Genomic DNA, 57,671 nt, shown 5'->3' with positions numbered 1-57,671 from the left:
CGCTTAAGTCACAGTCTGGATCCCATAGTACAACTGCCAGCCAGTCTGCCTGTGGTGAACAAGCAAAACCAAGTGTTATGGCGTGAGATTGAACTTGAACCCGGTGTAAGGGTCGTGGAAGGTCAGTGGCTCTTGGCTCTGAGTCCTCAACAATGGCAACAACAAACTCTGCTGCACCCTTACTTAGTTGACCAGCAAAGCTACCCCGAGCTGGATTTATTTTTTTATCGGATCCAACTGCCTGTTGGCTCCAGAGCAACAACTGAATTGCTGCACTCTCTACCTGATGCTATCAAAGCGCAGATGTCCAGCAACAGCATTTACAGTCCACAACAGGGCAGGTCCGATACAGTTACGGCAGCGCCATCCAACAGTGCCTGCCAGAGTCAGGTGCGTATCGGCATGGTGGATTCAGCAGTCGATCAGCAGCATCAGGCTTTTACGCATTCAGATTCATTGATCAGTAAAAACTTTTTACCCGCTGATTTGGATCAAAGCCATCAGCATGGCACAGCTGTGGCTTCTTTACTTGTGGGTCGGGGGCCCGGCTTAAAGGCGTTGTTACCACAGGCGCAGCTACTTAGTGCAGCTGTGTTTTATCAGCAAAATACCTATCAGCAAAGTGCAACTCTGGTCCATTTATTGGAGGCGCTGAACTGGCTGGCGTCACAACAGGTGCAATTGATCAATCTGAGCCTGACAGGTCCGGCTCATCCTTTGCTGCAGCAGGCGGTTAAGGCTCTGGATAAGAAAAATGTGGTACTTATTGCTGCGGCCGGTAATGCAGGCCCTGCAGCAGCACCTTTGTATCCGGCCGCTTATCCGCAGGTGATTGCAGTTACTGCTGTGGATCAGCACCAGCATATTTATCGCTGGGCGAATCAGGGCGACTATATTGAATTCGCCGCGCCCGGAGTGGCTGTTACTGTGGCCAAAGCCGGAGCTGGCTTTGGTTTGGAAACCGGGACTTCATTGGCTTCTCCTGTGGTTGCCGCTATTGCCGCCTGTCAGCTGGCGTCGGGTGTCACTGCGACACAACTCAGAACTCAATTACAGCAACAGGCTGTGGATTTAGGAGAACCGGGCAAAGACACCGTCTATGGTTTTGGCCTGCTTCGCCCTGGCTCCCATTAAAAAGACAAACGCAGTGCCATACCGGCCAGATTTTGCGAATAGTCTGCTGTTGGTACGTTGGATGCAGAATTCTGATGCTCTAACTGGGTTGTCAGCGCCAGATAGTGATTCAATTGCCATTGCCAGTTCAGTTGCCAGCTGTTAATCCTGTCCTGGCGTTTTTCAGCTTCGCCAGCCATCTGATAGTCTTTGTGTTGCCACTGCCACCCTAACTGAAGCTTGTGATCCTGCTCAAGCCAACGCCATTGCTGTGACGCTTTCAGTTGTAGCAAAGGGCCACGAAAATCAAACAACTCAGACTGAGTCTGCTCGTCCTGATAAGCCAAACCTAGTTGCACAAAGCCTTGCTGATCGGCACTGAATACAAAGAGATCACTGCGCAGTTGTTGCTGTTTTGCATCTCTGTCGTCCAGCACCTTAAAATCTTTGTCGGTCTGATTCAGGCTTATTCTGACGTAATAGCGCTGCAACCACAGCTTAGCCAGATACAAGCTGTATTGCTCAAGCCCAAGAAAATCCTCACTGGCTAATTCGGCGTCAGCTTTGTGCACAGTGCCGCCCAGTGTCAGCCACTTGGCCTGATAACTCAGGTCCAAGGCCCAAAGCCCCAGTGTGGTATTAAAGTCTGAATTATCCTGCCAACGATTTTGTTGATGGGTGTAACCCAGATCCAGTGTCCATTGTTCAGTTGGTTTCCAGCGCAACGCCAGCTGAGCTTCGAGTTTCTGACCCGCAGCAGAACGACCAGACGCATTGTCCAGTTCTGCCGTTTTCAGGTTGGAATTGTAATTTTGGCCATAACTCAGATAACCAGAAACTTGGGTTTGTTCTGACAGTTCAGCTGCTCCTGCCGGAGCAAGCCCCAGCATGCTTGTCAGCGGTAAACACAAAAGATAATTCAGTGGTTTCATACATAAGCTCCAGAAAAAGGCCGACAGAACGCCGGCCTGATGGCCTTATAAAACCAGATTTAACGCACTGGTCAGGCTGGATTGCACCGAATTAACCACTTCAGCTTTGATGGTGTCATCTACTGCTTTGGTCAGTTCAGTGTTGATTTGCTGTTGCACCAGGGTGCTGCTGCTTTGGCTGATCGCAGCCTGAGCTGATTTATTCGCCACATCAGACAATGCAGGAAGCTCTGCGGGTACAACAGAGTCTGCTGATGGAAGTTCAGGCATAGTCACAGCTGGTGGGGTCAGCAGAGCAGATACAACAGCTGAGCTTTGTTGAGTGATGTTTGTGCTTTGCGTCAGAGCCGCTGCAGGCTGCTCTACTACAGATTGACTTAGCTCAGTTACCATCCCCCCTGTCAGTACAGTCTGTGATGCTGCATTTTGTAAGGATTCTTCCTGATGTTGTTCCGCACTGTTTTGACTGGAGCTGCTTTGTGCCCTCGCAGTGGCAGATACAGAACTGTCAGAGTTTGCACTGACTGTCGCATTCGCTATAGAGGGCTGGATGGTACTTTGCTGCTGCATGCTTACAGCCACATTCGCATTCTGGGCTGCTGCAGTAGCAGTCACAGCCATATCAGCCTGGGCTAAACACAGTCCGGACACTGATGCCAATAAAACTGCTGCAGATAATGAAGAAAAGCTAAGTGTGTTCATATTGATTACCTCTGTTGTCACCATTGACACAGAGGTAACGGTTCAGCCTGAAGATTTATTCCACCGCAGGAAAAAAATCTGCAGTGCCTAATCGACTGGCTAATTCTGCTTTTTGCTGATACATACGCTGATCTGCTACTTTGTTCAAAGCCAGATCAGTTTCACCATCCTCTGGGTAACAGGCCAGGCCTATACTGCAGCTGATTTGGATTTCCAGACCGTGGATATCAAAAGGTCTGGCTATGGCTTGCTGAATTTTTTCGGCCACCATGGCGCCATGATGAGATTCATCAATCTGCGGCAACAAAATGATAAACTCATCCCCTCCGATACGGGCCACTGTATCGGAGGAGCGGATTGCACACTGTAAACGTTCTGCCACTTGCTGTAATAACAAGTCACCCACTGCATGACCATGGGTATCGTTCACAGGTTTAAATTTGTTTAAGTCGAGTAACATTAAAGCCAGAGATTTTTGGTGCCGCATGGCGTACTGCAGGGCTTTTTGTAAGCGGTCGGCAAACAAAGTTCGGTTAGGCAGGCCTGTTAAGGTATCGTGCTGCGCCATATAACGCATACGTTCTTCTATTTTACGTCGCTCTGTTAAATCACGGCTGACTCCTAAAATGCCAGCAAACTTGCCTTCACTATCATACATACCGGAGATTTTCACTTCACTCCAGACTCTGCGTCCGTCTTTGCATACCTGTTCCACTTCTCCCACATAATCCGGATAAGCTTCTCCCTCTAGTAATGCTTTTGCGGCTTTTTTCATTTGCAGTTTGATCTGAGCATAAGACTCAGGCGTGACCAATTGCTGCATTTGTTGTTGCATCAATTCAGTCACCGGATAACCTGTTAGTTTTTCCGCTGAAGGGCTGATATAGGTAAAATACCCGCCCAGATCCATAGTCCAAATCACGTCAGTGGCATGATCCGCTAATAACCTGTGCCGCTCTTCACTGCGTTTAAGCGCTTCAATGGCATTACTGCGCTCTATCACAATTTCTGCCAAAGCTGCACTTTCGCAAATAAGCTGAAAGTCCTGCTCTGAGGGTACTGTCACCTCTTTGTGATAAATAGCAAAAGTGCCCAGCACTTTCCCCTGACGGTTTTTAATAGGTTCAGACCAGCAGGAACTGATACCTGCTAACTCCACCAAAGCCTGGTACGGCTGCCAGTAAGGATGTACCCGCACATCTTCCACTATCACCCGCTTGCCTGAATAGGCAGCTGTACCACAGGATCCTACACCATAACCAGCAGCCAAACCTTCTATGGCGGCGTTGTATTCATCCGGCAAATGGGGTGCCGAAGCGACATGCAGAAGCCCTTGCTCATCGAGTAATAACACAGTGCAGCTGGCTGAAGGATCCATTTGTTCAGCTCCTTCCACCAGAGCATCCAACACCTGTTTCAATGGCACTTGTTCAACAATCATCGCCAGCACCCTGCTGCGATTTTGCTGCATCAGGGCGGCTCTCTGACCTGAAATGACAATAGCTTTGAGTTTACGGTTGACCCGCACTATAAAAATAAGAAAAGCCAATGCAGCAGGAATAATGCAAAGTGCAGCGGCAGCCAAAAACAGCCAGCCAAAGCTGGTGTTTTCACCTGCCGATACCTGAGCTGAGACCTGAGTCGCGGCCATCAGCACACTGAGCATAACGCAGCATGCCTTCACGTTATTCCCCTATATCTTCATTCCATAGTTCTGGTTTAGCGGCGATAAAGTCCTGCATCAGCTGCACACATTCGGTATTGTCCTGGATCACCAGTTCAACTCCCCGGCTTTGCACATAAGCTTCAGGTCCCTGAAAAGTTCGGTTTTCGCCTACTACTACTTTAGGAATACCATACAACAACACTGTGCCACTGCACATATCACAAGGGGATAAAGTGGAATACAAGACTGCATTTTGGTAGTCTTTGGCCGTTAAACGACCGGCATTTTCCAGACAATCCATCTCTGCATGCAAAACACAACTGCCTTTTTGCACCCGTTGATTATGGCCACGGCCTACAATTTCGCCATTGATCACCAGCACAGATCCTATGGGGATCCCCCCTTCAGCTAAACTTTTTTTGGCTTGTTCTATAGCTGCTAACATAAAAGGGTCAATCATTCACACCATCCTGCATCTCATCTGAAATCAGCCACAACCCAGTGAAGCTTGTGGCCCTGTTTCAATAGTTTAGTGATAAAACCTGCAAAGGAGGGAAGAATGATTTAAAAAAATCTTTATCCTGTGGTTTTACGCAGAAACAAATTCAATACAATCCAGCGGGCAAACCTCAATACAAGCAGGTTTGTTATAAAAACCCACACATTCAGTACAGAGTTCTGCATCCACCTGATACTGCTGCTCCGCTCTGTAAATAGCTGTATTCGGACATTCCGGGGCACAGAGATCACAGTGAATACAGTCTGCGTCTATCCACACTGACATGTTTTTTCCCCACAAGTCAGCTCAGGCTTCGCTTTTTGCTGTTTCAGTAAAAACGCATGTTGTGGACTCACACCATCAGGCAGCTGCAACCAGACCTGATAACCAGACCCTGGCGCAATCAGCAACTGGCAGCCATCTTCGGCACAAAAAACGCCATCCACAGGCGTGACGCCCGCTGGTGTCATCAGCAGTAACTGATCGTCAAAGGTAAAACGATTTTTGACCTGCACTAAAGCCTGGCCCTGAGCATTGATTTCGCCACTAAATTCGCCCACCAGCAATTGCTCACCTTCACTGTGGCTGGTTTGATAGTTTTGTAAATCAGCAGGCACATGCCGGCGCAAAAAACCTTCGGTAAAACCACGATTCGCCATGCCATTCAGTTGCTGCAGCAGTATAGGGTCAAACGCCTTACCCGCCATCGCATCATCTATAGCCTGACGATACACTTGTGCAGTGCGGGCGACATAATAAGCTGACTTAGTGCGGCCTTCGATTTTTAGTGAATGCACACCCATAGCGGTCAACGCCTGAACATGCTGCACAGCTCGCAAGTCTTTGGAGTTAAATATATAACTGCCATGTTCATCTTCATCCAGCAACATCAGCTCACCCGGCCTGCCTTGCTCTTCCACCAGCACTGGATCTGGCAATGCTGAAGCGACAGGCTTGTACTGCCCTGCTTCATCTTCTTCTGCCTGATGGCTTTGATAAGACCAACGGCAGGCATTGGTGCAGGCGCCCTGATTAGGGTCCCGTTTATTGATATAACCTGATAATAAACAACGACCTGAATAAGCCATACAAAGCGCACCATGCACAAAAACTTCCAGCTCCATAGCCGGTACTTTTTCGCGGATTTGCGCTATCTCTTCCAGCGCCAGCTCACGGGATAAGATCACTCTTTCTATACCTTGTTGCTGCCAGAACAAGACAGCAGCCCAGTTCACCGTATTGGCTTGTACTGACAAATGCAAAGGCATCTGAGGGAAATGCTGACGTAATAAATAAACCACGCCAGGGTCAGACACTATCAATGCATCAGGCCCAAGTTCTATAGCCGGGGCCATATCCTCAACAAAACGCTGCAACTTGCTGTTATGCGGCGCAATATTCACCACCAGATAGAATTTTTTTCCCTGTTGATGGGCCTCAAAGATGCCAATAGCCAGAGTTTCAAGATCAAATTCGTTATTACGCACCCTCAGGCTAAAACGCGGCTGACCTGCATACACAGCGTCAGCACCATAAGCAAAAGCCATTCGCATGGCTTTTAAACTGCCAGCCGGGGATAAAAGTTCAGGAGCATTCATAGCCGCAATCCAGATCATGCCAAAAGAAGAGGCGCATCTTAGCGCCTGCTCAGTTCAGTGTTTTGCGTTGGATCAAACCACTTTGGAATAACTTAAGTTGTCACTCTTCGCCAGATAACGATCAAAACAGGCGCAGACCACCCGCACCAGCAAACGCCCAGTTGCTGTCACCTGAATATGGTCGTTGGAATAACTGACCAGGCCATCCATACGCAAGGGTTCAAGTTTAGGTAACACATCAGCGAAATAATCCCAGAAATCTGTCAGGCCAAAACGCTGACAAAAGGCAGGGATGTCCAATTCAAAATGACAAATCAGCTGGCTGATTAAAGCGGCTCTGATTTTATCGTCCTGAGTTAAACTTAATCCTTTATCCACTGGCCATTGGCCTAAGGCTAATTGCTGCTGGTATTGTTTCAGCTCTTTCTGATTTTGCCAGATCACGCCGTTCACCTGACTGATAGAGGACACACCTAAGCCCACCAAAGCATCTTGTCCTGCTGTGGTATAACCCTGAAAATTACGCTGTAATTTGCCTTGCTGCTGCGCTATTGCCAGCTTGTCTGTGGCTTTAGCGAAATGATCCATACCAATACACTGATAGCCCGCCTGACTAAAACGTTCTATCGCTAATTGCAGCAAGGCTAATTTATCTTCCGCCTGTGGCAGGCTTTGGGTTGGAATTTTACGCTGTGCGGCAAAACGGGTCGGCATATGGGCGTAACTGAATAACGACACCCGGTCCGGATCCAGTTCCAGTACTTTATCCAGAGTGTCTGAAAAACGCGTGGCTTGCTGATAAGGCAAACCGTAGACCAAATCCAGATTGATAGAGCTAAATCCCAAAGCACGGGCATGCAAAACTAAAACCCGAACAAGCTCCTCGCTTTGTACCCTGTTAATCGCAACTTGCACCTGTTCGTCGAAATCCTGCACGCCAAAACTTAGCCGGCTAAAACCAAGCTCACGCAAATGCGCCAGTTTATCCAAAGTGCAACTGCGTGGGTCTATCTCTACCGATAGCTCAGCATCTGCTTTAAACACAAAATGCTGCCGCAACAGTTGCATCAACAATGACAACTGTTCTTCCGTTAAAAAGGTGGGGGTGCCACCGCCTAAATGCAGCTGAGAAATAGTTTTGTCAGCTAATAAATGCTGATACAGCCCCATCTCCTGCTCCAGCGCCAACAGATACAAATCAGCTTTGCTGCTGTGACGAGTGACTATTTTATTGCAGCCGCAGTAATAACAAAGTTGCTGGCAAAAGGGGATATGCAGGTACAAACACAACTCTGCAGCAGAACCCGCCAAAGCCGCCTGTACCGCAGAGGCCGGGAAATCAGGCAATAAAGACAAAGCCGTAGGGTAAGAAGTGTAACGTGGTCCATTCACCGAATACTTCTGTATTAATTCGGAAGACCATAAAGGCTGTGGTGCTAAGTCCATCATTATTTCCCCTGCAACAAAATTAAACAGAGTGTAAAAGACTAAAGCCCGCTGTCTCTTGATCTGAAATAACAAAGCTCGTTTTTCCTGCACTGCAATGCACTTTTCACGACCAAAACCTGCAAAACGGCGACAAAGTGAGCTGGCAAACCAGAGAAAAACAACTTAGAATGAACGTTCACTCTAAATGGAGATTTTAAAGATGCAGCATTCCCGCATTGTATTTTTTGCCCTGACAGCCCTGGCGGGCTCTGTTGCTTTGGCCGGTTGTGGTCAGGCTGCACACCCAGTAGCCCCTGCTGCACAGGCCGTGCCTGTTGGTGTCGTCACGCTAAAAAGTCAGGCCGTCACCCTGACTAAAGAATTGCCAGGCCGTGTTGCCGCCTCACAAATTGCTGAAATTCGCCCTCAGGTGAACGGCATAGTGCTGCAACGTTTATTTACCGAAGGCAGTGAAGTCAAAGCCGGTCAGGCTTTGTATCAGATTGACCCTGCGACTTTTGAAGCGCAGCTTTCCAGCGCTAAAGCTGCAGTGGCACGAGCTCAGGCCAGCACCGCCAGCAGCAAAGCCAAAGCCGGTCGTTATACCGAATTGTTAAAAATTAAAGCCGTCAGTCAGCAAGAGTTTGATGAAGCGGACGCCAGCTATAAACAAGCTCAGGCCGATTTACTGACAGCTCAGGCTCAGTTAAAAACTGCTCAGATCAATGTAAATTACAGCAAAGTGCTTTCCCCTATTGATGGCCAAATCAGCAAATCTGCCGTAACAGCCGGCGCTTTAGTCAGTGCCAGTCAAAGTACAGCTTTGGCGACAGTGACTGTGCTGGATCCTATTTATGTCGACCTAACACAATCCAGCAACGAGATGCTGCAATTGAAAAAAGCTCTGGCCTCTGGTGATTTAGGTTCAGATGCAGCTATTCAGACTGTAGTTGAACTGAAAATGGAAGACGGTTCTGTGTACCCACATAAAGGTACTTTGCAATTTTCAGAAGTGACTGTGGAGCCGGGTACTGGTTCTGTCACCTTAAGAGCACAATTCCCTAACCCTGAAAAGTTATTACTGCCTGGCATGTATGTGCGGGCCGAAGTAGTGGAAGGCGTGAAAGCCAGGGCTATTCTGGCACCACAACGTGGTATCAGCCGTAACAGCAAAGGTGAAGCCACCGCCATGGTGGTTAGCAAAGAAGGCAAAGTCGAAGCCCGTATTTTACAGGCGAACCGCACTATAGGTTCTGACTGGCTGGTCAGCAGTGGCTTAAATGAAGGCGATCAACTGATTATTGAAGGCTTACAGAAAATACGCCCTGGTGCGCCAGTTCAGGCAGTTCCTGCCGAGTCAGCCACTCAAGCCAGCCCGCAGTAACGCCAACGGAGAATTTGAATGTCACGATTTTTTATCGACAGGCCGATTTTTGCCTGGGTCTTGGCCATAGTGGTGATGCTGGCTGGTGTATTAGCCATCCAGTCTTTGCCTATAGCACAGTATCCATCCATAGCACCGCCAGCTATCAGTGTCAGTGCCAGTTATCCTGGTGCTTCGGCCCGTACGCTGGAAGACACTGTCACTCAGGTGATAGAACAAAAAATGAAAGGCTTAGATGGCCTGATGTATATGTCATCTACTTCTGAGTCCAATGGTTCAGTCTCTTTAACCTTAACCTTCAGCGCCGATACCGATCCGGATATAGCTCAGGTACAGGTGCAAAATAAACTGGCTCTGGCCACTCCGCTGTTACCGCAGGAAGTGCAGCGCCAGGGTGTATCTGTGGCCAAGTCTGCACGTAACTTCCTGTTAGTGGCAGGTTTTGTCTCCGAAGATGGCAGCATGACGAACATCGACATAGGCGATTATGTTGCGTCTAACGTGCAGGACATAGTATCGCGAGTCAACGGTGTGGGTGAAGTTCAGCTGTTTGGTTCTCAGTATGCGATGCGTATCTGGTTAGACCCGGCCAAACTGCAAAACTATAAACTGACGACAGCCGATATCAGCGCCGCTATCAGTGCACAAAATGCTCAGGTGTCTGCCGGACAATTAGGCGGCATGCCTGCTATTGAAGGCCAGCAATTAAATGCCACAGTCACAGCACAAAGCCGTTTGCAAACTCCGGAACAGTTCCGCGACATATTGGTGAAAACCAACAGCGACGGCTCTGTGGTGCGCTTAGCTGATGTAGCCAAAGTGGAATTAGGTGGCGAAAACTATGGGGTTGTAGCCCGCTTTAACGGTAAACCCGCCTCTGGTATTGGTGTAAAACTGGCCAGTGGTGCGAATGCGCTCGATACTGCAGCTGGAGTGAAACAAGCCCTTGCCGATCTGGAACCCTTTTTCCCCGCTGGCTTAAAAGCTGTGGTGCCCTACGACACCACACCTTTTGTTTCGTTGTCGATTGAAAAAGTAGTACATACCTTAATTGAGGCTGTGGTTTTGGTCTTTGTGGTGATGTATCTGTTCCTGCAAAACTTCCGCGCTACCTTAATTCCGACCATCGCTGTGCCTGTGGTATTGCTGGGTACTTTTGCCATCTTATCGGCCTTTGGTTATTCCATTAATACCCTGACTATGTTTGCTATGGTTCTGGCGATAGGCTTATTGGTCGATGACGCCATAGTGGTCGTTGAAAACGTCGAACGGGTGATGACCGAAGAGGGTTTATCTGCGCTTGAAGCCACCCGTAAATCCATGGATGAAATCAAAGGTGCTTTAGTAGGTATCGCCATGGTGTTGTCAGCGGTCTTTGTTCCTATGGCATTTTTTGGTGGCTCTACTGGGGTGATTTACCGTCAGTTCTCTATCACTTTGGTCTCTGCAATGGGCCTGTCTGTATTGGTGGCTTTAATTCTGACACCAGCCTTGTGTGCCACTTTATTAAAGCCAAGCCATGTGCATGACGACAGCTCTGTCTTAGGGAAATTTTTCTCTGGTTTTAACCGTGGTTTTGATAAAACCAACAAAGGCACGCAAAACTTTGTCAGCCGTATGATCCAGCAAAGCAAACGCTACCTGTTATGTTATGCGCTGATTTTTGGCGGCATGGTGTACATTTTTAGCCAGTTGCCTTCGGCTTTTTTACCGGACGAAGATCAGGGTATTTTGTTTAATCAGGTGGTGCTGCCAGCAGGTTCTACTACAGAACAAACTCTGAAAGTAGTAGAGAAAATGGAAAACCATTTCCTGCAGGACCAGGGTGAAGCAGTGAAGTCTATCTTTACCGTCACAGGCTTCAGCTTTGCTGGCTCTGGTCAGAATGCAGCCTTAGGTTTTGTTAATTTAAAACACTGGGATGAACGTCAGGGTGATGGTTTATCTGTAGGTGCTGTCGCTGGCAAAGCCATGGGCTATTTCTCTACTATTAAAGAAGCTTTTGTCTTTGCATTCCCGCCACCAGCCGTAGTCGAACTGGGTACTGCCAACGGCTTTAACCTGCATTTACAGGACAGAGCAGGCTTAGGTCATGAGCAATTGTTGGCCGCCCGTAATCAGCTGTTAGGCATGGCGGCACAAAGCCCTGTGCTTGCTGGTGTGCGCCCTAATGGTCAGGAAGATATGCCAGAGTTGAAACTGGATATAGATTTAGCCAAAGCTGAAGCCTTAGGAGTCAGTCAGGCTTCGATCAACAGCACCTTGTCCACCGCATGGGGTAGCAGCTACGTCAATGATTTTATTGACAGAGGCCGGGTGAAAAAAGTGTTTTTACAAGGTTCAGCAGACAGCCGTATGGTGCCTGAAGATTTAACCAAATGGTATGTGCGTAATAACAATGGTGATATGGTGCCCTTCTCTGCCTTTGCCAGTTCACACTGGACTTATGGCTCTCCCCGTCTGGAGCGGTACAACGGTTTCTCTTCTATGGAAATTCAGGGCGCTGCGGCACCTGGTTACAGTACAGGTCAGGCCATGGACGAGATGGAGCAACTGGCTAAACAGTTACCTCCGGGTTTTGCCTACGAGTGGACAGGTATCTCTTATGAAGAACGCTTAAGTGGTGGTCAGGCACCTTTACTTTATGCCTTGTCATTATTAGTGGTATTCCTTTGTTTAGCTGCTTTGTATGAAAGCTGGTCTGTGCCTGCAGCTGTAATGATGATAGTGCCTTTAGGTGTATTTGGTGCTGCATTGGCTGCGCTGCTGGCCGGTTTATCAAACGATATCTATCTGCAGGTGGGTTTGTTAACCACTATAGGGTTAGCCTCTAAAAACGCCATTTTAATAGTGGAGTTTGCTATCCACCGTATGGATCAGGGCTTAGGTTTGGTTGAAGCTGCTATTGAAGCTGTGCGTTTACGTCTGCGCCCTATCATTATGACCTCTATGGCCTTTATCTGTGGTGTATTACCTCTGGCTATTGCCTCCAGTGCTGGCTCTGGTGCTCAGAACGCCCTTGGTATTTCAGTGATAGGCGGTACTTTAGCTTCGTCTGTGCTGGTGGTGGTATTTGTGCCAATGTTTTTTGTGTTAGTACGCCGGATTTTTCCTGGCACACAAAAAGAAGCACAGGAGAAAACAGTATGAATGTAAAAGCCTTAAGTTTAAGCAGTCTGGCCCTGCTGGTATTAAGCGCCTGCCAGCTGGCGCCGGAGCAACAAGCCATTGAACTCCCTGTGCCTGATGCTTACGCGTCAGTTGCACAAGGGGTTGGTACTGCTGCTTCACAACTGCATTGGCAGCAGTTTTTCAGCAACCCCAAGCTACAGCAACTGATAGAGCTCAGTCTTACTCAGAATAAAGACTTGCAAATCGCGGCCTTAAATGTGCAACGGGTCCGGGCTTTGTATCAGATTGAAGACTCAGCTTTGTATCCGGCGCTGAATTTAAATGCTTCAGGCACACGCCAGCGTTTACCTGCAGATTTAACAGGCACAGGCAGTGCCCAAATTAATCAGCAATACAGCGCTACTGTGGGCATTACCTCCTACGAGCTGGATTTCTGGGGCAAAGTGCGTAATCAGTCAGAACAAGCCTTGCAGCAGTTGTATGCAACAGAGCAGGCCCAATTAAGCAGCCAGATCAGTCTGGTGGCAGAATTAGCCAATGCCTGGCTGAGCTACGCTGCCGATCAGCAGTTGTTGGAGCTGGCAACCCATACTTTACATAGCCAACAAAAAACTCTGGAACTGACAGAACAAAGCTACCACTTAGGTGCAGCTTCAGCCTTAACACTGCAGCAAGTGAAAAGCACTGTAGCCACAGCCAAAGTGGATATAGCTCGTTATCAGCGTTTACTGCAGCGCGACAAAAACGCTTTGGATCTGCTGACAGGCGCACAAGTGTCTGCAGACCTGCTGCCGGATCAGCCGCTGAGCAAAGTAGTGCAGTTGCCTGAATTACCAGCAGGTTTACCTTCGGATTTATTGCAGCAAAGACCGGATCTGAAAGCAGCAGAACATGATTTATTGGCAGCCAATGCCAATATAGGCATCGCCAAAGCAGCCTTTTTCCCCAGCATCAGCTTAACCGCTAATGCGGGTTCAGCCTCAAGTGAACTGGATAATCTGTTTAAAGGCGGCTCAGGCAGCTGGAGTTTTATGCCATCTGTTCACCTGCCCATCTTTAACATGGGCCGCACCCAGGCCAACCTGAATGTGGCAGAAACACAGCAGCAAGTAGCTTTAGTGACTTATCAGCAAAAAATTCAGCAGGCCTTTCGTGAAGTCTCTGATGCTTTAGCGGATCGTGAAGGCTATGCAGCTCAGCTGCGGGCGCAGCAAGACTTAGCGAACAGTAACCAACAAAGTTTTACCTTGTCCGAAGCGCGCTTTAAGCAAGGTGTTGACAGCTATTTGCAGGTGCTGGACGCTCAGCGTTCCTGGTACAGCGCACAACAACAACTGATCAGCGGCCAACAAGCTTTGCTTGCCAGCCAGATTAGTTTGTATAAAGTGCTCGGCGGTGGTTGGCAGAGCAACACCAGTCCTGTGGAATAACAAGCAGTCGCCGGGCCTGAAAGCCCGGCGTTGGAGTGCCCTATGACAGAAAAACAAAAACGACATACAGATCCGGCCTTAGCAGAAGCACGCAGAAACCAGGTCCTGACCGCGGCGGCAGATTGCTTCCGTCGTAAAGGTTACCATGGTGCTGGCATGGCTGAGATCTCAAAAACTGCAGGGATGAGTGCTGGTCATATTTACAATTATTTCGACAGCAAAGAAGCCATTATCGAAGCTATTATTCAGCAAAATATGGAAGAAATGTTTTCTATATTTCAGCAGTTTGAAGACCACCCAGGCGATCTGTTAACCACTATGCTCGATGGTGCGGATCAAGGCGTTGAACGCCATACAGATAAAGAGAAGAATGCACTGGACCTGGAAATGCTGGCAGAAGCCGCCCGCAATCAAAAAGTCGCCTTTTTGATGCAACAATCTGACACCCATGCCAGAGACCGAATGAGACGTCTACTGACAGCGGAACGCAGTCTGGTGAAAGATGCCACAGACAAAGAGCTGGATGCCCGCATCAATGTGATTTTTGCCATGATAGGTGGCCTGGCGATGCGCCGGACTTTATACCCGGAGCTGCAAAAAGACACCATCTTGCTGGCTTTACGCCCTGCACTGCGGACTTTATTGTCGCCCTTTGAATAGAAAACTGATAAGGCAGTAGCTGCTGCCTTATTTTTCTTTGCCCTGAAACTGATTCATAGTCGCCATCGCATTGGCCCAAAACAGAATAGAGCTTTTATCATTGCGCTGTACTGCGCTACTTAAAGCATCTTTGGCTTTTGCAGTAAAATCCATAGCCTGGTTATCCGTAGAGGCTTGCTCATCTGAACTTTCGGTTTTGCCTGAATACAACAATACCCGAAACGCCTGCTCCTGCTCTGCCGGAATTTTTCCGCTGTCCAGCCCCTTGCTCAGCCAGTCAGATAATTGCTTACGGCTCATATGGTCAAAAGCTAAAGTTTTGCTTTGTGCAGTTTGCTCAGCACTACCCTCTGCTGGTTTTTCCACTGTTCCGGTGGCAGATTGAGGTTCAGATTTGGCCACAGCTGTATACAAAGCTGAATACTGATTTGAGCGTATTTGGCTTAATGTTTCAAAAAGATTGCTGTTATCCAGCTTCATACACTATGTCCTCTATTCCTTACCCTCTTTGACTCAAGTAGTACCAAAGCAAGATACAGGCCAGCGCTAAAAGCCATTCCTTTGACAACTCTGTGACGCCGGTTTAAGGACAGCTACCAAGTTCATGGTAACGCAGCTACAATGCGGCAAATTTTTTTAGTCGCTCCAGTCATGAGAGAAAAATGAAACCACAAAATATGCAACAAAAAGTGCTGCAGTTGGTCGAGACATCCTGGTTTAATCACGGTATTTTAGTGCTGATTTTAATCAACGCTATTTTATTAGGTCTGGAAACCTCGGCTTCACTGATGCAGGATTTTGGCTCAGTGATACTGCTGGCAGATAAAATTTTGCTGGCGATTTTTGTCATCGAACTGCTGCTGCGTATCTTTGCCTACCGCTTGCGTTTTTTTAAAGACTCCTGGAGTTTGTTTGATTTCGCCGTAGTGGCTATAGCTTTGATGCCAGCGACAGGTCAGTTCTCCGTACTACGGGCGTTAAGGGTGCTGCGGGTATTGCGTTTATTGTCGATCGTACCTTCAATGCGCCGTGTGGTTTCAGCTCTGCTGGGCTCTTTACCTGGTTTAGGCTCGATTGCTATGGTGCTGGTACTGATTTATTACGTTTTTGCCGTTATTGCGACCAAGCTGTTTAGTGCTGCTTTCCCAGAGTGGTTTGGCTCTATTGGCGCTTCCTTCTACACACTGTTTCAGGTGATGACATTAGAAAGCTGGTCTATGGGTATTTCCCGCCCTGTGATGGAGCAGTTCCCTTATGCCTGGGCCTTTTTTGTGCCTTTTATCTTAATCGCCACTTTTACTATGCTGAATCTTTTTATCGCCATTATCGTCAATACCATGCAAACCTTTACCGATCAGGAACATGCGGCGGAGCGGGCTGAAGATAAAAAAGCTGAGCAGGCCGAACAACAACTGATGCATCAGCAACTGGCTGACATTCAACAAGAGTTAAAAGCTTTAAGAGAAGAGCTGAAACAACGTAACACCTAATACTCTGTTCAGGCCGCGGCACTGAGTCGCGGCAGTTCTTTGACTATCCCGCCTTTGCATTCCTTTTCTGCTTCAGCTGGTTTAAGCTGATGTTTCTTTGATGTTAATCACTTATACAATGGAGTGTCAGGATGGCTTTTCATCTATCCATTTTCAGGCCTGATGTATGACTAGTTTGCTTTTTTTAGTCAGCATTATTGTCATTATTGGTGCGCTTTGTGGTATAGCTGCCCTGCTGCAACTGAGCCAAATCAAAGCTGAACTGGCAGCGCTGAAAAAGCAGCTCAACGGCAAGACCCCATTAACCTCAGGCACAACACAAAACCCGGAGCCTGATGCCGTGTCACCCCTTGTGGTAACGCCATTTATGGCTCAGTCTGTTAATCCCGCACCTGCAGCAGCTCTGAATCCACTTAATCCTTTAGCTGTTCTGCCTCAAGCCCGGCCTGCTCCAACGATAGAGAAAAACACAACTCCCGCTTCATCTGACTTTTTTTCTGCACTATCAGGCTGGATAGAGCAGCAACTGATTAAAAGAGGCATGGTTTGGCTTGGTGCTTTGGCTCTGGCCTTAGGTGGCATCTTTTTAGTCAAACATTCACTGGACGCTGGCTGGTTATCCCCTTCTTTGCGTATCGCGTCCGGCATGGCTTTTGGTCTGGCTTTAATTATCGGCAGCGAATGGCTGCATAAACGCAGTCAGGGTCATGCGCTGAACAACTACGCGCCAGCTGCTTTGTCCAGCGGCGGTTTTATCAGCCTTTACGCTGCAGTGCTGGTGGCACTCGACTGGTATCAACTGATTAGTCCTGCTGTTGCTTTTCCGCTCTTAGGTATTATTGCTTTAGCTGCGTCCTGGCTGTCCTTGCGACAAGGGCCTTTATTGGCGTTGATTGGTATTGTTGGCGCTTATATTGTGCCTGTGCTGGTATCCACAGATTCAGGCAATGTACCGGCTTTACTGGCTTATATTTCGCTGGTGACTGCCTCTTCGGTGCTGGTGGAGCAGAAAGTAAAAAGACCCTGGCTTTGGTGGCTGCCCATGTCGGCCCATCTGTTATGGCTGTTGGCTGCCATCTGGATTGCGACCTCTGATCAGTTATGGGCCTTCTGGCTGGTACTTTGTGGCAGCTTTGTGTTGCTGGCCTGGTTACCCCGTATCGGCTTTAAAGCACAACATCTGGAATTGACTCCTCTGCCGATGCGCCAGTGGTGGCCCCTCAGCCGCGAGCTGATACTGGCTCTGGCGCTGCTGCTCTTAGCGTGCTGTGCCCTGCTTAATACCGCAGATCACATCAGTTTTAGCGGCATGCTGCTGTTTATTTTGCTGCTGCAGTGCTGCGCTGCCACGGACAGCAAATCAGAACTACTGATTTGGCTTAGCTTTATACCCGCCTTATGCTGGCTGTTGCTGGAACCTTTGGATCTGTCCGCAGACCCTTATGTGCTCAGCAGCACCAGCTTAAACCAACATTTACTGCTGGTGGCTGTATTTACGCTGCCACTGATCAGTGCGGCATTTAAATGGCCAGAACGTTTGCAATGGAGCAGCGCTTTGGCTGCCCTGCCTGTGTTGTTATTGGGTTTAAGTCACGGCCAGGCAAAGCCTGAAGTGCAACAACAGATCCAACTGCTCTGGACTACATTGGCCTTAATACTGGTTGCAGTTCAAAGTGCGATGGCGCATACAAGTAAACACAAAGCTGCAGCTTTTATTCAAATGGCAGGAGCCAATTTTGCGTTGACCTTATGTTTTACCTTATGGCTGTCCGACGCAGCTTTAACTTTAGCTATAGCGGCTCAACTGGTGCTGCTGACCCTGCTTGGCATCAAACTCAGGATGCCGGTACCAAACTGGTTGATGAAGCTGATTGGTGCTGCAGTGTTAATTCGTCTGACCACAGCACCTCTGATGGGGCACTATGAGAATGAACTTTTACTGGGATTGCACTGGTCTTTTGTGGTCTACCCTGTTGCCTTATTCTGTTTTGCGCTGAGCTGGTATTTATGGTTTAGAACGGCACTTCGCAGCTACCTGGAAGGGGCTTTATTGCATTTAGTTGCGGTATTTATCACGGTACAAACCCAATACTGGCTGAATGATGCTGTGGTTGATTTTACCGATATGAACTTCAAGACCCTGAGTATTCAGGCCTTTAACTGGCTACTGCTGGCCTGGGTATACCAGTGGCGCAGTAGCAAGGCTGGCGGCACAGCCCCTCTTTATCGAACTGCGGCTTCAACTTTAGTGGTATTGGTTGCGCTGGCGCATCTGCAGCTCAGTCTGGCACAAAACCCGTTCTGGCATGCAGCGTCTCTGGGTTCACTCCCCCTGCTGAACCTGTTGCTGTTGATATGGGGTTTACCGGCTTTGATACTTTGGGCTTTTAGTCGCTTGTCGTTATCTGCCCGCCTGACCACATCAGCCTTATACACAGCTGTGGGCACCGCCGCTTTGTATTTGACGGGTTCTATCCGGCATTTCTGGCAGGATGGGCAAATCCTGCTGAGTTTGCCAACTTCGGTCGCCGAACAATACAGTTATTCACTGGTGTTTTTAGTCATTGCCATCACCACTGTATTACTGGCGCAATGGCAAAACAAAGCTGGGGCGCGCAAAGCAGGTTTTGTGTTGTTAAGTGCCGTGGTGCTGAAAGTTTTTGTAGTGGATTTAAACGACTTAACAGGGGTACTCAGAGCCTTGTCTTTTATCGGTTTAGGTTTAAGTCTGGTGATACTTGGCTGGCTGTTTCAGCGTTTACAACGAGCTGAAACAACCACTTAGTAACAAAGCACGGCAGCATCAGCTTAACAGTGCCTCTTGCTCTAAAAAACAGCCTTTTTGTTGCAAGGCGTCAATCAAGCCATAGAAGTGGTGCTTTTCAGCCAGTTCTATGGCTTTGGTCAACTGATTTGGGTGCCTGGGTTTATTGTTAAACAAGGCCATCCAGGGGCTGAAATCGGCTGGAGTGACAAAAGTCAGTTTGTCACCCAAGCGCTGTTTTAATAAATCAAACAGCTCTAAAGCGGCGGCATCAAAATCAAAAGCACAATAAATTTGCTGGTATTGCTGATAAAAGGGCATCAGCAAAGCACTGCTGGCTTTGCTGCCAGAGGCAAAACCAATATCAGTGTTGTGCAGAGAAAAATCCAGCGCCAGCATCTGACCACAGACCGGAAGTAACTGCTGGTACCGGAAAAAGCATTCTTCATTTTCAATCAACAACAGGGTAGGTTTCGCCTGATAACTCTGGTAGTGATCAGTGCCATCCAGCACCACCACTTCAGGTTGTCGATTCTGACACAACTGGTGATACACCAATTGGTAACCAAAAGAGGTATTGACCTGATGCGAGTCGCCAGTCTGAGCCGCTTCTTTGCGTGATGCAGGCTGCAGCGCTTGCTGTTCAAGCTGGCGAAACAAAGTTTCGGATACAATGCTCACCTGCCAACGACCCGACCCTAACTGCCGTACTTTAAAGATTTCTGACTTTTTCTGATAAAACAGCGGCGGCAGCAATTCCAGCATACGGCCATAATGCACAGGCTTGCCCTGACGAATTTGTTGCAGGTATTTCTTTAACATTCACGCTCCCACTGCGGCTTTGGCTTGCTTCTGTTAGCAGTGAACCGCAAAGCAAGCGGCTTGGCAAGTGTCGCGAAAGCTTTATCAACTTGTCATAAAAATGCCACGGTTCAGCCGGATAATGAGCCCCAGTTAAGTGCGAACCCTGTGTACATGTTGCTTTAACTCTCTGGATTGTCCTGGATTTTTATGAGGGAAACCCCTGTGGTTCTCCCTCTTTTTTTATTCAAAGCACAGACTAAAACCTTCATCCAGCCACCCCGTCACTCCACCTATCATCTTTTTAACAGGCCTCTGTAATTGAGCAAGTTTTAATGCAGCCTTATCTGCACCATTGCAATGAGGTCCGGCACAATAGACAACAAATAAAGTGCCAGCAGGATAAAGCGCCAGACTTTCTGCAGAAATCCGGCTATGTGGAAAGGATACAGCTTCAGGCAAATGGCCTTGCAGATAAGCCGCTTCCCCCCGAACATCCAGCAATACAAAATCCTGCCGTTTATTGCTGATGGCATGGTGCAAGTCCCAACAATCGGTTTCAAACTGCAATAAAGCGCTAAAATGGGCCACAGCCTGCCCGGATCCCGCTGCTGCTGGTCTGGATACCATAGATGACATAAGTGTGATTCCTGTATGAAGTACTTTGTGTAAAAAGCCTTGATGATGTTCAGCAACACTCTAATTCACAGGCACAGCCAACACTATTGGCTGAAAAGACACAATAAGATAGTATTAAGCCAAATCTGGTGATCAAACTGCTTCGGAGCACTGTCATGCATAAAGTTGCTATTTTATTAGGCCCTGCAGTAGCTACTTTTGAGTTGGGTTGTGCTTCAGAGTTATTTGCGTTAAGCCGGCCTGAGTACCCGAACTGGTATCAGACCGATATCATCAGTTTTCATCAGGGGCCTTTCATAGCAACAGGTGGCCTGCAATTGCTGGTACCTCAGGTGCAGGATTTAACAGGGTACGATACGATTTTGATCCCAAACTGGTCTGTGTCGCAGCCTGAACCTCCAGCTCAGCTGCGCAGTCAGTTAATTGCAGCTTATCAGCGTGGAGTCCGGCTGATTTCGTTTTGCTCAGGCGCATTTTTGCTGGCAGAACTTGGCTTACTTAAAGGTAAAGCGGCCACCACCCACTGGCGCTATGCCGATGAATTTCAACGGCGTTACCCCGACAGCAGGTATCAGCAGAATGTGCTCTATTGTTTTGATGGCCAGATAGGTTGCTCTGCGGGTAGTGCGGCAGCTCTGGATTTAGGTCTGGCTGTGATCCGGCGGGATTTTGGCTTTGAAATCGCCAATCAGGTAGCCAAAAGAGCCGTCATTTCAGCTCATCGCGAAGGTGGACAAGCGCAATTTGTCGCACAGCCGCTACAGAAAAAAACCAATTTACTCAGCACCACTATGGACTGGGCTTTATTACATCTGGATCAAGCTATAGCTATTGAGCAACTGGCCGATAAAGCAGGTATGTCCAGACGCAGTTTTGATCGGCATTTTAAAGCCAGTACAGGGTTAAGCCCATTGCAGTGGTTAGTGCAGCAGCGATTACAACTGGTGCAGCATTATCTGGAACAAGGCCAACATTCGATAGAACAAATTAGTGATCTGACAGGTTTTGGTTCAGCATTGAACTTGCGTCAGCAGTTTCAAAAACAATTGGGGATCAGTCCCCGTCAGTATCAACGCCAATTCAGCTGCAATCAGCTGTAAGCTACGGCATAGCTGACGGCAAGTTTCATGTAAGAAGATGTGAAAAACGGCCAGATTTTGCCGTAATTCGCCCCATGATCCGCTATTTTCCTGCGTTTTTAGACCACACAACTCTGGCACCAAATTTGCTCCTGTTTATGCAACAGGTCACATAGATGACTTCGGCATAAAGCTCAGGAGATTAATATGTTCGGTATTTCCGCTGCAACACAGTCCCTTAGACTGGATAGTCAGTTATTGAAATCCCCCTCTTTTGGTAAAGACAGAGTCTTTATTGAAGACCCTTATACCGAAAAAGTCAGTCTATCGGATGGAAAACCCGATCCGGATATGACCTATCAACATCTGGCCACAAGCAACAGAACCCAACCCCCTGCATCAGAGGGCACAACTCAAAAAAATAATGAAGCCAATGACCAGCTGGATAAAAAAGATCCGGACAGGCTCGATACTTTGATGTTGCAAGTGCTGGATGCCAAAATGGGCATAGACAGGAAAAAACTGGAAGAAATAGAAAAGAAAATTGAAGCCTTGCTCAATAAAGAAGGCGAACTGACGGAAGCTGAGAAAACCCAGCTGGACATACTGCAAAAACAAAAAGAACAACTGATCAAAGAAAGTGCGAAAAAGCTGACAGAACAAGGCTAATTCAAAGACTGACTCAACTGCCGGGTTTGTTTTTTCAGTTGTTCAACCCGGTCAGAATCCTGCCATTTTTGCAGCAGCTGGCTCACCTGTTGTTGTAACTTCTGATCGGTAAAACCAATTTTATGCTCTGCTTTTGGAAACAGATCAAAACTTTGCACCTTATCGGCAGATAAACCTTTTTCGGCCCAGCGCCGATAAAAAGTCACTTTATCCAGCACCAGCAACTGGGTACGTTGTTGTTGCAACATGTCAATGGCCTGATTGTGATCCACCACTTCCCTATAGGATGGCGAACTTTGCACCGCCTGACTAAATTCAGTGCCGAGAATTTTGGTCGCATTCTGAAAGCTGGCCACAGAATAAAGTCCCATATCCTTAACCTGCTGCAACTGGTGCGGAAAACCGGACAAGGCAAATACCAGATTATGGAACTCCAGATAAGCTTGGCTGTAAAACAGCCCGGCTAACTGCTCTTCACCTTGTCGTGCAGCCATATCCAATTGCTTATTTTGTAACATGAGGCTGAGTCTGGCGTGTGGCACAGCCACGAATTTCACCTGATAGCCCAGTTCACCCAGCAACTGTCGAAACAATTCAGTTTCAAAATGAAGGGTGTTGCCTTGTTTTTGTGGTGCGGTGTTTTGACTCAAACCGACCCGCAACTCTGTTTGCACTGAGCTTGCCAGACAAGGAAAAGAACACAAAAGCACCACTAACCAGCCACTGATCTTATTCATTATTCCACCCTGCTCAGAAATTGTGCCCCAAAGATAAGTAGTAGCGATACGCCCTGCCATTTGTATCATCTTCCGCCCGACCGTACCCCAGATAGACAGGACCAAAAGGACTATCCCAGCCTGCAAAGACACTGCCGGCCCAAATCCAGTCGGTTTCATTGGCAAGGCGTTCGAGCTGGATCATATTGCCGTGCACCAAACCTTTTTCCACTGAAGCGCCCAGATAAAAAGGTGAATTAATGATGCTGAATCTGTTTTCACTCATTTTATACAAGTACACCAGGCTGCCAAATTTCACTTCGCTGCCAAACAGATAGTTTTTCGGATAACCAGACAGGTTTAATAAACCGCCCAGCGAAAACTGTTCCATCGCCACATCCGGATCGCCAGGCGTATAACTTTCATGACGCCAACGGGTACGCAAAATATGGCGTTCAAAGAAACTGCGGGCGGCCAAAACTTCAACAGCATGACTGCGACTGCGGTATGTTTGCCCAAAAGCGCTGTCATCCAGCCACTGCCAGTTGGCACTAATACGAAAACCCCGGCTTGGAAAAGCCGGGTTATCTAATCTGTCCCAGACAAAATCCAGCACTGGCCCCTCACGCTGATACCCCAGCTTGCTAAAGCCCAACTCGTCCACCCCTGCCACCGGAATACGGAAGTAACCATCTTTGTCAGTCCAGCCCGAACTTAATCTGGCATGATCAGACAAGTTCCAGCCCGCTTTGGCTGTCACTGTGGTTTCTTTATTGGATAAGTCACCCAGAGATAATCCTTCAGAATCCTCCAAAGCCAAAATAGTGGTATCGCGCATTATTTGTGCGCTGACAAAAGTGGCTGGTGTAAAGATGGGCCAATACAACTCTAAGCTGATCAGCTTATCTGTCCCCAGCGCCAATTCATTGTGCCACTCTGCACCCAGCTCCGAAATATTAGTGTAAGTGTAGGAAGCAGCCAGTTGGTAATATCTTTTATTACGGAAGTCATCTTCCATAGTAAAACGGAAATTCAGATAACCAGGCCCCCAGCCTTTTTCCACGGCCCGAACTTTTAATGTGGTGTCTTCACCTTGTTTATTTTGCTCCAGCTGTAAAGACACTCGCTCCAGCGTATCGACGCCATACACCTGTCGCAGACCTTCTTTGAGTTTTTTACTGTTGTAATTTTGACCTTCTTTTAACGCCAGCCTCTGTAACAACACCTGATCGGACAACAGGCTTTGATTATCCAGCTCAATCCGATCAACTCGAATGCTGGTCGCTTGTTTTGCTCTGTGAGCTGCCAGCCAGTCCGGAAAATGCTCTGGATAGGCAAAACTGGCCAGTGCAGCAGCTTGCTGTTCAGCACTGACACGACCCGCGTCGATGGAGGCAGGCAACTGGTCAAAATCCAAAGTACCAATTTTTGCCACCTCAGGATTGAGCAGTAAATCCTCAGGCCCTAACAAAGCAATTTGTTGATCAACCACCTGACGCACTAAAAAATTGGTTAACTGATCAGTCACGGCAAAAGCAGAATCCAGCTGTTCTTTACTTAGTAAGGGTGCATCAATAGCGACGGCTATGACTCTGTCTGCGCCTAACTCTTTAGCAATACTGACAGGCAGGTTGTTTGCCACACCACCATCCACCAACACCCGGCCGTTAAGCTCCATAGGCCGCACTACGCCGGGGATTGACATAGAAGCCTGCACGGCCTGCAATAAACTGCCCTGACTCATGACCACAGTGTCTCTGTTGGTTAAGTCTGCCGCCACAGCACGAAATGGGATGGGCAACTGGTCAAAATGACTATGATTTAACTGGGCGCCATAAGCTTCCAAAATCAGTTCCGCCATGGCCTGACCTAACAACACACCTTTAGGGATTTTAACGCCCGAACGACTTAAACCCAGCCCCAGCCGGATTGGATACTGATCTTGTTGCTGCTTGCGTCGCACAGGCATTTCATCACGATGCACTTTATCGCGAAAACCTGTACTCCATTCCAAATGATCGAGGATCGACTGGATTTCATCCGGACTGTGACCTGTAGCATACAAGCCACCAATAAAGGCGCCAATGCTGGTGCCTACGATGAGGTCTACAGGTATACCTTGTTGCTCCAGTTGTCGGATCACGCCAAGATGAGCACCGCCCCTGGCGCCACCTCCCCCTAAAACTAAAGCGATACAAGGCCGGTTTTTGACTCTGGCACAAGGCTCCTGCCCTGTGACTTCAGACTCTGCGGCAAACAACAGATCACTACACAACAGTGCTGCAACCCACAGCCCCATTTTTGCCTTCATGCACAGCTCCTCTGTTTTAATCTTCCATTCTTAAATTACATTATTAAATACGAAGTTGAATAATCAGGTTTTTTCCTGGTTTTGCCGCTTTAGAGTTGAGTCCTTTCTGAGTTGTTGCTAAGGTTTCTTCACGCCTGTCCAAGCCTTCACTATCCGGGATATTTTTGAAGCTGCCGACACTCCGGTTCTGATACTTTGCTTTTTTATCTACTATGACAGCATTCACAATTCGCTGCCACAACGAGGTCAAATGTTCGATTCATTGCGTAGTCGTCTGGTCGTATCGCTGGTTAGTCTGTTAACCATTCTGGCTTTAGCCAGTGGTTTCGCGACTTTAAATGCGATGAAAAAAGACAGTGAGCAGCAAGCCCAACAAGTGTTAAGGGTTGCGGCTAATGTGTTTTTACAGGCGCTGGAAAACAGAGCCAGTCAGCTCACCAATTCTGTCAGTATTCTGGCCAGCGATTTTGCTTTTCGCAATGCAGTGGCCACAGCTGAGCAGGAAACTATTTTATCCGTGCTGGAAAATCATGGCAGCAGAGTCAATGCCGATTTGGTATTGCTTTTATCTCCTGACGGAGATTTATTGGCCAGTACCAGCACAGATTTAGACAGTGCCGATGTGAAACCTGTGTTTTTACAAAGCAAAGCCAGCCAGTCCAGCACATTAAACGATATTCTTGTATTGGCAGGTAATTCTTATCAATTAGTACTTGTCCCGGTGAGAGCTCCGCAAACCATAGCATGGGTAGGCATGGGCTTTAGCTTAAACAAGGAACTGGCTGAACAAATCAAAGGCATTACGGGCCTTGATATCAGTTTTACCACCAACAGCGACAGAGGCAATCAGACCTTACATTCTACTCTGTCAGAGGCGACACAACATAGTCTGTTGCCTTTATTGCCTAATCTGGCAGACACAAAACAACAACCCTTTAGCAGCAATGAAGGTGAGTTTTTATCTTTAGCTTTAGCCTTAGATCAGCAGCAAATGCTCTGGGCCGTGTTGCATTATCCAAGTGCCCGCTGGCAGGAAAGTTACCAGCAAATCCGCCATCAATTGTTATTCATTTTTGGTGTAAGTTTAACCTTGGCGCTGTTGTTGGCTTTTGTTATAGCCCGCAGCATTACTCAGCCATTACGTTTATTATCCGACTTTGCCAGCCAGATAGGTCAGGGCCTGACTACAGCAGATGTGCCTGCAGCCAAAGGCGAAATTGGGGTACTGGGAAACACCTTACATAAGATGCAACTGGATATCCGCAGCCGGGAAGCTGAACTGCTGTACCAGGCTGAACATGATTCCCTGACAGCGTTAAAAAACCGCGGTGCTGCCGAACGCAAGCTGGCCGAGCTGCTGCCCACTGAAAATGTCGGCTTATTGCTGCTGAATATAAAAAACTTTCGCCATATTAATGATGCTTTAGGTTTTGCCAATGGAGACTCTTTATTGCAGCAAATGGCACATCGTCTGGCTCAACTTAATCCAACCCCTTTGCTGGCCGCCCGTTTAGGTGGAGATGAGTTTTTATTGCTGTATAACCAGCATCTTAATGCCACGCAAGTAGAACAGTTAAGGCTGCAACTGCATTCAGGTTATTTATTGGCTGATTCACCTTTGAGTTTAAAGGTGTCAGTGGGTGCCTATAATATTGCGCCTGGCAGCGTACACGCCAACGATGCAATTCGACGACTGGATATTGCGTTAAGCCATGCTAAACAGCTGCCAGGAATGCTTGCCTTTTATCAGCAAGGTCAGGATGAAAGCCATCAGCGTGAGCTGACTATTTTGCGTGACTTACCGGCAGCCTTGCTGCAAAACCAGCTCTTTGTGGTGTATCAGCCCAAAGTGGAGCTGGGCCAAAGAAAGTGCAGCTCCGCTGAGGCGCTGATCCGCTGGGTCCATCCGGAACTGGGCTTTGTACCCCCGGATGAGTTTATTAAGTTAGCGGAACATTCGGGCAATATAGCGCTGGTCACCGAATGGATACTCAACACTGTGGCAGCTCAGTTGGCCCTTTGGTATCAACAAGGTAAGCATATTACTGTGGCCGTTAACCTGTCGGCCCATGACTTAACCAATCCACAATTACCCTCAGACATTGCCGCTCTTTTAAAGCGCCATCAACTGCCTGCTTCAGTTTTAGCGCTCGAAGTTACTGAAGGTGCTGTGATGCAGGATCCAAAACAGGTGATCCAGATACTCACCGAACTCCGTACCATGGGAATAGAATTGGCTATTGATGACTTTGGTACAGGCCAGTCGTCTCTGGCTTATTTAAAACAACTGCCAGTGCATGAAGTAAAAATTGACCGGGCTTTTATTAAAGACATTGAACATAATCAGGATGACGCTTTAATTGTCAGTGCGACCACTCAGTTGGCTCATAGTTTGGGTTTAAAAGTAACAGCCGAAGGTTTGGAGAACAGAGCCGGACTTGCAAAGTTGCAGCAATATCACTGTGATAAAGTGCAAGGCTACTTTTTCTCTAAACCTTTAACAAGCGAGCTTTTCAGCGAATGGCTTCAACAGTTTGAAGACCAGAGCCAGGAATGGTTCGGACAAGAGATAAGCCAATGAAAAAAATTTTAAGTGCGCTGTGCTTATTGTTAGCCAGCAGTAGCCTGATGGCTGGTTCAAAAGTTATAGCCACAGGAGGCGCCACTAACATCGAAGGAAATTCGGGGGGTGGCATAGTGCCATGGGCAACTATCAACGGCTACAGCAGCAGTGATGAATGGTCGGTCAATACCTTTGCAGCCAGAGTGGGAGTGGATGATTTTACGCTGGATAGTTATGGTGTGGGTGCCAGTTTCAATAACCAGTGGGAACTGTCATTTGCCCGCCAAAAGCTAGGTCTCGACACTATAGGCGGTGAACTGCGGCAGGACATTCTGGGCATAAAATACAAAGTGGCAGGCGAATTATTGTATACCGCTATGCCGCAAATCAGTCTGGGTCTGCAGTTCAAGAAAAACCGTGATTTCGCTTTACCTGCGGCAGTAGGTGCTGGCGATGATTCAGGTTATGAGTTTTATATTGCCGCCACCAAAGTATTTTTTGATGCTGTGGCAGGCCGCAACCTGTTGCTCAATGCCACAGTGCGCTCTACAGATGCGCATCAAACCGGTTTATTGGGTTTTGGTGGTCAGGGCGTTGAGCATAAGCTGATGTTTGAAAGCTCAGCCGTTTTACTGCTGAATTACAATCTGGCTGTTGGCACGGAATTTAAACAAAAGCCCAACCAACTGGGTTTTGCTGACGAACAACACTGGCGGGATTTATTTGCCGCCTGGTTTATTAATAAAAATGCATCTGTGGTTTTAGGTTATGTCGACTTAGGTGATATAGCGGGCCTTACAGAACAGACGGGCTTTTATTTATCAGTGGAGGGCACATGGTGAAGTACCTGTTGCTAATAGCGACCTTAACCTTAACCGCCTGCCAGCAAAAGCCGGAAACCAGCTTGTACCAACGTTTAGGTGCAGAAACCGGCGTTGAAAAAATTGTCGATGGTGTTTTGCATGCCATCGAGCATGATCAAAGCATAGTGCAGCATTTTGCCGACACCGACATCCCCAGATTTCGTCGTTTGCTGATAGAGCAGTTTTGTGAACTTTCGGGCGGGCCCTGCACCTACACAGGCGTCTCCATGCAGGAAAGCCATACAGGTTTTCAGATCACTCAGGCGCACTTTGATGCACTGGTCAATCATCTGATCACCGCTATGCAGCAGCAAAATGTGGCTATCGAAGCTCAGAATGAATTTCTGGCTCTATTAGCCCCTATGTACAAAGACGTAGTGTATCGCTGATGACCAAAGTAGTGTTTCTTGATGCTGCCACTATGGCAGTAACCGATCTGAGCCCTTTACAGCTGCCTGATGTCACGCTAATGCTCTACCCTCAAACCAGTGCTGAACAAGTGTTAACTCATGCCAAAGACGCTCAGGTCCTGATCAGCAATAAAGTCCCTCTGGATGCGAAAGCTATAGCGGCTTTGCCAGAACTACGCTGTATTCTGGTCGCAGCTACAGGTGTGAATATGGTCGATTTAGTTGCGGCCAAAGCAGCGGGTATAGTGGTCTGTAATGTTCAGGCTTATGCAGGCACTGCTGTACCTCAGCAGGTTTTTGCTTTATTGCTACAACTGACCAACCATATCCAGTCGTATCATCAGGCTGTACAACAAGGGTTGTGGAGTCAGAGCTCGCAGTTCTGCCTGCATCTGCACCCTATAGAAGAACTGGCGGATAAAACTATGACTCTGGTGGGGTATGGTGATTTAGGTCGGGCCACTGCTCGTCTGGCTGAAGCTTTTGGTATGAAGCTATTGATTGCTGAACGGCCTGATGCCATAGAAATACGCCCGGGCCGAACCGCTTTTGAAAACGCAATTCGCCAGGCCGATGTGTTGTCTTTGCATTGCCCGCTCAATGCAGCTACAGAAAAGCTGATGAATGCCAACACCTTAAGCTGGATGAAACCCACAGCATTGTTGATCAACACTGCCCGGGGTGGGCTGATTGACGAAAAAGCACTGGCGGAAGCTTTAACAACAGGCCGTCTGGCTGGGGCCGCTTTGGACGTACTCAGTGTTGAGCCACCAGCTGTCAGCCATATGCTGCTGAACAAGTCCATTCCTAATCTGATTGTGACGCCACATGTGGCCTGGGCCAGTCGTCAGGCGATGCAACGTCTGGTGGGACAACTGTCGGAAAACCTGCAGGCCTTTATCCGTCAACAACCTGTTCGTCAGGTGTAAGACGGATAAAGTGATGCTGCAAGTCCAGCTCCAGAATAAAATCTGCACACTGTGGTAGTTGTCGCCAGCTCTCTTGCGTCAAACGCTGGAAAAACAACATAAAAGCTTCCAGTTGTGCAGGGCTTTTTCCTCTGCCCAACTGCTGCAAAGGCTGTTCCTGCCAGGCCCGCCAGCGACAAACCGCCTGCCAGTCCGGTGCATTCAGCCAAATCAGCTGCTCCAGCTCCTGCCAGAGCAGCTGATAATCCCCAGCCAGTTGTTGGTTCACCTGATACCGCCATAAAGCATCAGGGTCCTGCTGTTGTTCCAACTCATTGATACTCTGTTGCAGTTCGGTATCCGACTGTGGTTTCAGCCCGATACACCAGCCTTCCAGGATCAGCAATCGTGCCTCTGTTGCAGATGTTGCTGTAGCCACTTTATCCAGGCCTTTGTCATAACGACGCCAGTGCTGCGGTTCTGCCCTTTTAAATCCCTGCAGCTGTGATAACAAAAGTTCAGTGTCATGAGTACCAGGCACTCCACGTTCAGCAAAAAGTGGATGCCAAAGCTTGGCTTGTTTTAGCCTTTGGGCTGGTTCGAGATAATAATCATCCAAAGATACCACGTCAGCCTGAACACCAAATCCTGACCATAGCTGTTGCAAAGCGACTGCCAGACTGCTTTTCCCACTGCCCTGAGCGCCACTGATGCCTATAATGAAAGGCGTTGATGGTTGCAACTGACTTAATCTGCTGAGCTGTTCATTTGTTAAAATATGGCTAACCATTTGAGCTTTCAGGCTATAAAAAAGCCACTGCTTTAGCCATAAATTGCTAACATTTTCAGTCACTAAGCACCTCGTCGTTTTCGTCTGGCTGTCTGATTTTCTTTCAGTTACACTGCGTTGTCTATTTCCTGGAGAACTTCCGCATGCGCTTTGCTTTCTGCTTTTTTCTGCTGTCATTTGCAACCAGCACTTATGCGGCGGACCTGCCTCTATTACTGGAGCAAACCAAAGCCAATCCGCAGGCACGGATCGCTGCACAGCAAACTAAAGCTGCACGTACTGCGACAGAGTATTTCCTGTTAGCTTACAGCCATTATGTGCTGAAAAATAAAGAAGCTGCGTTGGAGTTCAGTAATAAAGCTCTGACTTTAGAACCTGACGCTGAGCTTGCAGCTCGTATTTTATTAATGCAGGCTTTAACTTTTGGCGTATTTTATCGTGACACAGCCCTTGCGGTTGAAAAACTAAAACTGGCACAGGCTATTTTACCCGAGGAAAATAGCCCAATGCTGCAGGCCTTACGAATGGACATTCTGGAAAGTTTTTCGCAAGCTTACAATCAGCAAGGGAAAACTGAGCTGGCGATGGAAGCCGCTGCAGAAAGTCTGACTTTGGCGACCCAGGCAGCAGATAAACAGCGTCAGTTGGATTCGATGATCATGTTGGGCCGCCTGCATTTACAAAACAATCATTTGACTAAAGCCTATCAGCATTTTAAATCGGCCTTGCCGCTTGCCATTGAATTGGCGGATCAACAAGCCATTGCCTCGATCAATATGCGTCTGGGTATGGCCTATCAAAAGCTTGGACAACACGAGCGGGCGTTGCAGCATTTTGAAGAAGCTGGCAGGCTTTATCAGCAGTTAGATAGTCTAAGCAGTCAGGTCAATGCTCTGATTAATATTGGCGACAGCCAACTGGTGCTGAAACAAATAGATAAAGCGAAAGTCACTTACAACAATGCTCTGAAATTAGCAGTGGATAGTCAGGATCCCCATATGCTGATCTCAGCTTATGTCAGTTTGTCAGAGCTGGCATTTGAGCAAAACGATCTGGACCAATCCGAACAGTTGCTGATCAAAGCGCATCAGTTAGCCAGTCAGGTCTCAGCACAGTCCATCAAATCTGAGACTGCATTGTTCCTTGTTCATGTCTTTATCAAAAAGAAAAACTACAGTGCCGCAAAACAATTGCTGGATGAAGCAGCGCCACAACCGGATAAACTTCCGGGTTATCTGAAATACAAACACTTAACTTTAAGCGCCGAATTGGCAGCCCTGGAACAACAATGGCAACAGGCCTATCAGTTGGAGAAGTCGGCCAATCAACTGGAAATAGCTCAGTTAAACGACGACAGCAAAATACAGCTGGACAGCCTGCAAAGCAGCCTTGAACTGCAGATGCAGCAAGAAAAACAACAGCAGTTGCATTTAGCCAGGCATAAACAGCTGCAGCAATGGTTGCTGATTAGCTTAGCCCTGCTGGCTATTGCACTTTTCAGCTTACTTTTGTCATGGGGCAAACAGAAAAAAAATCGTGCCGGTAGCATAGTACAGCAACCTCAATGGCGCAGTTTTACTGAATTATTGTTGCATCATCATAGAGTTAAAACTCAGGGGCAGTTGCTGGTGGTTATTCCGGCGCAAGCTACAACGCTGATGAACAAAGGTATACAACAAGTCAACACAGATCTTGTTCAGTTCAGGGCAGTTTTGGATCTGGCGTTATTTTGGGTTGAGCAGGAGCAAGAGTTCTGGTTGTATTGCGCTTCAGAGCAGAGTGCTTATGAGATGCAACAGCAATTGTTGCAGAGCTTGCCCTCAGACTATCAGCCTTATTCTGCAGTTTTACCCTTGCATGCCTTATTGTCTCAACGTATTTGCGAGCAGGACTTAGATGCACTGCGGGAACTTATGTGGTACAGCCTGTTTTTGGCACAACAACAAGGACTGCAAGGCGCTTTGGAATTCCACTACCAATGCAATCAGAACCGACCTTGCGCCTGGCAAACAGATAACCTGCGACAGGATTTATTTAATGCCATCAGCCTGGGATTACTGGAAGTTCAGGCGAACGGCATTTCATTAAGTGACAAACTGCAACAGCAACTGGCGCAGATTTAAAGCTGTACTAAGTGTGCTGGCAGTTCAAACTCCATGGCAGTTTTTCGAAATGGACAAATAAACTTCAGCTTCACCGCCTGCAGCATCAAACCTTGTTCGTTTTTATTGCCAGAGCCATAAGCCGGGTCTCCCATCACAGGGTGCCCTGCCAGTGCAAAGTGACGGCGGATCTGGTGTTTACGACCTGTAATGAGTTTTACCCTGATGATGCTGCTGCGATGTTCTTCTGAATAAGATTCGAGCTCAAATTCAGTGGTACAGGCTTTGTCATCCAGTACTGCAGTTAATTGACCTTCTGCCAGCAGTTCATCTGAGAGCTGACCTTTGACTTCAATCCGGTACTCTTTCTCAATTTTATGCTGCTGTATCATCAGACTAAAAGCCGCAGCTGCTTGCTTGGTATGAGCGATCAAGACTAAACCACTGGCTTCACGATCCAGCCTGTGTAATAAAAACACCTGACGTTTGCCTTGCCAGTGCAACTCTGCAAAGCGCAGTAAAGCCAGATGATCTCCCCATTCATTGCCTTGCGACAACATACCAGCAGGCTTAAACCAGACACTGTAACCACGAGCTTCGTGAATGAGAACTGCCGGATCACAGCTGCGCTGCAGCAATTGTTCGTCGTAATTCAGCTCCAGACTGTCACCTGGTAATAAATCGGCCTGAGCACGCCGCATTCTTTTATTTTGTTTACCCCGGCGCCACAACACAGCACCTTTATTCATTGCGTCTTTCAGCCGGCCTTTACTAAGTTGTGGCGCAGCCGCGACCAAAGCTTCAATAGCTTGTTGTGCTTCGGTGACCTGGAGCTTTTTTGTCAGTTTCAAAATATGTGTTCACTTAAAAAGAGTTCAGCCAGTATTCATGGCCCTTGGCCTGTAATGATACCAAAGCTAAGGAGGCTCTGTGTATGCGTAAATTTTTTCTGGTCAGTTTATTTGCTGTAATGCCGTTTGTTACTTTGGCCGCGCCTGCAGAAGTCGCATCCACTAAAGAGTCATTTAAGCTGCCATCACAAGTGGCGGCGACAGCCAAACCTAAAGCAACACTGCGCAGCAGCGGCGCTTTAATTCAACGTGTCGAAAACAATGTCTGGTTTGATAGCATAGATATTTCATTTGATGCAGATTTAAATAATAACGGCTTTTATCATAGCCTCTATGTCCGCTTTGATGCTGATACGAACTATAACTCTGTGCCTGTCTATGCCCATTTTGCGCTGAAACGCGCCGGAGCCCCCGAAGTTATTATTCATACCAGCTCGATATTTACATTGCATGGCACCAGTGCAGACGACTGGTTTGCGATAGAAAGTGAGCTGATCCATAGCCTGCCACCAGCCTACTACGATCTGGTGATCCGGATTTATGATGCGGACTACAACGACTTGTTAGCCGAAATTTCGGGATTCGACGAACCTGCATTGTCAGAATTACCGCTGGAAGATTATTCTTATGACAAACCACAAGTTGTGATCATTAAAGAGGATAGCGGCAGTCTGGGCTGGTTCAGTCTGGTGGCATTGGTTGGTATAGCTCTGAGCAGGCGCAAACTGAAAGTAGTTTAACAAAGAAGAGCCCCGCAACAAGGCGGGGCGTTTTCCACAGCTTATAGATTTGCCTCTGCAAAAGAAGCCAATCGGCTACGCACTACCCCATTGAGATTAACAGTAGTGCTGCCTTCAAAGTTTTTGAAACGCTCTACGATATAAGTTAAACCAGAAGTCACAGCCGTCAGGTAGTTACTGTCTATTTGTGACAGGTTACCCGAACAAATCAGCTTGGTGCCCTCGCCACAACGGGTGATGATGGTTTTCAGCTGCGCCGCACTTAAGTTCTGACATTCATCCAACAGTACTATCGCGTTTTGAATGCTTCGGCCACGCATAAAATTAACGGACTTAAACTGGATATTAGCCTTGTCCATAATGTATTGCACACTGGCATGAGGGTGCTCATCGGTTTTATGCAACACTTCCAATGAATCGGTAATAGCAGCCAGCCATGGCGCCATTTTCTCTTCTTCAGTTCCGGGTAAAAAGCCTATAGATTCAGCTATTTCCGGTGTATTCCGGGTAACTATCACTTTGTCGTACAGCCCCTTTTCAATCACCAGTTCCAGCGCAGCCGCTAAGGCAATCAAAGTTTTACCACAACCTGCGGGCCCGGTCAGGATCACTAAATCCATATCAGGGTCCAGCAGAGCATTCAGCGCCATCGCCTGATAAATGTTTTTCGGGTGAATACCCCAGGCATGTTTGTGCATCAGGCGTTCAAAACCTAAATCGAGAATTTTGATTTCCTGTTCGTTAATTTCAAGCACCCGACCAGCAAAAGTTTCGGCTTCATCAATCAGGTATTCATTCAGGTAGGCATTAGGCAATACGGAGCGAGGCACAAAATGGTAGGTATCACGACCTTCGTTGTGGGTGCGGCAATCTTTGACCACAGACCAGAAATCACCAGAAAACTTGTAATAACCTTTGTATAAAAACCGCACATCATCAATCAATTGGTCAGTACGGTAGTCTTCAACCAGCTTCAGCCCTGCCCCTTTCGCTTTCAGGCGCATATTAATGTCTTTGGTCACCAGTATGACTTTGGTTGGCGCTTTTTCCCTTTGTAAAAATAAGGCGGTGTTAATAATCAGATGATCGTTTTCGCCACCAGGCAAGCCTGGAATTTGGTCACTGATATGATGGTCGTTGATAATAAATAAATGACCGGCATTTTTTTCTTCAAGATGGCAGGGTAAAGCAACCCCCAGCAGCATCTCTTCAGGTGAAGCGTCTTTGAGTACATCTTCCAGCGCACGAATGGCAATACGGGCTTCACGGCTGACGTCTTTATGTTTGTCTTTGATATGGTCTAATTCTTCGAGCACTGTCATCGGGATGACAACGTCGTGTTCCTGAAAGTTTAAGAAGGCGAAAGGTTCATGCAGCAGAATGTTGGTGTCCAGAACGTATATTTTTTTATCTTTAGCTCTTCTTCGCGCCATAAGCAGCTCCTTAGCGACAATAAAAACCATGAAAGTACATGGCAAAATACAACAATCCTTACTTCAACTCTGACTGGCTGCCTGATGTTTTGGTTCAGTTGAAGCAGAACTGTCAGTGCTTTTATTCATTTGATCTAAGCTTAGAGCAAAAATGCACTATCTGTATGACCAATAGATGACGATTTTTAATCTATGAAAAAAATACGTCATCACAGCTGATGCGGTCTCAGGCATTTCGCTGTACCATGGCGCGCCATTTTCTGCAGTGAGGACAAGATGATAAAATTTGCTTTGGGTCAACGTTGGATCAGCGACAGTGAGTCGGATTTAGGTTTAGGTACTGTGATTGGGCAGGAAGGCAGGATGCTGACTTTGCTGTTCCCGGCCAGTGGTGAAAACCGTCTGTACTCCATTCAGGAAGCGCCGCTGACCCGTGTACAGTTTAACCCGGGCGATACAGTCAAAAGTGCCGAAGGTTTCTCAGTATTAATCAGTGAAGTGGAAAGTAAAAACGACTGTTATATCTATCATGGCACCCGCACTGACACAGAAGAAACTGTGGCTTTGCGTGAATTGTTCCTCGATCATTTCATCAGCTTCAGCCAGCCTCAGGACCGTTTATTTGCCGGTCAGGTCGACCGTTTTGAAACTTTCCCTTTGCGCTTTCAAAGCTGGCAACATTTGCATCAGCAGCAACAAAGCCCGCTGCAAGGTTTAGTGGGCGGCCGGATGAGCCTTATTCCACACCAGCTTTATATCGCAGAAGAAGTGGCTAAACGTCATGCGCCCCGTGTACTACTGGCTGACGAAGTTGGTTTAGGTAAGACCATTGAAGCAGGTTTGATTATTCACCAGCAGGTACTGGCTGGTTTAGCCAAACGAGTGCTGGTTGTTGTGCCTGAGTCACTGCAACATCAGTGGCTGGTGGAAATGTTGCGTCGTTTTAACCTGAAGTTTTCTATTTTTGATGATGAACGTTGCGTTGAATCCTCTCTGGATGGCGGCAATCCGTTTGAAACCGAGCAACTGGTACTAACCAGCCTTGAGTTTCTGGTGAAAAAACGCAGCCATCATCAAAAAGCTGTGGACGCCGATTGGGACTTATTAGTGGTGGATGAAGCCCACCATTTGCACTGGAGCGAAGAAGCCTCCAGCACCGAATACCAGCGTATTGAAGAACTGGCTGAAGGCACAGCAGGTTTAATTTTGCTGACGGCCACTCCGGATCAGTTGGGTCATCAGAGCCATTTTGCCCGCTTACGTTTACTAGACCCGAATCGTTTCCATGACTATCAGGCTTTTATTGCCGAAGAGCAGAGCTACAAACATATCGCTGATTTAGCGGCAGCTGTAGTGGATCAGAGTCCATTAAGTTCAGCTTCCGCACAAGCATTAAGCCAGTTATTAACGGAAAGTGATATCAACAGGGCTTTAGCCTGTTTACAAAACGCAGACAGCAGCAGTGATGAAACAGAGCAGGCCAAACAGCAGTTATTAAATCAATTGCTGGACCGCCATGGCACAGGCCGGATTTTGTTCCGCAATAGTCGCAGTGCAATTTCAGGTTTTCCACAACGCCAGCCACAAACTGTTGCACTGGAGCTGCCTGAGCAATATAAAAACGCGTTAAAAGTACAGCAAGCCTTTAATAAACAACAAAGTCTGGAACAAAAAGCCAAAGCCAGTTTATTCCCTGAGCGGGTATTTCAGGAGTTTGAAGGCAAAGCCAGCAGCTGGTGGCAGTTTGACCCAAGAGTTGATCACCTGATTGCTCTGCTAAAACAACATAAACGCAGCAAATTTTTGCTGATATGCGCCCACGCCGATACAGCAATAGCGCTGGAAGAGGCGGTTCGGGTACGCGAAGGCATTCGTGCTTCTGTATTCCACGAAGGTATGAGCATTGTTGAACGGGATATGGCCGCTGCCTATTTTGCTCAGGAAGATAACAGTGCTCAGATGTTGGTCTGTTCAGAAATAGGCAGTGAAGGCCGTAACTTCCAGTTTGCTCATCATCTGGTGTTATTTGATTTACCATTGAACCCGGATTTACTGGAGCAACGTATAGGCCGATTAGACCGTATAGGTCAAACGCAGGATATTCAAATTCATATCCCGTATTTTACCGATCATCCACAGCAAGTACTTCTGGACTGGTATCAGCAAGGTTTACAAGCGTTAAGCCATACTTGCCAAACTGGTCGTTCAGTGTTTGAACACGTAGCCACTGAACTGTTTGAACTGCTTTCTGCCACTACGATGGACAAGGATGCGATTCAGACGCTGATCACCAAAAGTGCAGAGCTGAACCAGCAACTAAAACAGAAACTGGAACAAGGCCGTGACAAACTGCTGGAAATTAATAGCTCGGGTCGTGGTAAAGCCAGCGAGCTGGCCAGTGCTATCGCCGCTTTGGATGATGAAACCCGCCTGCCGATGTTTATGTTGCGGGCATGGGATGTTCTGGGAGTGAATCAGGACGACCGGGGTGAAAACAGCATGGTACTGACGATGTCAGAACATCTGCACAGCCATTATCCAATGCTGGACGACGACGGTATCAGTGTCACCTTTGACCGTGCTACAGCGTTGGCTCAGGAAGATATTCAGTTTTTAAGCTGGGATCACCCTATGGTTCAAGGGACTTTAGATATCCTGACCAATGAGCAAATGGGCAACAGCTCTGTAGCTTTATTACCGAATAAAGCTTTGCCTGCCGGTACTTATTTTGTTGAATTTATCTTCATAGTTGAAGCCAGCGCACCAAAAGAGCTGCAACTGGGCCGTTATCTACCTGTCACTCCTGTGCGCTTGCTGTTGGAGAAAAATGGGAAAAATCTTGCTGCAAATGTTGGCTTTGAGCAGTTTAATAAGCAGTTAAAACCAGTAGGCAGGCAACCTGCAGCCAAGATGGTGAAAGCTTTACAAAGCTTTATTCACCCGCTGATAGGTAAGGCTGTGGAACAAGCCACTGTGCGCCTTCTCGAAGTACAGCAACAAGCCCAGGAATTAATACAACAGAAATTAAAGGCTCAAATAGAGCGTTTACAGGCACTGCAGAAGCTGAATCCGTCCGTGCGACCAGAAGAAATTGCACATTTACAACAACAGCAACAAGAATTAACAGATTACATCAGTAAAGCCAGGTTAAAATTTGATGCGCTGAGGGTCGTGGTTGTCAGCCATGACTAAAAGTGAATATAATGTTGCTTGAGTATCAGCCACCAACCGAACCTTATCTGGACATAGTGTATCAGGATGATGATATTTTGCTCCTGAATAAACCCAGTGGTTTGCTGACAGTGCCGGGTAAGGCGCCTGAACACAAAGACAGCCTTGAGTACCGCGTACGGCTGGTATGGCCACAAGCACGTATAGTGCACAGATTAGATATGGCAACCTCAGGTCTGGTTGTAATGGCTATGCATGCTCAAAGTCAGCGTGATTTAAATAAGCAGTTTGAATTACGTCAGACCAAAAAACGCTATTTAGCCCGATTAGAAGGTCAGGTTTCAGTCGATTCAGGTGTTGTTGATTTGCCTTTGATATGTGACTGGCCCAACCGGCCCAAACAAATGGTGCACTTTGGATCCGGTAAGCCTTCTTTAACGTACTTTAAGGTGTTGGAGCGTACTTCACACCAAACGAAAGTAGAACTTACTCCCATTACAGGACGTTCGCATCAGCTGCGGGTGCATATGTTATGGCTGGGGCATCCGATACTGGGGGATAAGTTTTATGGAACTGAACAAGGAAAATGTTCAGTAGCCCGACTTCAATTACATGCCAGTTCTCTGAAACTAAGACACCCAACTTCAGGAACTGAGCTATATTTTGAGGTTGATTGCCCGTTTTAGCACCAAGATAAAAGGCAATTCAGAAAACTGTTAACCTAAGGTTCAGTTTTTTAAGGTAAACTTGGTACCGATGTGAGTAAACCGATGGATATCGGACAAAAACTTGTAATAACGAGCGACTAACTTTGCTTAAAATTTTTTAAGCAAATAGAATGGCCGCCGAAATTGACTCTTAGGAGATATGGATGAAACTAAGTACTAGCGCAATTGCCATTATGGCAGCTTTATTATCGACCACTGTTTTAGCAAATAGTTCAAAGCCAGTTGTAACTGACCGTGCTTTTGGTTCAGTTTTCGCTGAATACTACCTGCCAGACGGTGACAAAACTGAATCCCTTGAATGGAACTACCTGGATAAGGGTTATGGTTATGGTTTCGAGCTTGGCTACAACATCGACGAAACCTGGGCTGTGCGTTTCGAATACGCAAGAGATCGTCTGGAACAGTTAATTTCTGACAACAAGTTTGATGCAGACCGTTTTGGTGTAGATGCTTTATACAACATTGCTGGCACTGGCATGTACCTTGTTGGTGGTTTGAAGCATTTTGAAGTTGAAGGCAGCCACGACACTCAGGCAGTAAACATTGGTGTTGGTTACCGTCACTATGTTGGCGAACGTGTGTCTTTATTTGCTGAAATGAACCGCTTCCAGGGTCTGACTAACGACAGTTATGGCGATGCAAACATCAAACTTGGTGTTTCTATGCTGTTTGGCTCAGCGCCAGCAGTTGCAGAACCTACTCCGGCTCCGGAGCCAGTACAGGCTCCTGTTGTAGTTGTTGCTGACAGCGACAACGACGGTGTACCTGATTCAAGAGACCTGTGCCCAGGCACTCCATCTACTGATAAAGTAGATGCAAATGGTTGCTCAATCTTCACTGAAAAAGAAGTGAACTTCACGTTAAAAGCTCAGTTTGCTAATGACTCTGCTGAAATCAAACCAGAATACAACTCAGAAATCGCTGACTTAGCGGCTTTCCTGAAACGTTTCCCTGGTACTGATGTTGAAATCGGTGGCCACGCTTCTAACGTAGGTGGCGCTGCATACAACCTGAAATTATCAGAGCGTCGTGCTGATGCAGTAGCTAAAGTATTGTTAAACGAACATGGCATCAGTGCTAATCGTGTAACAGTAAAAGGTTACGGTGTTTCACGTCCAAAAGTTGCAGGTAATACTCAAGCTGCTCACGCTGCTAACCGCCGCATTGAAGCTGTTGTAACTGCAACTATCAAAGAAAAAGTAGAGCGTTAATCTCTTCCGCTTCGAAAAACCGCCGCAAGGCGGTTTTTTTTTGTTGGATCTCAGCTTTTACAGCTATAACTCAGTCTGTCCGATAAAGTTTAGTCGCACTTTGCCGATACCCTGCTCAGGTTCCGACTTTCAGAGTAACGTCTTATGTCATCGAAAATGTTAGCTTTTCTGCTGTTACTCAGTCTGTATACTCAGGGCGCTGAAGCAGTGTCTATGGAAGACTGGCATAAAGCCGATCTGAGCTGGCAATTGCCTGCGGATGAAATCACAGAGCTGCTGGCAGGCGACAAAAGCTTTCTGGCATTAAAAAGGGCAGCATTTACGCCGAAAGTTAAAGGCACTATGTTGTTTATCCCTGATTGGTCACAACATGCATCCAGCCCCAAAAATCTGAATTTATTACGAAAAGAGTTTAATGACTATGGTTGGGACACTTTGGCTATAGCGGTACCCGACGCTCCTTTAAGCGATGATACACAAGACTTAGAAAACTACAAAAACCAGTTACAACAACGCATTGAAGTCGCTATGACCAGTGCTATGGTATCAAACGGCACGGTGATCGTTGTGGCCCAGGGCAGCAGCGCGGCTTTGATCAGTCAACTTTACGCCGATAAAAAGCTGCAGGAACCCCAGTCACTGATTTTGCTCGAGGCCTATTTGCCAGCAGCAGATCAACAACGCAGCTTACCTCTGGCGATAGCCAAACAGCAGGTTCCCACTCTGGACTTGATGCAACAACAAGGTAATCAGCAAGTGGCAGCACAGTGGAAATTACGGAAACAACTGGCGAGGCAACAGCAGAAATTATTGTACCGTCAGCGGGAAATCAGTGGGCTTATCGCACAGGCCGAAACCCAACAACGTGTATTCAAAGAGATTTATGGCTGGTTAAGCTATCAGGGCTATTAAATTAATTTTTCCACTTATAAAAATCTATTAAACTACGAAACATCGCTATCCCCTCCCCTTCTTCACCGGAGACACCAGATTATGTCGCCTTTGCTCCAGACGGTCTTGTTGCTGACCGCCAGTAATATTTTTATGACTTTTGCCTGGTATGGCCATCTCAAACACTTTAAAAGCTCAGCTTTGTATATAGCGATCGCAGTATCCTGGGGTATAGCCTTATTTGAATACATGCTGATGGTGCCTGCTAACCGGATAGGTCACCAGGTGCTGAGTCTTGCTCAGCTGAAAATATTGCAGGAAGTCATCACTTTGAGTATTTTTATTCCGTTCGCAGTGTTCTATATGAGAGAGCCTTTTAAATGGAATTATGTCTATGCTGGCTTGTGTCTGCTGGGCGCTGTATATTTTATGTTTTTCCGCGATTAGCCACGCTGTTTACGAATTAACTCGTAAGCAGCTTGAATATCCTGAGTTTTTTGTTTGGCCACATCCATAAGTTCTGGCGGTAAACCTTGCGACATCAGCTTGTCTGGATGATGTTGTGCCATCAGCTTTTTATAAGCCTTTTTTAACTGTACCTCTGAACTGTCTGCGCTGATCCCTAAAATTTTATAAGCATCCGTCAAACGGCGTCCTGCATCTCCTGGTCCGTTGCTACTGTTTTTAGCAAAACGGGCTTCAGCTTCATAACGACTGAGCATCTGTTCAAACTGCGTCGCATTGATGCCTAATGCCGATGCCACCTGAGTCAATATCTTTTGTTCTGCACTGCTTAAATACAAATCGACATAAGCAGTACTGATTTGAATTTCCAGAAACATCAGCAGTACATCAGGCCTGGTTCGATAAACAGACCTGAATTCAGCCAGTTGTTCCAACAACGGAAAATCAGCCTGCTTACCATGCCGAAAAGCGGCCTGAGCTTCTTGTTTCTGCGCCGCAGTTAAACCTAATTGGTCCATAAAAACAGTAGCTTGCTGAATATGGGACTTAGTGACTACCCCATTAGACTTAGCAATATGGCCCATCACTGCAAAAGTGTTATAACGAAAAATCCCCTGAGCTTCAGACTTATCACGGGAAAAACCGTTAAAACCGCCATGACTGGCGAATACGCCTCCATAGGATCTGTCGAACCAGTGACCTATCAGTAAACCAATAAATAAACCAGGGATTTTCAGCAGAGCCATGCCAAATAAGGCACCAAGAATTTTACCCCACATGTTCAGACTCCAGTTGCGCCGATAATTCAGTCAGTCGCTGCACAGTACCAATGTCATGCCATACCCCCTTATAAAGCTCTGCTGTCACTTGCTGTTGTGCCATCGCTTCGCGTAAATAAGGTGCCAATTTTTGTTTCCCTTCGGCCACAGCACTGAAAAACTCAGGGTGGTAAACCGCTATGCCACTGAAAGTAAAACACTGAGCTGCTTCAGCCAAAGCCAAACCTGTTGCACTGATACCAAAATCCCCCTTCCGATGCTGTGGCGGATTAGGCACCAACACCAGATGAGCAAGGATGTCCGGAGCTAATTTATCCATCAGTTGCTGATAAGGATAATCACTGAAGATATCGCCGTTGATCACCATAAAAGGTTCATTCCCCAACAGGGGCAAGGCTTTTTTGATACCGCCGGCGGTTTCAAGGCCTTCGGCACCTTCGTTTGAATAACTGATGTTCAAACCAAACTGCTGACCAGTGCCTAGATGCTCTGGCAACAAATGACCCAGCCATGCATGATTAATGACAATGTCCTGCACTGCGGCTGCACGGAGCGCCTCCAGATGGTAGTGGATCAATGCTTTGCCAGCCACAGTTAACAAGGGTTTAGGTAACAGATCGGTTAAAGGTCGCATCCGCTCACCACGACCTGCTGCCAGTATCATTGCTTTCATCTCAGGCCTTAGCCTCCAGTGCAGGTTGTACTTTATTTTTCAGCCACAGATCCAACTCCTGCAACTCCGGGTAAAGCTGAGTAACCTCAAGTACATACTCGAAGACTCGTGGTAAATCAGCCAGATAACCCGACTTTCCGTCACGATGGTACAAGCGGCAGAAAATACCACAGACTTTAATATGTCGTTGTAATCCCATCCAATCAAACCAAAGCTGAAACTGCTCAGCACTAACCTCAGCAGGCAACTCATCAGTGGCTTTGAGGTTGTAGTAAAACTTCTGGCCTAATGACTGTACAAGCTCAAGAGGCCATTTTACATAACAATCCTTCAGCAGAGACACAGCGTCATAAGTCACAGGACCTGTAACCAGGTCCTGAAAATCAATCACAGCCAGACTGCCGTCCTGTTGCAGCATCAAATTACGGGCATGGTAATCACGGTGCATACCTGCCTGAGGTTGCTGCAACGCTGTGTCAGCCAGCAACTGGAAATGCTTTTGCAACATAAAGTGCTCTTGTTCATTCAGTGTCAGCTGCAAATGCTCAAGTACAAACCAATCAATAAAAATCTGCATTTCCCGAAGTAAAAAAGCCTGATCAAATACAGGTAAAGGCCCGGCACTTGTAGCACTGATGGTACGAACCTGAGCCAATTGTGCCAATGCCTGATGATAGAAGTCGCTGACCGTATCTTGTGTTAATTCAGACAACAACAAAGTGTCGCCCAAATCACTAAGCAGTAACAAGCCTTGCTCAATATCCTGAGCAATAATTCGGGGCACCTGTAAACCAGCCTGTGCAAATGCTTGCTGCGTGGCAACAAAACGGCCACAGTCTTCCGTTGGTGTGGGCGCATCCATCAAAATGTAGCTGTTTTTCGCTACAGAAAAACGAAAATAACGCCTGAAACTGGCATCTCCGGTAATAGGTTCGAGGCGAATAACCTCATCAGGAAAACACGCCGTTAAAAAACGTTGAATTAACTGCATTCGAGCTGGCACTTCAAACCCCGTCACTTGGTCAAAGCCAGCACTATAACGGATTAGCAGGATCGGGAAAATTGATTTATTATAGCTGGCTCGGTGTTCTGGTCCTTTTCACCTGTTTCACGTATTGTATTAAGTAGGTTGCATGACTCATTCTCTGATCTATCGCCTTATTATCATGGCGCTTGGTATTCCTTATTTTGCCTATGCGGAAGAGCAAACACCTCAACCTATCCAGCAATGTTATAGCGCTGTAGAGATGCCGGCCAAGTTGAGTCAGCTATCGGCAAAAGATAACAGACTGCAAATATTGTCTGACAGAATTCGCATGATGCAGGACCAAACTGCATTATTTGATGGCAACATAGAAATCCTTTACCGCAATACTATGTTAAACGCCGCCAATGCACAGGTCAGTCAGAAAAATCAGACCTTGCTGGCCAGTGGTGGTATTCAATACTACAGCCCTGATTTAAAAGTCAGCAGCAGTCATTTCACGGCTCACCTTAAAGAAGACAAAGCCATATTGGGTGAAGCGGATTATCAACTGGTCAGTCAATCTGGTCGCGGCTTTGCCAAAGAAATGAGCGCAGATAAGCAGCAAATTAATTTAACTAAAGCCAGCTTTACTACCTGCCCATACAACGACAGCAGTTGGGCCTTGCATGCAGATAAAATTAATATTAATGCCGATGATGGCTGGGGTGAAGCCTGGCATTCGGTCATTAAAATTCAGGATGTGCCTGTCTTTTATTTGCCGTACATGACCTTCCCTGTCAGTGATAAACGCAAAAGTGGTTTGTTGTTTCCCAAGATTGGTAGTTCACAGAAATTAGGGCTGGATTTTGAGACTCCTTATTATCTGAACCTTGCCGACAACTATGATGCAACTATCAGCCCTCGTTTTATGAGTAAAAGAGGAGCTCAGTTAAACACTGAATTCCGTTATCTGACCGAAGATCATAATGGCCGGTTACAACTTGAAATTTTACCCGATGACAATGACAAGCCGGCAGGCTTTGGCAGTCGCTATTTAACCCATTTCAGCCACAGTGGCGACTTGTCAGACCGTTGGCGTGCCAGTGTCGATTTTACCGATGTCAGCGATGATGCTTACTTGTCTGAACTGGGGTCTGACTACAATAACCAAAGCGACACCCAACTTTACCGGCAAGCCAGCCTGAATTATTTCGGTGACTATCTGAACTCAGAAATTCGCCTGCAAGGTTTTGAAATCCTTGGAAACTATCTGCCTTCATACGCTGCCTTGCCACAAATTGACCTGAGCTCCGCTGCTCCAACGGATTTAGCTGCAGGTTTTGAGTTTAACTGGCACAGCCAATACGCCCATTTTCGCAATGACAGTGCGCTGATTAACAGTGCAGACCGTTTACATCTTGAACCCAGTATCCGTTGGCCTTTAATCACACCAGCGGTCGAGTTAGTCGCAGAAACCAGCCTGCTGCATACCCGTTATCAGCAAAATACCGATCAAGACAATCTATTGATTCAAAAAGAGATCAGCAGAACAGTACCCAAAGTACAGATCAACGCCAAACTGAATATGGAAAGGGAGCTAAGCTGGAAAAAAGCAGATTCATTGCAAACCTTTGAGCCTCAAATACAATACCTCTATATCCCCTATCGCGAGCAGTCGATGATTGGGCTGTATGACACAGCACCTTTGCAAGACGATTATTATGGCTTATTCCGCGAAAACAGATATTCGGGTCTGGACAGAATTGCCGATACCAATCAATTGACTATAGGCTGGACAACTCGTTTGTATGACTCACAGGATAATGAGTTGTTCCGCTTTAGTCTGGGTCAGATTGTATTCCTGGATGATCCGCAGCCCATAGACAACTTACTGCCAGACGCCAAACAACCTGCTGATTCGGTTCTGGCCTCTGAGCTGTTGTGGAACTGGAGTGAAGGCTGGTACTTAAATACCGCATTGCAGTATGATTCCAGCAATGAGCGTATGGTGAAAAGCAACGTCACTTTGGATTACATAGCAGATGATAAAAGTCTGATCCAATTGAACCACCGCTACAGTCGGGAGGTCTCAGACTACGAAATTGCACAGCTGGGCTTTTTAGGCACCACACCTATTGATGATAAATGGAAACTGATTGCCAGTTATTATCGTGACATCAACAAGCATCATATGATAGAAGCTAACCTTGGTTTGCAATATGAATCCTGTTGCTGGGCAATTCGAGTGGTTGCTAAGCGCCAAATCAATACCAACCTTGAATTGGCACTGAATGATTTGTCCCAACCTCCTACTTTTGATAACGGTATAGCCGTACAATTTGTATTAAAAGGTTTTGGTGAGGGGGCAGGTTTCTCAGTCAACGACATGTTATCGAACGGAATTTTTGGTTATAGACGCCCATATTTACTAAATAATTAATGTAGGAACCTATGAAGTTACAACTTTTGATTGCCAGCTCTGTGGCCGCATTTCTGGTCTTTTCGAGCCAGGCGGCAGAACAAAAGATCGACGGTGTTGCAGCCATAGTCAACAACGGTGTCGTATTGGATACTGAAGTGACAGATATGGTCAACAAGGTGAAACGCAATGCGCAAAGCCAGGGACAGACCTTACCTTCAGACCGGGCTTTACGCACTCAGGCACTGGAACGGTTAATCAGCAATAGCTTACAGATGCAAATGGCTAGCCGTATGGGCTTGCAAATCACTGACCCACAATTGGATCAGGCGCTGGAAAACGTTGCCCGCGGCGAAAATCTGACGATGGAACAATTTCGTCAGCGCATAGTGGCTGAAGAAGGTGACTATCAGCAATTCCGCGAACGTTTCCGTGAAGAAATCACCACAGGTGAAGTATTACGAGCCAACGTGCAACGCCGCATCTACATCAGCCCACAGGAAATAGACAGCCTGATGAAAGTGATGGAAGAACAAGGCGCATCCAATGAGCAATACAATATAGGTCATATTCTGATTTCTATTCCAAATCAGGGCAGCACTGAAGAAATCACCGACGCTAAAGATCGCGCCGACAAAGTGATGAAGTTGTTACGTGAAGGCAGTGATTTCAAAAGACTGGCTATAGCGTCATCCTCTGATAGTTCTGCACTGGACGGTGGTGATATGGGCTGGATGAATATCAACGAAATGCCAACTTTGTTCTCCGATGCGATTCGTGGCAAAAAGAAAACCGACGTAATAGGCCCTTTGCGCTCTGGTGCTGGTTTTCATATTCTGACTATTTTTGATATTCGTGGCGCCAACGTTGCCGAAGCGAACGAAGTTAAATCACGCCATGTCTTGATCAAACCATCCATTATCATGAGTGAAGAAAAAGCCCGTGACACCTTGAAGCAATTTGTTGCCGACTTTAAAGCAGACAAAGCGGATTTCGCCGAATTCGCCAGCGCAAACTCTGAAGACCCTGGTTCCAAGTTGAAAGGTGGTGATTTAGGTTGGGCAGATCCAGCTATGTACGTTCCCGCCTTCCGCGATACGTTAAATGCCCTGCAATTGCAGGAAATCAGCGAACCTTTCCGCACAGAACATGGCTGGCACGTAGTGCAGTTATTAGAGAAACGTGTAGTAGACATGACTGCAGAGAAAAAGCAGGATCAAGTGTATCGCATGTTGTTTAACCGCCGCTTTAACGAAGAACAGGCCAATTTTTTGCGCGAACTGCGTGATCAGGCCTATATCGAAATACTGGCAGACACTGAATGACATTAAGGATAGCAATCACCCCAGGTGAGCCAGCCGGTATAGGCCCTGATCTGGTGGTGATGTTGGCGCAAAAAGACTGGCCAGTGCAACTGGTCGTCTGTGCCAACGCAGAAGTTTTACGACAAAGAGCGGCAGTATTAAACCTGCCGCTTAAGCTTTTACCTTATGAGCCAAATCAACCCGCACAGCCTCAGCAAGCTGGCACTTTGACCTGTGTCGATTTCACGCCAGAAGCAGCAGTGATCGCTGGGCAGTTGAATGAAGCCAATGGGCGTTATGTAGTAGACACCTTACGATACGTCGGTGAAAAGTCCATGTCTGGCGAATTTGATGCCATAGTCACAGGCCCGGTGCATAAAGGTATTATCAATAAAGCAGGTATTCCCTTTAGCGGTCATACCGAATATTTCGCTCATCTGTCGAATACGCCTTATGTGGTCATGATGCTGGCCACTGAAGGTTTGCGTGTTGCACTGGCAACAACCCATATACCACTGGCCTATGTGGCCAAAGCCATCACCAAAGAGCGCTTGCACAAAGTGATTTCGGTATTACATCACGACTTACAAACCAAGTTTGCCATCGCCTCTCCCGTTATTTATGTCTGCGGTTTAAATCCGCACGCCGGGGAAGACGGGCATCTGGGCCGCGAAGAAATAGATATCATCAGCCCGGCTTTGGAAGAATTACGTTTACAAGGTATGAACCTGATAGGTCCCTTGCCTGCCGATACCTTGTTTCAGGCTAAATATCTGGACCATGCCGACGCTGTCTTAGCTATGTACCATGATCAGGGCTTACCTGTGTTGAAACATAAAGGCTTTGGCCGTTCGGTGAATATCAGCCTTGGTTTACCTTTAATCAGAACCTCAGTCGATCATGGTACTGCGCTGGATTTAGCCGGCACAGGAAAAGCCGACCCCGGAAGTTTATTCCATGCCCTGGAACAAGCCATTTATTTAGCGCAAAGAGCCAAGTTATCACATGACAGATAAAGTACACCTGGGACACACAGCCCGAAAACGTTTTGGTCAGAACTTCTTACACGACCCTGTCGTCATTGAACGTATTGTGAAAGCCATCAGCCCAAAACCAACGGATCTACTGGTCGAAATTGGCCCGGGTTTAGGTGCGATCACTGAGCCTGTTGTCGAAAAATCCGGGCATTTGACCGTGATAGAACTGGACAGAGATCTCGCCCAGCGTTTACAGGAACATCCTGTGCTGGCAGATAGGCTGACTATCCATCAGGCTGATGCGATGAAATTTGATTTTCGTCAGTTAGTACAACCAGGCAAAAAGTTAAAAGTATTCGGTAATTTGCCTTACAACATCTCTACTCCGCTGTTATTTCACCTCTTTGACTATGCAGACGACATTGAAAACATGCATTTTATGCTACAAAAAGAAGTGGTAGAGCGTATGACAGCTGGTCATGGTTCCAAAACCTATGGCCGTTTATCTGTGATGACCCAGTTTTTTTGTCATGCAATGCCTGTGGTAGAAGTGGGACCTGGCGCCTTTAAACCAGCTCCTAAAGTGCATTCAGCCGTGGTGCGGCTTATCCCGAAACCAAGTTCAGAACGTCAGGATGTGCCTGTTGCTGTATTAAACAGAGTCTGTCTGGAAGCCTTTAACCAGCGCCGTAAAACTTTGCGTAACTGCTTTAGCAACTTTGCAACAGCGGAGCAAATTATCGAAATGGGAATAGATCCAACCTTGCGCCCAGAACAATTAAGTGTGGAGCAATTTATTGGTATCGCCCGTTGGCTGCATCAGCACGAGCAACAACAATTATGAGTTTGAGTTTTGAAATTCCTGTCTCAATCGAGACATTTTATGTGGCAGCTCAATCGGATCCTGCTTTAAACAGGTATGTTTTTGCATACACTGTTACCATTAAAAACCATAGCACTGAAACAGTGCAGTTACTCAGACGCTATTGGCTTATCACAGACGCCAATGGCAAAGAAACTGAAGTACATGGTGAGGGTGTGGTGGGTGAACAACCTCAATTGGCGCCAGGTTCAAGTTACAGCTATACCAGTGGTGCAGTGCTGGAAACTCCGGTAGGCACTATGCAGGGCCATTACGAAATGACCAGCCAAAGCCAGCTCTGTTTTAAAGCTGCTATTCCTTTGTTTCGTTTAGCTCTGCCCAATATTCTGAATTGATCTTATGGCAAGTTACGTCATTGGAGATGTTCAGGGCTGCTTTAAGCAGTTGCAGTCGCTGTTAATTGAAATCCAGTTTGATCCAAAGCTGGATGAATTATGGTTTTGTGGCGATTTGGTGGCACGTGGTCCAGACTCACTAGCGACCTTGCGTTTTATCCGGTCTTTAGGAAATAAAGCCAAAACAGTACTGGGAAATCATGATTTGCATTTTTTAGCCTGCGTTTATGGTTTTGCCACAACAGATCCTAAAGACCAACTGGATGAGTTACTGCAAGCGTCTGATCTGCCTGAACTGGTAGATTGGCTGCAGCAACAACCTCTGCTACATTTTGAGCCAGAGCGTAACCTTTTACTGGTCCACGCCGGATTGGCACCGGGTTGGGGTCTACAGTCTGCTTTGGACACAGCTGCAGAAGTAAGCCAAGTGTTAAGAGAAACACCCGAAACACTATTTGCAGTGATGTATGGCAATACGCCAGCACTTTGGTCTGAAGTGAAAACCAATGAAGACCGCTGGCGTTTCGCCATTAACAGTTGTACCAGGATGCGTTTTTGTCTTTCAAATGGAGCACTTGAACTCAAAGAAAAGCGCCATCCGGAAAAAGTAAGTACGCTGATCCCTTGGTATGAATTCTGGAAACACAGACCACACCCACAGATCTTTTTTGGTCATTGGGCCTCTTTGATGGGATATAGTCCTGTTGAAGGAATTTATGCGCTGGATACTGGTTGTGTTTGGGGAAATTGTTTAACCGCCTATTGTATTGAGACGGCACAGCGTTATAGTGTTTCTGACTAAAAATAACGCTATAATGCGACGTTGTTTCAAAATGTTCTATTTTGAATTGTTTATTGTGTGGTGACAGGGTCAATGATGCCCTTTTAGCCTGGATACTGGGAGTAAAGTTATGAAGTTAACGGTAGCACTTCGGATTATTGGTGGTTTTGGTGTTATTTCACTGCTACTACTTGTGATCGGTATTACCTCGTACATGAGCTTGAATAGTATCAATGCCTCAACCACGCAAGTAAATGAAATCTCTATCCCGGCACTTGAGAATAGTGCTGTGCTGCAAAGTGAGTTCGTCAAAATGAGCAAAATCAGTTTGCAGGCTTTTTATGCAACTGAAGTAAAACAAGTCAAAGAATTTGAGAACCAGTTCGGTGCAGAACAGGTTTTATATGAGACTGCAGCAAAAGCATTACAAACTGTAGTTTCAGAAGAAGAAACTCTGGCGAACTCTTTTAAAGAAGTTTCAGCCGCTTACACCGACTTCACTCCTATCAGTAAAAAGCTTTTCGCTGAATTAAGTAAAAGCCTGAGCTTACGCGATCAAATTGCTTCACAGTTGTCTGATGTTGAATTAAATTCAGATGATTCTGCCTCTTTGTTATTGGATTTCAGTGACGTCAGAGACGTGACCCGTCGTTTTCCTGAAGCGAGCAAAGCAGCCACTGAACTGGAAACAGGTTTAAACACTCTGGTAAGCGTAGTGGTTGATTTGACCCGAACCACCTCAGCAACAACAGCTGAGACTATTGCTAACGAAGTAACTTCACGGTTAGCTGGTGTAAATCAGCAGATAAACGTCATAAAAACTGAAGCTGGTGCTAACGTTGATATGGTCGCCGATTTAGACGAGAAAATCTCTGCTATTAATGAATTACTTGCTGGTGACGAAGGTATCTTAGCCTTAAAAGCAAAAATGCTGGCAGCTTCTGCCGAAGCGCAAAAACTACTGGTTCAGGCTGAAAGTCACAACAAGACAGCCTTGGATGGTTTAAACCGTTTGTTATCCAGAGCCCGCACTGTGGCTGGCGAGATCCAGGCTGGAGCTCAGTCTGATGTATCAGGTGCCATTACAACCATTTTCATTGTAGTGCTGATATCCATTGGTTTGGCTGTAGGTATCGCCATGGTAACAGTACGCAGCATCACAGTTCCATTGTCGAAAGTGAACGAAATTTTAGGTGTAGTGGCTTCAGGTGACTTAACCAAACGTCTGGATGATAAAGCTCAGGATGAATTTGGCGACCTGGCGCGTAACTGTAATCAGGTTATCACCAACTTACGCCAGTTAATTCAGGGCATCATTTCCCGTTCGACTCAACTTGCAGCTGCTTCAGAACAAACATCAGCTATTACAGTAGAAACAACTGCCGCTATTCGTGAGCAGAAGTCTCAGGTCACTCAGGCAGCGACAGCGACCACTGAGATGAGCAGCACCTCACAAGGGGTAATGCAAAGTTCGAACGACGCATTGGCTGAAATTAAAAATGCTGACGGTGAAGCTGAGCGTGTCAAAGTTATCTCTGAAAACAACAAACAAACCATACTGCAGTTGTCTAAAGAAGTAGATCAGGCTTCTACCGTGATCAACAAATTGCATAAAGACAGTGCTTCAATCGGCAGTATCCTTGATGTAATTCGTGGCATTGCAGAACAAACTAACTTGCTGGCATTAAATGCGGCCATTGAAGCAGCCCGTGCCGGCGAACAAGGTCGTGGTTTTGCGGTAGTAGCTGATGAAGTTCGTTCATTAGCCAGCAAAACTCAGGCTTCGACTCAGGAAATTCAGGCCATGATCCAGGTCTTGCAAACCGGTGCTCATGCTGCTGTAGAAGCGATGAACAAAGGTAAAAAGCAGGCAGAGAACTGTGTGACTCAAACTGAAGTGGCAGCACAAGCCTTGGAATCTATCACCAATGCGGTGCATCTGGCCCATGATATGAGCGAACAAATATCTCATGCTGCTAAAGAGCAGAATCAGGTATCAAACGAAATCAGCCACTTATTAGAATCTATAGTCACTATTGCTGAACAAACAGCGTCTGGTGCAGAGCAAACCTCTCAGTCCAGTCATGAAGTGGCTCGTTTAGCTGAAGAGTTACGTCAATCGGTAGACCAGTTCAAAGTCTGAACTGGTTAGCTCCGATTACCCATAGCGGATTTTACTGTCCTGTTGAATATAAAAAAATCCGCCATCAGGCGGATTTTTTTATTGGGATAACGACTACTCGCCGCCACCCGCTCGTTCTTTTATGACGGTTAGCAAAGGAGAGGCTGCAAAACCATTGCCTTCTGCCCATGCCACATCACCTGATGCAGCAACCTGAGCAGCTGGTAACTGCTTCACAATAAATTCGCCTACATCTGCTGCGTTATTTCTTATTGCAAAACGAACCAGACTGTCACCGTTACAGGTCACGCCATCATAGATGTTACGTAAGCGCAGACGGTAATCACTTAATACTTTCCGTAATCTATTCTTATCGTCAGCCTTGACATAATCACACATCGAAGCCGCTAACTGGTCGTCAGCATGCACCACCGGGGACACTAATACTGCACCTGCCACCACTACACCACAGAACACTGCTGGCAACAATTTCATACATTACTCCTGAAGCAGTCAAAAAACAGACAAAAGTATAGTAACAACATGTAGCAACAGGTGCAATGAAGACTTGTTCATTCTCTGTTCAGGGTGCGAAAGCGGTAAAAGTAGGGATTTTGTGGGTCGGGTTGATGCTGTTCTGATGCAGACTGACACCAGCTTGCTTCAGCCAGATAATCAGGAAAAAAGGCATCTCCTTCAACGGTCAAATCAATATCAGTGATATAAAGCGTATCGGCCAGAGGCAGCACCTGACGGTATATCTCGGCACCGCCTATAATCATCACCTCAGCCTCATGCTGCACTAAAGCCAAAGCCTGTTCAATACTCTGAACCCAGTCAGCATCAGCGCTAAGCGCGCCGCTCTGACGGCTGATGACTATATTGCGCCGCCCGGGCAGGGCCTTACCAATAGACTGATAGGTCTTGCGGCCCATAATCACCGGCTTGCCTAAAGTCACTTTTTTAAAATGCTTCAGATCAGCCGGTAAATGCCAGGGCATCTGGTTATCTTTGCCAATTACTCTGTTATTGGCCATAGCCGCAATCATTGCAATCCGCATTGTCACCTCAGCGCTTGTAAATTACTTCAACGTCGTAATCGTCTTCATCGAAATCATCATCTTCATCCAGATCATCAGCTACTGCTAACACATCCTGATGATAATCATCCCATTTGAAGTTTACAGCGTCTTCAATCTGCTCTCTTGGTTTTTCAACCGGCAGTAATTCAATATAATTCAGAATATCTGCAGCCAAACGTTCCGTATTAGTGCGACTCGCTGCAGCTATTGAATGTACAGGACCTTCCCAGTTGATGGCTTTAGTGACACGTTCGATCACTTCTTCTAATTCATCTTCCAGTACTAAATCCAGTTTATTAAAGACTAACCAACGTGGTTTATTAGCCAGCTTGTCACTGTATTTATCCAATTCTTTCAAAATAGTCACAGCGTTTTCAGCTGGATCTGAGCCATCTGCCGGTAACACATCAACAACGTGCAACAATAAACGACAACGTTCTAAGTGTTTTAAGAACTGAATACCTAAACCAGCACCTTCAGCAGCACCTTCAATCAAACCCGGAATATCGGCAATCACAAAAGAGCGGTGACTTTCAACCCGTACGACACCCAGGTTAGGAACCAGTGTGGTAAAAGGATAATCAGCTACTTTTGGTTTGGCTGAAGATACAGCTCGGATCAGAGTAGATTTACCGGCATTAGGCAGACCTAATAAGCCTACATCAGCTAACAACAGCAGTTCTAAACGGATATTGCGCACTTCACCTGGCGTACCATTGGTTTTCTTACGCGGCGCTCTGTTGGTGCTGCTGGTAAAACGGGCGTTACCCAAACCATGCCAGCCGCCTTTGGCTATCATCAGCTTCTGACCATTTTTGGTCAAATCACCAATAACTTCTGCAGTGTCTATATCCACTGCTCGCGTGCCTACAGGCACACGTAAAATCATGTCATCACCACGTTTACCGGTACAGTTGGTACTCATACCGTTCTGACCACGTTCTGCCTGGTGATACTTTTCGAACTGATAGTCCACCAAAGTGTTCAGGTTGGTGTCCGCCATTAAATAAACATCACCACCATCACCACCGTCACCACCATTTGGGCCACCTTTGGCGACAAACTTTTCGCGACGGAAACTGACAATACCGTTGCCGCCATCGCCGGCTTCAACCCGAATTTCTGCTTCATCTACGAATTTCATCTGGACTATCCTGATCTAAAAAAACTATGGGCTCATTATACTATCAATTCTACCCGCACATGAATGCATAGCTGGGCTCTGATGAATTGAAAGTAACAAAACTGACATTCAGCACACTGAACTATCAGACTTTGATCGATTCTTAATAAAAAAGCCCCGCACTAGGCGGGGCTTTTCGAATCAATGCGTCGTTATTCGCTAACGATGCTTACGAATTTGCGATTGTGCTCGCCTTTCGTTTCGAATTGCACTTTACCGTCAGTTAAGGCGAATAATGTGTGGTCTTTACCGATACCAACATTACTACCAGCGTGGAACTTAGTACCACGTTGACGAACGATGATATTGCCAGCTAACACTGACTCACCACCAAAACGTTTCACACCTAAGCGTTTCGCTTCTGAATCGCGACCGTTACGAGTGCTACCTACACCTTTTTTACTTGCCATGAGTAGTTACTCCTTCGATTACGCGCTGATGCCGGTAATTTTCACTTCTGTAAACCACTGGCGGTGACCAGCTTGTTTACGGTAGTGCTTACGACGACGGAATTTGACGATTTTTACTTTATCGCCACGGCCATGGTTGACCACTTCCGCTGTTACTTTACTGCCTTCAACTAAAGGAGTACCGATCTTGATGTCTTCGCCGTTAGCGATCATCAGAGCTGAAAATTCAATAGTTGCGCCGGTTTCTAAGTCTAGTTTTTCTAGACGAAGGGTTTGCCCTTCCGTTACACGGTGCTGTTTACCACCACTTTGGAAAACCGCGTACATAGTTAACTCCGTACAAATCACGCCGACTTTTAAGGGCGTGTTAATTATAATCACAGGGCGCGAATTGTACGCAATTTCCCCTACCCTCGCAAGCAGAATTATTAAAAAGATCAGTGAGCAACAAAAAGGATCGGGTTTTGCTTTAGCTGATCAGCTGCAATGGTGTAGAATCAGCCACATTCTATACCTAAGCAGTTGTTTTACCAGATGACGCTCGAAGAGATCCGCCAGCTCAGTCTTGATGACATGACGGCCGTGAACCAACATATATTCTCTCAGCTTAGTTCTGAGGTAGCGCTGATTAATCAGCTTGGCATCTATATAGTCAATAGTGGCGGCAAACGCTTGCGTCCACTTTTAGCTGTATTGGCTGCGCGCGCTCTGGGTTATCAGGGTCAGCACCATATTACCCTGGCCACTATAGTGGAATTCATTCACACCGCCACTTTGCTACACGACGACGTGGTGGATGAATCCATGCTGCGCCGTGGTAAAGAGACGGCCAATGCAGTCTTTGGTAATCAGGCTAGTGTGTTAGTCGGTGACTTCCTTTATACACGAGCTTTTCAACTGATGGTGTCGCTGGATAAAATGCAGATTATGCAAATCCTGGCTGATGCCACCAATATCATTGCGGAAGGCGAAGTGTTGCAGTTGATGAACGTCAACGACCCGGAAACCTCAGAACAAAACTATATGCAGGTGATTTACTGCAAAACCGCCAAATTATTTGAAGCCGCTACCCAGCTTGCCGCTATTTTGGCAAATCAGCCTGAATCTGTGGTGAATGCGATGAAACTCTATGGCATGCATCTGGGCACAGCATTCCAGCTGATTGACGATGTACTGGATTATCAGGCCGATGCAGATGAGCTGGGTAAAAATATCGGTGATGATTTAGCTGAAGGTAAACCAACTCTGCCACTGATTTATGCGCTGCGTCATACCAGCGGTAACGATCAGCAACTGCTTAAAGATGCCATTGAACATGCCAATGGTATGCAGCATCTGGAGCGTATTATGGCGATTCTGGAGCGGACTAAAGCATTTGTGTACACCAGAGAGATGGCAGAACAGGAGGCAGAAAAAGCCCGTCAGGCCATCGCTTTTTTACCAGAATCTGGTTACAAAGATGCTTTATTGACGTTAGCTGATATTGCCGTGCAACGAAATCACTAAAAACGAGTTCCTTTTAAATCGGCATAGGGGCGATCAATATTGTTGATCGACCCCTGCCACACCACCCTGCATGCGGGTCCGCACAGGGCGGTTCGGGAAGTTGAGGTCATG

At 46.9% G+C, this 57,671-nt stretch carries 52 protein-coding genes (1 of these 52 running past the window's edge); 28 read left to right on the top strand and 24 right to left on the bottom strand.

Translation table 11 applies throughout. The features are described 5' to 3' along the window. Positions 1 to 1,134: the 3' portion of a S8 family serine peptidase gene (locus J2W69_RS05005; protein WP_310275193.1), read on the top strand. It extends 210 nt beyond the left edge of the window; the window shows 1,134 of its 1,344 coding nt (coding positions 211-1,344); its start codon lies off the left edge, out of view; it ends in the stop codon at positions 1,132 to 1,134. Here the strand turns inward: J2W69_RS05005 and J2W69_RS05000 are convergent. From J2W69_RS05000 to hemN, 7 genes are all read right to left on the bottom strand, one after another. Continuing rightward, positions 1,131 to 2,045 (bottom strand): outer membrane beta-barrel protein, encoded by a 915-nt coding sequence (locus tag J2W69_RS05000; RefSeq protein WP_310275190.1) that lies wholly within the window; start codon positions 2,043 to 2,045, stop codon positions 1,131 to 1,133. The two genes, J2W69_RS05005 and J2W69_RS05000, sit on opposite strands and share 4 nt — an antisense overlap. Positions 2,046 to 2,090: 45 nt before the next feature. Beyond that, positions 2,091 to 2,747: a hypothetical protein gene (locus J2W69_RS04995; RefSeq protein ID WP_310275188.1), complete on the bottom strand. Its 657-nt coding sequence runs from the start codon at positions 2,745 to 2,747 to the stop codon at positions 2,091 to 2,093. Between the two features lie 55 nt (positions 2,748 to 2,802). Further along, positions 2,803 to 4,413 carry a sensor domain-containing diguanylate cyclase gene (locus J2W69_RS04990; RefSeq protein ID WP_310275185.1) on the bottom strand — a complete coding sequence of 537 codons (1,611 nt, stop codon included), beginning with the start codon at positions 4,411 to 4,413 and terminating at the stop codon, positions 2,803 to 2,805. A 19-nt stretch (positions 4,414 to 4,432) separates the two neighbouring features. Next, positions 4,433 to 4,870, bottom strand: a complete 438-nt coding sequence (locus J2W69_RS04985) for a nucleoside deaminase (RefSeq protein ID WP_310275761.1) — start codon at positions 4,868 to 4,870, stop codon at positions 4,433 to 4,435. Positions 4,871 to 5,002: 132 nt separating this feature from the next. Beyond that, positions 5,003 to 5,197 carry a YfhL family 4Fe-4S dicluster ferredoxin gene (locus J2W69_RS04980; RefSeq protein ID WP_310275183.1) on the bottom strand — a complete coding sequence of 65 codons (195 nt, stop codon included), beginning with the start codon at positions 5,195 to 5,197 and terminating at the stop codon, positions 5,003 to 5,005. Beyond that, positions 5,182 to 6,510 (bottom strand): prephenate-dependent tRNA uridine(34) hydroxylase TrhP, encoded by a 1,329-nt coding sequence (trhP, locus tag J2W69_RS04975; RefSeq protein ID WP_310275181.1) that lies wholly within the window; start codon positions 6,508 to 6,510, stop codon positions 5,182 to 5,184. The genes J2W69_RS04980 and trhP overlap by 16 nt, the downstream gene beginning before the upstream one ends. A gap of 72 nt (positions 6,511 to 6,582) precedes the next feature. Then, positions 6,583 to 7,959 carry an oxygen-independent coproporphyrinogen III oxidase gene (hemN, locus tag J2W69_RS04970; RefSeq protein WP_310275179.1) on the bottom strand — a complete coding sequence of 459 codons (1,377 nt, stop codon included), beginning with the start codon at positions 7,957 to 7,959 and terminating at the stop codon, positions 6,583 to 6,585. 199 nt (positions 7,960 to 8,158) lie between these two features. Here hemN and J2W69_RS04965 point away from each other — a divergent pair, with 199 nt between their 5' ends. From J2W69_RS04965 to J2W69_RS04950, 4 genes are read left to right on the top strand one after another with little or no spacing between them, the layout of a single operon-like run. After that, positions 8,159 to 9,322: an efflux RND transporter periplasmic adaptor subunit gene (locus J2W69_RS04965; protein WP_310275177.1), complete on the top strand. Its 1,164-nt coding sequence runs from the start codon at positions 8,159 to 8,161 to the stop codon at positions 9,320 to 9,322. An 18-nt stretch (positions 9,323 to 9,340) separates the two neighbouring features. Next, complete coding sequence (locus tag J2W69_RS04960) at positions 9,341 to 12,472, top strand: efflux RND transporter permease subunit (RefSeq protein WP_310275175.1); 3,132 nt, start codon at positions 9,341 to 9,343, stop codon at positions 12,470 to 12,472. Beyond that, a complete protein-coding gene (locus J2W69_RS04955) occupies positions 12,469 to 13,884 on the top strand; it encodes an efflux transporter outer membrane subunit (RefSeq protein ID WP_310275173.1) in 1,416 nt (471 codons plus the stop codon). The genes J2W69_RS04960 and J2W69_RS04955 overlap by 4 nt, the downstream gene beginning before the upstream one ends. Before the next feature lie 42 nt (positions 13,885 to 13,926). Then, on the top strand, positions 13,927 to 14,544 hold the full coding sequence (locus tag J2W69_RS04950; RefSeq protein WP_310275170.1) for a TetR/AcrR family transcriptional regulator: 618 nt from the start codon (positions 13,927 to 13,929) through the stop codon (positions 14,542 to 14,544). A gap of 27 nt (positions 14,545 to 14,571) precedes the next feature. On the opposite strand, the gene J2W69_RS04945 is transcribed toward J2W69_RS04950, so the two are convergent. Beyond that, positions 14,572 to 15,024 (bottom strand): hypothetical protein, encoded by a 453-nt coding sequence (locus tag J2W69_RS04945; RefSeq protein WP_310275168.1) that lies wholly within the window; start codon positions 15,022 to 15,024, stop codon positions 14,572 to 14,574. 182 nt (positions 15,025 to 15,206) lie between these two features. On the opposite strand from J2W69_RS04945, the gene J2W69_RS04940 reads away from it, so the two are divergent. Then, positions 15,207 to 16,034, top strand: a complete 828-nt coding sequence (locus tag J2W69_RS04940) for an ion transporter (protein WP_310275166.1) — start codon at positions 15,207 to 15,209, stop codon at positions 16,032 to 16,034. Positions 16,035 to 16,200: 166 nt separating this feature from the next. After that, entirely contained in the window at positions 16,201 to 18,819 is a 2,619-nt protein-coding gene (locus J2W69_RS04935) for a DUF2339 domain-containing protein (protein ID WP_310275164.1), read from the top strand. A gap of 18 nt (positions 18,820 to 18,837) precedes the next feature. On the opposite strand, the gene J2W69_RS04930 is transcribed toward J2W69_RS04935, so the two are convergent. Next, positions 18,838 to 19,620 carry a hypothetical protein gene (locus J2W69_RS04930; protein ID WP_310275162.1) on the bottom strand — a complete coding sequence of 261 codons (783 nt, stop codon included), beginning with the start codon at positions 19,618 to 19,620 and terminating at the stop codon, positions 18,838 to 18,840. 222 nt (positions 19,621 to 19,842) lie between these two features. Continuing rightward, complete coding sequence (locus J2W69_RS04925; RefSeq protein WP_310275160.1) at positions 19,843 to 20,238, bottom strand: rhodanese-like domain-containing protein; 396 nt, start codon at positions 20,236 to 20,238, stop codon at positions 19,843 to 19,845. A gap of 155 nt (positions 20,239 to 20,393) precedes the next feature. Here J2W69_RS04925 and J2W69_RS04920 point away from each other — a divergent pair, with 155 nt between their 5' ends. After that, complete coding sequence (locus J2W69_RS04920; RefSeq protein WP_310275158.1) at positions 20,394 to 21,338, top strand: helix-turn-helix domain-containing protein; 945 nt, start codon at positions 20,394 to 20,396, stop codon at positions 21,336 to 21,338. Between the two features lie 186 nt (positions 21,339 to 21,524). Continuing rightward, a complete protein-coding gene (locus tag J2W69_RS04915; protein WP_310275155.1) occupies positions 21,525 to 21,986 on the top strand; it encodes a hypothetical protein in 462 nt (153 codons plus the stop codon). On the opposite strand, the gene J2W69_RS04910 is transcribed toward J2W69_RS04915, so the two are convergent. From J2W69_RS04910 to J2W69_RS04900, 3 genes are read right to left on the bottom strand one after another with little or no spacing between them, the layout of a single operon-like run. After that, positions 21,983 to 22,723, bottom strand: coding sequence for a substrate-binding periplasmic protein (locus J2W69_RS04910; RefSeq protein ID WP_310275153.1), 741 nt, complete (start codon positions 22,721 to 22,723; stop codon positions 21,983 to 21,985). The genes J2W69_RS04915 and J2W69_RS04910 overlap by 4 nt on opposite strands. Positions 22,724 to 22,736: 13 nt before the next feature. After that, positions 22,737 to 25,013 (bottom strand): patatin-like phospholipase family protein, encoded by a 2,277-nt coding sequence (locus J2W69_RS04905; RefSeq protein ID WP_310275151.1) that lies wholly within the window; start codon positions 25,011 to 25,013, stop codon positions 22,737 to 22,739. A gap of 43 nt (positions 25,014 to 25,056) precedes the next feature. Beyond that, complete coding sequence (locus tag J2W69_RS04900; RefSeq protein ID WP_310275149.1) at positions 25,057 to 25,239, bottom strand: hypothetical protein; 183 nt, start codon at positions 25,237 to 25,239, stop codon at positions 25,057 to 25,059. A gap of 24 nt (positions 25,240 to 25,263) precedes the next feature. Here J2W69_RS04900 and J2W69_RS04895 point away from each other — a divergent pair, with 24 nt between their 5' ends. From J2W69_RS04895 to J2W69_RS04880, 4 genes are read left to right on the top strand one after another with little or no spacing between them, the layout of a single operon-like run. Beyond that, entirely contained in the window at positions 25,264 to 27,594 is a 2,331-nt protein-coding gene (locus J2W69_RS04895; protein WP_310275146.1) for a bifunctional diguanylate cyclase/phosphodiesterase, read from the top strand. Beyond that, the gene (locus J2W69_RS04890) at positions 27,591 to 28,418 is read left to right on the top strand and encodes a DUF3034 family protein (RefSeq protein WP_310275144.1); all 828 of its coding nucleotides are present in this window, start codon (positions 27,591 to 27,593) and stop codon (positions 28,416 to 28,418) included. Before J2W69_RS04895 ends, J2W69_RS04890 begins: the two co-directional genes overlap by 4 nt. Continuing rightward, positions 28,412 to 28,828 (top strand): group I truncated hemoglobin, encoded by a 417-nt coding sequence (locus J2W69_RS04885; protein ID WP_310275142.1) that lies wholly within the window; start codon positions 28,412 to 28,414, stop codon positions 28,826 to 28,828. The genes J2W69_RS04890 and J2W69_RS04885 overlap by 7 nt, the downstream gene beginning before the upstream one ends. After that, positions 28,828 to 29,778, top strand: a complete 951-nt coding sequence (locus J2W69_RS04880; protein WP_310275140.1) for a D-2-hydroxyacid dehydrogenase — start codon at positions 28,828 to 28,830, stop codon at positions 29,776 to 29,778. The genes J2W69_RS04885 and J2W69_RS04880 overlap by 1 nt, the downstream gene beginning before the upstream one ends. Here J2W69_RS04880 and J2W69_RS04875 read toward each other — a convergent pair. Continuing rightward, complete coding sequence (locus J2W69_RS04875) at positions 29,747 to 30,610, bottom strand: kinase (RefSeq protein WP_310275138.1); 864 nt, start codon at positions 30,608 to 30,610, stop codon at positions 29,747 to 29,749. The genes J2W69_RS04880 and J2W69_RS04875 overlap by 32 nt on opposite strands. Positions 30,611 to 30,690: 80 nt before the next feature. Here J2W69_RS04875 and J2W69_RS04870 point away from each other — a divergent pair, with 80 nt between their 5' ends. Then, positions 30,691 to 32,670, top strand: a complete 1,980-nt coding sequence (locus J2W69_RS04870) for a tetratricopeptide repeat protein (RefSeq protein WP_310275136.1) — start codon at positions 30,691 to 30,693, stop codon at positions 32,668 to 32,670. On the opposite strand, the gene J2W69_RS04865 is transcribed toward J2W69_RS04870, so the two are convergent. Continuing rightward, positions 32,667 to 33,500: an RluA family pseudouridine synthase gene (locus tag J2W69_RS04865; RefSeq protein ID WP_310275134.1), complete on the bottom strand. Its 834-nt coding sequence runs from the start codon at positions 33,498 to 33,500 to the stop codon at positions 32,667 to 32,669. The genes J2W69_RS04870 and J2W69_RS04865 overlap by 4 nt on opposite strands. Positions 33,501 to 33,583: 83 nt before the next feature. Here J2W69_RS04865 and J2W69_RS04860 point away from each other — a divergent pair, with 83 nt between their 5' ends. Further along, positions 33,584 to 34,240: a choice-of-anchor H family protein gene (locus tag J2W69_RS04860; protein ID WP_310275132.1), complete on the top strand. Its 657-nt coding sequence runs from the start codon at positions 33,584 to 33,586 to the stop codon at positions 34,238 to 34,240. 41 nt (positions 34,241 to 34,281) lie between these two features. On the opposite strand, the gene J2W69_RS04855 is transcribed toward J2W69_RS04860, so the two are convergent. Continuing rightward, positions 34,282 to 35,673 carry a PhoH family protein gene (locus tag J2W69_RS04855; protein WP_008899305.1) on the bottom strand — a complete coding sequence of 464 codons (1,392 nt, stop codon included), beginning with the start codon at positions 35,671 to 35,673 and terminating at the stop codon, positions 34,282 to 34,284. A 276-nt stretch (positions 35,674 to 35,949) separates the two neighbouring features. Between J2W69_RS04855 and rapA the strand changes: the two genes are divergently transcribed. The 5 genes from rapA (at position 35,950) to J2W69_RS04830 (ending at position 42,121) form a co-directional block, all read left to right on the top strand. Continuing rightward, complete coding sequence (gene rapA, locus J2W69_RS04850) at positions 35,950 to 38,865, top strand: RNA polymerase-associated protein RapA (protein ID WP_405047870.1); 2,916 nt, start codon at positions 35,950 to 35,952, stop codon at positions 38,863 to 38,865. An 11-nt stretch (positions 38,866 to 38,876) separates the two neighbouring features. After that, the gene (locus tag J2W69_RS04845; RefSeq protein ID WP_405047869.1) at positions 38,877 to 39,530 is read left to right on the top strand and encodes a pseudouridine synthase; all 654 of its coding nucleotides are present in this window, start codon (positions 38,877 to 38,879) and stop codon (positions 39,528 to 39,530) included. 185 nt (positions 39,531 to 39,715) lie between these two features. Beyond that, a complete protein-coding gene (locus J2W69_RS04840) occupies positions 39,716 to 40,783 on the top strand; it encodes an OmpA family protein (RefSeq protein WP_310275129.1) in 1,068 nt (355 codons plus the stop codon). Between the two features lie 144 nt (positions 40,784 to 40,927). Then, positions 40,928 to 41,695: a DUF3530 family protein gene (locus tag J2W69_RS04835; protein ID WP_310275127.1), complete on the top strand. Its 768-nt coding sequence runs from the start codon at positions 40,928 to 40,930 to the stop codon at positions 41,693 to 41,695. Positions 41,696 to 41,776: 81 nt separating this feature from the next. Next, positions 41,777 to 42,121, top strand: a complete 345-nt coding sequence (locus J2W69_RS04830; protein WP_310275125.1) for a DMT family protein — start codon at positions 41,777 to 41,779, stop codon at positions 42,119 to 42,121. Here the strand turns inward: J2W69_RS04830 and djlA are convergent. From djlA to J2W69_RS04815, 3 genes are read right to left on the bottom strand one after another with little or no spacing between them, the layout of a single operon-like run. Continuing rightward, on the bottom strand, positions 42,118 to 42,918 hold the full coding sequence (gene djlA / locus J2W69_RS04825; protein WP_310275123.1) for a co-chaperone DjlA: 801 nt from the start codon (positions 42,916 to 42,918) through the stop codon (positions 42,118 to 42,120). The two genes, J2W69_RS04830 and djlA, sit on opposite strands and share 4 nt — an antisense overlap. Continuing rightward, complete coding sequence (gene murU, locus J2W69_RS04820) at positions 42,908 to 43,591, bottom strand: N-acetylmuramate alpha-1-phosphate uridylyltransferase MurU (RefSeq protein ID WP_310275121.1); 684 nt, start codon at positions 43,589 to 43,591, stop codon at positions 42,908 to 42,910. Before murU ends, djlA begins: the two co-directional genes overlap by 11 nt. Before the next feature lies 1 nt (position 43,592). Further along, positions 43,593 to 44,582, bottom strand: a complete 990-nt coding sequence (locus tag J2W69_RS04815) for an aminoglycoside phosphotransferase family protein (protein WP_310275119.1) — start codon at positions 44,580 to 44,582, stop codon at positions 43,593 to 43,595. 142 nt (positions 44,583 to 44,724) lie between these two features. On the opposite strand from J2W69_RS04815, the gene J2W69_RS04810 reads away from it, so the two are divergent. From J2W69_RS04810 to J2W69_RS04780, 7 genes are all read left to right on the top strand, one after another. Further along, positions 44,725 to 46,998, top strand: coding sequence for an LPS-assembly protein LptD (locus J2W69_RS04810; protein ID WP_310275117.1), 2,274 nt, complete (start codon positions 44,725 to 44,727; stop codon positions 46,996 to 46,998). Positions 46,999 to 47,009: 11 nt separating this feature from the next. Continuing rightward, a complete protein-coding gene (gene surA / locus J2W69_RS04805) occupies positions 47,010 to 48,302 on the top strand; it encodes a peptidylprolyl isomerase SurA (RefSeq protein WP_310275115.1) in 1,293 nt (430 codons plus the stop codon). After that, a complete protein-coding gene (gene pdxA / locus J2W69_RS04800; RefSeq protein ID WP_310275113.1) occupies positions 48,299 to 49,297 on the top strand; it encodes a 4-hydroxythreonine-4-phosphate dehydrogenase PdxA in 999 nt (332 codons plus the stop codon). The genes surA and pdxA overlap by 4 nt, the downstream gene beginning before the upstream one ends. After that, positions 49,287 to 50,102 carry a 16S rRNA (adenine(1518)-N(6)/adenine(1519)-N(6))-dimethyltransferase RsmA gene (rsmA, locus tag J2W69_RS04795; protein ID WP_310275111.1) on the top strand — a complete coding sequence of 272 codons (816 nt, stop codon included), beginning with the start codon at positions 49,287 to 49,289 and terminating at the stop codon, positions 50,100 to 50,102. Before pdxA ends, rsmA begins: the two co-directional genes overlap by 11 nt. After that, positions 50,099 to 50,476 (top strand): Co2+/Mg2+ efflux protein ApaG, encoded by a 378-nt coding sequence (apaG, locus tag J2W69_RS04790; RefSeq protein WP_310275108.1) that lies wholly within the window; start codon positions 50,099 to 50,101, stop codon positions 50,474 to 50,476. Before rsmA ends, apaG begins: the two co-directional genes overlap by 4 nt. Positions 50,477 to 50,480: 4 nt before the next feature. Then, positions 50,481 to 51,278, top strand: a complete 798-nt coding sequence (locus tag J2W69_RS04785; RefSeq protein WP_310275106.1) for a symmetrical bis(5'-nucleosyl)-tetraphosphatase — start codon at positions 50,481 to 50,483, stop codon at positions 51,276 to 51,278. Between the two features lie 109 nt (positions 51,279 to 51,387). Then, positions 51,388 to 53,400 (top strand): HAMP domain-containing methyl-accepting chemotaxis protein, encoded by a 2,013-nt coding sequence (locus tag J2W69_RS04780; protein ID WP_310275104.1) that lies wholly within the window; start codon positions 51,388 to 51,390, stop codon positions 53,398 to 53,400. A 93-nt stretch (positions 53,401 to 53,493) separates the two neighbouring features. Here the strand turns inward: J2W69_RS04780 and J2W69_RS04775 are convergent, their stop codons facing one another. The 5 genes from J2W69_RS04775 to rplU form a co-directional block, all read right to left on the bottom strand. Further along, positions 53,494 to 53,874: a DUF3718 domain-containing protein gene (locus J2W69_RS04775; RefSeq protein WP_310275102.1), complete on the bottom strand. Its 381-nt coding sequence runs from the start codon at positions 53,872 to 53,874 to the stop codon at positions 53,494 to 53,496. Between the two features lie 77 nt (positions 53,875 to 53,951). After that, on the bottom strand, positions 53,952 to 54,440 hold the full coding sequence (gene folA / locus J2W69_RS04770; protein WP_310275099.1) for a type 3 dihydrofolate reductase: 489 nt from the start codon (positions 54,438 to 54,440) through the stop codon (positions 53,952 to 53,954). A 7-nt stretch (positions 54,441 to 54,447) separates the two neighbouring features. Then, a complete protein-coding gene (gene cgtA, locus J2W69_RS04765; RefSeq protein ID WP_310275097.1) occupies positions 54,448 to 55,605 on the bottom strand; it encodes an Obg family GTPase CgtA in 1,158 nt (385 codons plus the stop codon). Between the two features lie 191 nt (positions 55,606 to 55,796). Further along, positions 55,797 to 56,054, bottom strand: a complete 258-nt coding sequence (gene rpmA / locus J2W69_RS04760) for a 50S ribosomal protein L27 (protein ID WP_008899665.1) — start codon at positions 56,052 to 56,054, stop codon at positions 55,797 to 55,799. A gap of 18 nt (positions 56,055 to 56,072) precedes the next feature. Continuing rightward, complete coding sequence (gene rplU / locus J2W69_RS04755; protein WP_008899666.1) at positions 56,073 to 56,381, bottom strand: 50S ribosomal protein L21; 309 nt, start codon at positions 56,379 to 56,381, stop codon at positions 56,073 to 56,075. 207 nt (positions 56,382 to 56,588) lie between these two features. Here rplU and ispB point away from each other — a divergent pair, with 207 nt between their 5' ends. Next, positions 56,589 to 57,560, top strand: coding sequence for an octaprenyl diphosphate synthase (gene ispB / locus J2W69_RS04750; RefSeq protein WP_310275090.1), 972 nt, complete (start codon positions 56,589 to 56,591; stop codon positions 57,558 to 57,560). Positions 57,561 to 57,671: the final 111 nt, after the last annotated feature.

Source organism: Rheinheimera soli (assembly GCF_031457405.1).
Classification (GTDB): Bacteria; Pseudomonadota; Gammaproteobacteria; order Enterobacterales; family Alteromonadaceae; genus Pararheinheimera; species Pararheinheimera soli_A.
Note: the sequence above shows the minus strand (reverse complement) of the source record. Positions and strands in the feature narration are given on the sequence as shown.

Bases quoted from the DNA above. Each gene is read 5' to 3' on its own strand.
- J2W69_RS04995 (WP_310275188.1), bottom strand. From the start codon at position 2,747: ATGAACACACTTAGCTTTTCTTCATTATCTGCAGCAGTTTTATTGGCA.
- J2W69_RS04930 (WP_310275162.1), bottom strand. From the start codon at position 19,620: ATGTTAAAGAAATACCTGCAACAAATTCGTCAGGGCAAGCCTGTGCAT.
- J2W69_RS04980 (WP_310275183.1), bottom strand. From the start codon at position 5,197: ATGTCAGTGTGGATAGACGCAGACTGTATTCACTGTGATCTCTGTGCC.
- trhP (WP_310275181.1), bottom strand. From the start codon at position 6,510: ATGAATGCTCCTGAACTTTTATCCCCGGCTGGCAGTTTAAAAGCCATG.
- rplU (WP_008899666.1), bottom strand. From the start codon at position 56,381: ATGTACGCGGTTTTCCAAAGTGGTGGTAAACAGCACCGTGTAACGGAA.
- J2W69_RS04895 (WP_310275146.1), top strand. From the start codon at position 25,264: ATGTTCGATTCATTGCGTAGTCGTCTGGTCGTATCGCTGGTTAGTCTG.
- J2W69_RS04840 (WP_310275129.1), top strand. From the start codon at position 39,716: ATGAAACTAAGTACTAGCGCAATTGCCATTATGGCAGCTTTATTATCG.
- folA (WP_310275099.1), bottom strand. From the start codon at position 54,440: ATGCGGATTGCAATGATTGCGGCTATGGCCAATAACAGAGTAATTGGC.
- J2W69_RS04910 (WP_310275153.1), bottom strand. From the start codon at position 22,723: ATGAATAAGATCAGTGGCTGGTTAGTGGTGCTTTTGTGTTCTTTTCCT.
- J2W69_RS04950 (WP_310275170.1), top strand. From the start codon at position 13,927: ATGACAGAAAAACAAAAACGACATACAGATCCGGCCTTAGCAGAAGCA.
- J2W69_RS04945 (WP_310275168.1), bottom strand. From the start codon at position 15,024: ATGAAGCTGGATAACAGCAATCTTTTTGAAACATTAAGCCAAATACGC.
- J2W69_RS04935 (WP_310275164.1), top strand. From the start codon at position 16,201: ATGACTAGTTTGCTTTTTTTAGTCAGCATTATTGTCATTATTGGTGCG.
- J2W69_RS04890 (WP_310275144.1), top strand. From the start codon at position 27,591: ATGAAAAAAATTTTAAGTGCGCTGTGCTTATTGTTAGCCAGCAGTAGC.
- J2W69_RS04905 (WP_310275151.1), bottom strand. From the start codon at position 25,013: ATGAAGGCAAAAATGGGGCTGTGGGTTGCAGCACTGTTGTGTAGTGAT.
- J2W69_RS04920 (WP_310275158.1), top strand. From the start codon at position 20,394: ATGCATAAAGTTGCTATTTTATTAGGCCCTGCAGTAGCTACTTTTGAG.
- J2W69_RS04815 (WP_310275119.1), bottom strand. From the start codon at position 44,582: ATGCAGTTAATTCAACGTTTTTTAACGGCGTGTTTTCCTGATGAGGTT.
- J2W69_RS04775 (WP_310275102.1), bottom strand. From the start codon at position 53,874: ATGAAATTGTTGCCAGCAGTGTTCTGTGGTGTAGTGGTGGCAGGTGCA.
- J2W69_RS04870 (WP_310275136.1), top strand. From the start codon at position 30,691: ATGCGCTTTGCTTTCTGCTTTTTTCTGCTGTCATTTGCAACCAGCACT.
- J2W69_RS04990 (WP_310275185.1), bottom strand. From the start codon at position 4,413: ATGCTCAGTGTGCTGATGGCCGCGACTCAGGTCTCAGCTCAGGTATCG.
- apaG (WP_310275108.1), top strand. From the start codon at position 50,099: ATGAGTTTGAGTTTTGAAATTCCTGTCTCAATCGAGACATTTTATGTG.
- J2W69_RS04785 (WP_310275106.1), top strand. From the start codon at position 50,481: ATGGCAAGTTACGTCATTGGAGATGTTCAGGGCTGCTTTAAGCAGTTG.
- hemN (WP_310275179.1), bottom strand. From the start codon at position 7,959: ATGATGGACTTAGCACCACAGCCTTTATGGTCTTCCGAATTAATACAG.
- J2W69_RS05000 (WP_310275190.1), bottom strand. From the start codon at position 2,045: ATGAAACCACTGAATTATCTTTTGTGTTTACCGCTGACAAGCATGCTG.
- J2W69_RS04810 (WP_310275117.1), top strand. From the start codon at position 44,725: ATGACTCATTCTCTGATCTATCGCCTTATTATCATGGCGCTTGGTATT.
- J2W69_RS04915 (WP_310275155.1), top strand. From the start codon at position 21,525: ATGTTCGGTATTTCCGCTGCAACACAGTCCCTTAGACTGGATAGTCAG.
- djlA (WP_310275123.1), bottom strand. From the start codon at position 42,918: ATGTGGGGTAAAATTCTTGGTGCCTTATTTGGCATGGCTCTGCTGAAA.
- J2W69_RS04860 (WP_310275132.1), top strand. From the start codon at position 33,584: ATGCGTAAATTTTTTCTGGTCAGTTTATTTGCTGTAATGCCGTTTGTT.
- J2W69_RS04880 (WP_310275140.1), top strand. From the start codon at position 28,828: ATGACCAAAGTAGTGTTTCTTGATGCTGCCACTATGGCAGTAACCGAT.
- rapA (WP_405047870.1), top strand. From the start codon at position 35,950: ATGATAAAATTTGCTTTGGGTCAACGTTGGATCAGCGACAGTGAGTCG.
- rpmA (WP_008899665.1), bottom strand. From the start codon at position 56,054: ATGGCAAGTAAAAAAGGTGTAGGTAGCACTCGTAACGGTCGCGATTCA.
- J2W69_RS04845 (WP_405047869.1), top strand. From the start codon at position 38,877: ATGTTGCTTGAGTATCAGCCACCAACCGAACCTTATCTGGACATAGTG.
- surA (WP_310275115.1), top strand. From the start codon at position 47,010: ATGAAGTTACAACTTTTGATTGCCAGCTCTGTGGCCGCATTTCTGGTC.
- murU (WP_310275121.1), bottom strand. From the start codon at position 43,591: ATGAAAGCAATGATACTGGCAGCAGGTCGTGGTGAGCGGATGCGACCT.
- J2W69_RS04830 (WP_310275125.1), top strand. From the start codon at position 41,777: ATGTCGCCTTTGCTCCAGACGGTCTTGTTGCTGACCGCCAGTAATATT.
- pdxA (WP_310275113.1), top strand. From the start codon at position 48,299: ATGACATTAAGGATAGCAATCACCCCAGGTGAGCCAGCCGGTATAGGC.
- J2W69_RS04955 (WP_310275173.1), top strand. From the start codon at position 12,469: ATGAATGTAAAAGCCTTAAGTTTAAGCAGTCTGGCCCTGCTGGTATTA.
- ispB (WP_310275090.1), top strand. From the start codon at position 56,589: ATGACGCTCGAAGAGATCCGCCAGCTCAGTCTTGATGACATGACGGCC.
- J2W69_RS04855 (WP_008899305.1), bottom strand. From the start codon at position 35,673: ATGGCGCGAAGAAGAGCTAAAGATAAAAAAATATACGTTCTGGACACC.
- J2W69_RS04925 (WP_310275160.1), bottom strand. From the start codon at position 20,238: ATGTCATCTATGGTATCCAGACCAGCAGCAGCGGGATCCGGGCAGGCT.
- J2W69_RS04885 (WP_310275142.1), top strand. From the start codon at position 28,412: ATGGTGAAGTACCTGTTGCTAATAGCGACCTTAACCTTAACCGCCTGC.
- J2W69_RS04835 (WP_310275127.1), top strand. From the start codon at position 40,928: ATGTCATCGAAAATGTTAGCTTTTCTGCTGTTACTCAGTCTGTATACT.
- J2W69_RS04780 (WP_310275104.1), top strand. From the start codon at position 51,388: ATGAAGTTAACGGTAGCACTTCGGATTATTGGTGGTTTTGGTGTTATT.
- cgtA (WP_310275097.1), bottom strand. From the start codon at position 55,605: ATGAAATTCGTAGATGAAGCAGAAATTCGGGTTGAAGCCGGCGATGGC.
- J2W69_RS04960 (WP_310275175.1), top strand. From the start codon at position 9,341: ATGTCACGATTTTTTATCGACAGGCCGATTTTTGCCTGGGTCTTGGCC.
- J2W69_RS04940 (WP_310275166.1), top strand. From the start codon at position 15,207: ATGAAACCACAAAATATGCAACAAAAAGTGCTGCAGTTGGTCGAGACA.
- rsmA (WP_310275111.1), top strand. From the start codon at position 49,287: ATGACAGATAAAGTACACCTGGGACACACAGCCCGAAAACGTTTTGGT.
- J2W69_RS04965 (WP_310275177.1), top strand. From the start codon at position 8,159: ATGCAGCATTCCCGCATTGTATTTTTTGCCCTGACAGCCCTGGCGGGC.